The 57,425-nt window shown below is 44.9% G+C and carries 55 protein-coding genes, 1 tRNA gene, 1 other RNA gene, 3 pseudogenes and 1 riboswitch (1 of these 61 running past the window's edge); of the genes and pseudogenes, 41 read left to right on the top strand and 19 right to left on the bottom strand.

Features of this window, described 5'->3' with window-relative positions; translation table 11 throughout:
* Both OTK50_RS05335 and OTK50_RS05330 read right to left on the bottom strand, forming a co-directional pair.
* A protein-coding gene (locus tag OTK50_RS05335; protein ID WP_224223585.1) for a prenyltransferase/squalene oxidase repeat-containing protein crosses the window boundary here: on the bottom strand, positions 1-1,427 show its 5' portion. The gene continues 457 nt to the left of window position 1, outside the view; only the first 1,427 of its 1,884 coding nucleotides appear in the window; it begins with the start codon at positions 1,425-1,427; the stop codon falls past the left edge of the window.
* 96 nt (positions 1,428-1,523) lie between these two features.
* The gene (locus OTK50_RS05330) at positions 1,524-3,011 is read right to left on the bottom strand and encodes an aldehyde dehydrogenase family protein (protein WP_024085472.1); all 1,488 of its coding nucleotides are present in this window, start codon (positions 3,009-3,011) and stop codon (positions 1,524-1,526) included.
* Positions 3,012-3,194: 183 nt separating this feature from the next.
* Between OTK50_RS05330 and OTK50_RS05325 the strand changes: the two genes are divergently transcribed.
* From OTK50_RS05325 to OTK50_RS05315, 3 genes are all read left to right on the top strand, one after another.
* Entirely contained in the window at positions 3,195-3,398 is a 204-nt protein-coding gene (locus tag OTK50_RS05325; RefSeq protein ID WP_007407979.1) for a DUF6501 family protein, read from the top strand.
* Between the two features lie 65 nt (positions 3,399-3,463).
* The gene (locus OTK50_RS05320) at positions 3,464-3,604 is read left to right on the top strand and encodes a DUF4025 domain-containing protein (RefSeq protein WP_003153781.1); all 141 of its coding nucleotides are present in this window, start codon (positions 3,464-3,466) and stop codon (positions 3,602-3,604) included.
* A gap of 292 nt (positions 3,605-3,896) precedes the next feature.
* Positions 3,897-4,241, top strand: coding sequence for a PH domain-containing protein (locus OTK50_RS05315; protein ID WP_003153783.1), 345 nt, complete (start codon positions 3,897-3,899; stop codon positions 4,239-4,241).
* A 44-nt stretch (positions 4,242-4,285) separates the two neighbouring features.
* On the opposite strand, the gene OTK50_RS05310 is transcribed toward OTK50_RS05315, so the two are convergent.
* Complete coding sequence (locus OTK50_RS05310) at positions 4,286-4,519, bottom strand: hypothetical protein (protein ID WP_003153785.1); 234 nt, start codon at positions 4,517-4,519, stop codon at positions 4,286-4,288.
* Positions 4,516-4,788, bottom strand: coding sequence for a hypothetical protein (locus OTK50_RS05305; RefSeq protein WP_003153786.1), 273 nt, complete (start codon positions 4,786-4,788; stop codon positions 4,516-4,518). Before OTK50_RS05305 ends, OTK50_RS05310 begins: the two co-directional genes overlap by 4 nt.
* Before the next feature lie 70 nt (positions 4,789-4,858).
* Here OTK50_RS05305 and OTK50_RS05300 point away from each other — a divergent pair, with 70 nt between their 5' ends.
* On the top strand, positions 4,859-5,341 hold the full coding sequence (locus OTK50_RS05300) for an Hsp20/alpha crystallin family protein (protein WP_003153787.1): 483 nt from the start codon (positions 4,859-4,861) through the stop codon (positions 5,339-5,341).
* On the opposite strand, the gene OTK50_RS05295 is transcribed toward OTK50_RS05300, so the two are convergent.
* Positions 5,328-5,561 (bottom strand): hypothetical protein, encoded by a 234-nt coding sequence (locus OTK50_RS05295; protein ID WP_014418113.1) that lies wholly within the window; start codon positions 5,559-5,561, stop codon positions 5,328-5,330. The two genes, OTK50_RS05300 and OTK50_RS05295, sit on opposite strands and share 14 nt — an antisense overlap.
* 92 nt (positions 5,562-5,653) lie before the next feature.
* On the opposite strand from OTK50_RS05295, the gene gerPC reads away from it, so the two are divergent.
* From gerPC to OTK50_RS05260, 7 genes are all read left to right on the top strand, one after another.
* Complete coding sequence (gene gerPC / locus OTK50_RS05290) at positions 5,654-6,034, top strand: spore germination protein GerPC (protein WP_044802225.1); 381 nt, start codon at positions 5,654-5,656, stop codon at positions 6,032-6,034.
* An 83-nt stretch (positions 6,035-6,117) separates the two neighbouring features.
* On the top strand, positions 6,118-6,609 hold the full coding sequence (locus OTK50_RS05285) for a TraR/DksA family transcriptional regulator (RefSeq protein ID WP_015417624.1): 492 nt from the start codon (positions 6,118-6,120) through the stop codon (positions 6,607-6,609).
* A 144-nt stretch (positions 6,610-6,753) separates the two neighbouring features.
* The gene (locus OTK50_RS05280) at positions 6,754-7,380 is read left to right on the top strand and encodes an FMN-dependent NADH-azoreductase (RefSeq protein ID WP_003153791.1); all 627 of its coding nucleotides are present in this window, start codon (positions 6,754-6,756) and stop codon (positions 7,378-7,380) included.
* Positions 7,381-7,595: 215 nt separating this feature from the next.
* A non-coding RNA gene (gene ssrS, locus OTK50_RS05275) (6S RNA) lies at positions 7,596-7,781 on the top strand.
* A 107-nt stretch (positions 7,782-7,888) separates the two neighbouring features.
* Positions 7,889-9,667, top strand: coding sequence for a DNA helicase RecQ (recQ, locus tag OTK50_RS05270; protein WP_130570902.1), 1,779 nt, complete (start codon positions 7,889-7,891; stop codon positions 9,665-9,667).
* 235 nt (positions 9,668-9,902) lie between these two features.
* Positions 9,903-10,772 carry a 3D domain-containing protein gene (locus tag OTK50_RS05265; protein ID WP_007407985.1) on the top strand — a complete coding sequence of 290 codons (870 nt, stop codon included), beginning with the start codon at positions 9,903-9,905 and terminating at the stop codon, positions 10,770-10,772.
* A 162-nt stretch (positions 10,773-10,934) separates the two neighbouring features.
* The gene (locus tag OTK50_RS05260) at positions 10,935-11,327 is read left to right on the top strand and encodes a hypothetical protein (protein ID WP_053573311.1); all 393 of its coding nucleotides are present in this window, start codon (positions 10,935-10,937) and stop codon (positions 11,325-11,327) included.
* A gap of 31 nt (positions 11,328-11,358) precedes the next feature.
* Here the strand turns inward: OTK50_RS05260 and OTK50_RS05255 are convergent, their stop codons facing one another.
* Entirely contained in the window at positions 11,359-12,336 is a 978-nt protein-coding gene (locus OTK50_RS05255; RefSeq protein ID WP_038458418.1) for a S66 family peptidase, read from the bottom strand.
* Positions 12,337-12,401: 65 nt separating this feature from the next.
* Complete coding sequence (locus OTK50_RS05250; RefSeq protein WP_396021772.1) at positions 12,402-12,905, bottom strand: hypothetical protein; 504 nt, start codon at positions 12,903-12,905, stop codon at positions 12,402-12,404.
* 188 nt (positions 12,906-13,093) lie between these two features.
* Between OTK50_RS05250 and OTK50_RS05245 the strand changes: the two genes are divergently transcribed.
* A complete protein-coding gene (locus OTK50_RS05245; protein WP_031379041.1) occupies positions 13,094-13,876 on the top strand; it encodes a VLRF1 family aeRF1-type release factor in 783 nt (260 codons plus the stop codon).
* A 144-nt stretch (positions 13,877-14,020) separates the two neighbouring features.
* Complete coding sequence (locus OTK50_RS05240) at positions 14,021-14,557, top strand: DUF420 domain-containing protein (protein WP_038458409.1); 537 nt, start codon at positions 14,021-14,023, stop codon at positions 14,555-14,557.
* Between the two features lie 67 nt (positions 14,558-14,624).
* Here OTK50_RS05240 and OTK50_RS05235 read toward each other — a convergent pair whose 3' ends face one another.
* Positions 14,625-15,290: a lysozyme family protein gene (locus OTK50_RS05235; RefSeq protein ID WP_003153802.1), complete on the bottom strand. Its 666-nt coding sequence runs from the start codon at positions 15,288-15,290 to the stop codon at positions 14,625-14,627.
* Positions 15,291-15,480: 190 nt separating this feature from the next.
* Here OTK50_RS05235 and czrA point away from each other — a divergent pair, with 190 nt between their 5' ends.
* Entirely contained in the window at positions 15,481-15,813 is a 333-nt protein-coding gene (gene czrA / locus OTK50_RS05230; RefSeq protein ID WP_007407993.1) for a Zn(II)-responsive metalloregulatory transcriptional repressor CzrA, read from the top strand.
* 28 nt (positions 15,814-15,841) lie between these two features.
* On the opposite strand, the gene OTK50_RS05225 is transcribed toward czrA, so the two are convergent.
* Positions 15,842-16,363 (bottom strand): hypothetical protein, encoded by a 522-nt coding sequence (locus tag OTK50_RS05225; protein ID WP_007407994.1) that lies wholly within the window; start codon positions 16,361-16,363, stop codon positions 15,842-15,844.
* A gap of 224 nt (positions 16,364-16,587) precedes the next feature.
* On the opposite strand from OTK50_RS05225, the gene OTK50_RS05220 reads away from it, so the two are divergent.
* The 6 genes and pseudogenes from OTK50_RS05220 to OTK50_RS05195 all read left to right on the top strand — a co-directional run bounded on the left by OTK50_RS05220 (position 16,588) and on the right by OTK50_RS05195 (position 20,228).
* The gene (locus tag OTK50_RS05220; protein ID WP_224223584.1) at positions 16,588-17,307 is read left to right on the top strand and encodes an MBL fold metallo-hydrolase; all 720 of its coding nucleotides are present in this window, start codon (positions 16,588-16,590) and stop codon (positions 17,305-17,307) included.
* Entirely contained in the window at positions 17,307-17,873 is a 567-nt protein-coding gene (locus tag OTK50_RS05215; RefSeq protein ID WP_224223583.1) for a TetR/AcrR family transcriptional regulator, read from the top strand. Before OTK50_RS05220 ends, OTK50_RS05215 begins: the two co-directional genes overlap by 1 nt.
* Before the next feature lie 52 nt (positions 17,874-17,925).
* The gene (locus tag OTK50_RS05210; protein WP_224223582.1) at positions 17,926-18,636 is read left to right on the top strand and encodes an AraC family transcriptional regulator; all 711 of its coding nucleotides are present in this window, start codon (positions 17,926-17,928) and stop codon (positions 18,634-18,636) included.
* A gap of 68 nt (positions 18,637-18,704) precedes the next feature.
* Positions 18,705-19,036: pseudogene (csaA, locus tag OTK50_RS05205) on the top strand (chaperone CsaA).
* A 240-nt stretch (positions 19,037-19,276) separates the two neighbouring features.
* Positions 19,277-19,750, top strand: a pseudogene (locus OTK50_RS05200) (HNH/ENDO VII family nuclease); the annotation flags it as partial.
* Between the two features lie 13 nt (positions 19,751-19,763).
* Positions 19,764-20,228 carry an SMI1/KNR4 family protein gene (locus OTK50_RS05195; protein WP_029974608.1) on the top strand — a complete coding sequence of 155 codons (465 nt, stop codon included), beginning with the start codon at positions 19,764-19,766 and terminating at the stop codon, positions 20,226-20,228.
* A gap of 39 nt (positions 20,229-20,267) precedes the next feature.
* Here the strand turns inward: OTK50_RS05195 and OTK50_RS05190 are convergent, their stop codons facing one another.
* On the bottom strand, positions 20,268-20,549 hold the full coding sequence (locus OTK50_RS05190) for a hypothetical protein (RefSeq protein ID WP_224223581.1): 282 nt from the start codon (positions 20,547-20,549) through the stop codon (positions 20,268-20,270).
* Positions 20,542-21,120: a MarR family winged helix-turn-helix transcriptional regulator gene (locus tag OTK50_RS05185; RefSeq protein WP_174737557.1), complete on the bottom strand. Its 579-nt coding sequence runs from the start codon at positions 21,118-21,120 to the stop codon at positions 20,542-20,544. Before OTK50_RS05185 ends, OTK50_RS05190 begins: the two co-directional genes overlap by 8 nt.
* 199 nt (positions 21,121-21,319) lie before the next feature.
* On the opposite strand from OTK50_RS05185, the gene OTK50_RS05180 reads away from it, so the two are divergent.
* Positions 21,320-21,544: a hypothetical protein gene (locus OTK50_RS05180; protein ID WP_045207689.1), complete on the top strand. Its 225-nt coding sequence runs from the start codon at positions 21,320-21,322 to the stop codon at positions 21,542-21,544.
* A gap of 70 nt (positions 21,545-21,614) precedes the next feature.
* On the opposite strand, the pseudogene OTK50_RS05175 reads toward OTK50_RS05180, so the two are convergent.
* Positions 21,615-21,813: pseudogene (locus tag OTK50_RS05175) on the bottom strand (hypothetical protein).
* 134 nt (positions 21,814-21,947) lie between these two features.
* Positions 21,948-24,011, bottom strand: coding sequence for a molybdopterin oxidoreductase family protein (locus OTK50_RS05170; RefSeq protein ID WP_224223580.1), 2,064 nt, complete (start codon positions 24,009-24,011; stop codon positions 21,948-21,950).
* 147 nt (positions 24,012-24,158) lie between these two features.
* Positions 24,159-24,251: riboswitch (SAM riboswitch) on the top strand.
* Positions 24,252-24,372: 121 nt separating this feature from the next.
* Here OTK50_RS05170 and OTK50_RS05165 point away from each other — a divergent pair.
* The 3 genes from OTK50_RS05165 to OTK50_RS05155 are packed head-to-tail and all read left to right on the top strand — an operon-like array spanning position 24,373 to position 28,143.
* Positions 24,373-25,389 (top strand): 2-hydroxyacid dehydrogenase, encoded by a 1,017-nt coding sequence (locus OTK50_RS05165; protein ID WP_224223579.1) that lies wholly within the window; start codon positions 24,373-24,375, stop codon positions 25,387-25,389.
* Entirely contained in the window at positions 25,382-26,848 is a 1,467-nt protein-coding gene (locus OTK50_RS05160; protein WP_224223578.1) for an FGGY-family carbohydrate kinase, read from the top strand. The genes OTK50_RS05165 and OTK50_RS05160 overlap by 8 nt, the downstream gene beginning before the upstream one ends.
* Positions 26,849-26,895: 47 nt before the next feature.
* The gene (locus OTK50_RS05155; RefSeq protein WP_224223577.1) at positions 26,896-28,143 is read left to right on the top strand and encodes an RbtT/DalT/CsbX family MFS transporter; all 1,248 of its coding nucleotides are present in this window, start codon (positions 26,896-26,898) and stop codon (positions 28,141-28,143) included.
* A 30-nt stretch (positions 28,144-28,173) separates the two neighbouring features.
* On the opposite strand, the gene OTK50_RS05150 is transcribed toward OTK50_RS05155, so the two are convergent.
* The gene (locus OTK50_RS05150; RefSeq protein ID WP_224223576.1) at positions 28,174-28,935 is read right to left on the bottom strand and encodes a hypothetical protein; all 762 of its coding nucleotides are present in this window, start codon (positions 28,933-28,935) and stop codon (positions 28,174-28,176) included.
* A 65-nt stretch (positions 28,936-29,000) separates the two neighbouring features.
* Positions 29,001-29,306, bottom strand: a complete 306-nt coding sequence (locus OTK50_RS05145) for a DUF948 domain-containing protein (RefSeq protein ID WP_224223575.1) — start codon at positions 29,304-29,306, stop codon at positions 29,001-29,003.
* Positions 29,307-29,435: 129 nt separating this feature from the next.
* Here OTK50_RS05145 and OTK50_RS05140 point away from each other — a divergent pair, with 129 nt between their 5' ends.
* From OTK50_RS05140 to proB, 4 genes are all read left to right on the top strand, one after another.
* A complete protein-coding gene (locus tag OTK50_RS05140; protein ID WP_007407344.1) occupies positions 29,436-30,152 on the top strand; it encodes a 3-ketoacyl-ACP reductase in 717 nt (238 codons plus the stop codon).
* 285 nt (positions 30,153-30,437) lie between these two features.
* Positions 30,438-30,806 carry a replication termination protein gene (gene rtp / locus OTK50_RS05135; protein ID WP_003153833.1) on the top strand — a complete coding sequence of 123 codons (369 nt, stop codon included), beginning with the start codon at positions 30,438-30,440 and terminating at the stop codon, positions 30,804-30,806.
* A 185-nt stretch (positions 30,807-30,991) separates the two neighbouring features.
* On the top strand, positions 30,992-31,840 hold the full coding sequence (gene proC, locus OTK50_RS05130; protein ID WP_014418088.1) for a pyrroline-5-carboxylate reductase: 849 nt from the start codon (positions 30,992-30,994) through the stop codon (positions 31,838-31,840).
* A gap of 24 nt (positions 31,841-31,864) precedes the next feature.
* Complete coding sequence (gene proB, locus OTK50_RS05125; RefSeq protein ID WP_130570912.1) at positions 31,865-32,983, top strand: glutamate 5-kinase; 1,119 nt, start codon at positions 31,865-31,867, stop codon at positions 32,981-32,983.
* A 60-nt stretch (positions 32,984-33,043) separates the two neighbouring features.
* Here proB and OTK50_RS05120 read toward each other — a convergent pair whose 3' ends face one another.
* A complete protein-coding gene (locus OTK50_RS05120; RefSeq protein ID WP_003153836.1) occupies positions 33,044-33,946 on the bottom strand; it encodes a LysR family transcriptional regulator in 903 nt (300 codons plus the stop codon).
* A gap of 145 nt (positions 33,947-34,091) precedes the next feature.
* Here OTK50_RS05120 and gltB point away from each other — a divergent pair, with 145 nt between their 5' ends.
* Together gltB and gltD are read left to right on the top strand one after the other, a co-directional pair.
* Entirely contained in the window at positions 34,092-38,651 is a 4,560-nt protein-coding gene (gene gltB, locus OTK50_RS05115) for a glutamate synthase large subunit (protein ID WP_266121839.1), read from the top strand.
* A 16-nt stretch (positions 38,652-38,667) separates the two neighbouring features.
* Positions 38,668-40,149, top strand: a complete 1,482-nt coding sequence (gene gltD, locus OTK50_RS05110; protein WP_007611890.1) for a glutamate synthase small subunit — start codon at positions 38,668-38,670, stop codon at positions 40,147-40,149.
* A 316-nt stretch (positions 40,150-40,465) separates the two neighbouring features.
* Here the strand turns inward: gltD and OTK50_RS05105 are convergent, their stop codons facing one another.
* The gene (locus OTK50_RS05105; protein ID WP_265971602.1) at positions 40,466-41,446 is read right to left on the bottom strand and encodes a zinc-binding dehydrogenase; all 981 of its coding nucleotides are present in this window, start codon (positions 41,444-41,446) and stop codon (positions 40,466-40,468) included.
* Between the two features lie 118 nt (positions 41,447-41,564).
* Between OTK50_RS05105 and OTK50_RS05100 the strand changes: the two genes are divergently transcribed.
* From OTK50_RS05100 to OTK50_RS05085, 4 genes are all read left to right on the top strand, one after another.
* The gene (locus tag OTK50_RS05100; protein ID WP_224223574.1) at positions 41,565-42,431 is read left to right on the top strand and encodes a LysR family transcriptional regulator; all 867 of its coding nucleotides are present in this window, start codon (positions 41,565-41,567) and stop codon (positions 42,429-42,431) included.
* 643 nt (positions 42,432-43,074) lie between these two features.
* Positions 43,075-45,009 carry a threonine--tRNA ligase gene (gene thrS / locus OTK50_RS05095; RefSeq protein ID WP_224223573.1) on the top strand — a complete coding sequence of 645 codons (1,935 nt, stop codon included), beginning with the start codon at positions 43,075-43,077 and terminating at the stop codon, positions 45,007-45,009.
* 31 nt (positions 45,010-45,040) lie between these two features.
* Positions 45,041-45,343 carry an ArsR/SmtB family transcription factor gene (locus tag OTK50_RS05090; protein WP_003153841.1) on the top strand — a complete coding sequence of 101 codons (303 nt, stop codon included), beginning with the start codon at positions 45,041-45,043 and terminating at the stop codon, positions 45,341-45,343.
* Positions 45,344-45,486: 143 nt separating this feature from the next.
* A complete protein-coding gene (locus OTK50_RS05085; RefSeq protein ID WP_044802248.1) occupies positions 45,487-46,662 on the top strand; it encodes an MFS transporter in 1,176 nt (391 codons plus the stop codon).
* A 46-nt stretch (positions 46,663-46,708) separates the two neighbouring features.
* Here the strand turns inward: OTK50_RS05085 and ggt are convergent, their stop codons facing one another.
* Positions 46,709-48,475, bottom strand: a complete 1,767-nt coding sequence (gene ggt / locus OTK50_RS05080) for a gamma-glutamyltransferase (RefSeq protein WP_032873491.1) — start codon at positions 48,473-48,475, stop codon at positions 46,709-46,711.
* 243 nt (positions 48,476-48,718) lie between these two features.
* On the opposite strand from ggt, the gene OTK50_RS05075 reads away from it, so the two are divergent.
* The 3 genes from OTK50_RS05075 to OTK50_RS05065 all read left to right on the top strand — a co-directional run bounded on the left by OTK50_RS05075 (position 48,719) and on the right by OTK50_RS05065 (position 49,923).
* A complete protein-coding gene (locus OTK50_RS05075; protein ID WP_224223572.1) occupies positions 48,719-48,949 on the top strand; it encodes an excisionase family DNA-binding protein in 231 nt (76 codons plus the stop codon).
* 313 nt (positions 48,950-49,262) lie between these two features.
* Positions 49,263-49,808, top strand: coding sequence for a site-specific integrase (locus OTK50_RS05070; RefSeq protein ID WP_003153850.1), 546 nt, complete (start codon positions 49,263-49,265; stop codon positions 49,806-49,808).
* 42 nt (positions 49,809-49,850) lie between these two features.
* Positions 49,851-49,923: transfer RNA gene (locus tag OTK50_RS05065), tRNA-Arg, on the top strand.
* 145 nt (positions 49,924-50,068) lie between these two features.
* Here the strand turns inward: OTK50_RS05065 and OTK50_RS05060 are convergent.
* Positions 50,069-50,611 (bottom strand): IseA DL-endopeptidase inhibitor family protein, encoded by a 543-nt coding sequence (locus OTK50_RS05060; protein ID WP_082998573.1) that lies wholly within the window; start codon positions 50,609-50,611, stop codon positions 50,069-50,071.
* 228 nt (positions 50,612-50,839) lie between these two features.
* Between OTK50_RS05060 and OTK50_RS05055 the strand changes: the two genes are divergently transcribed.
* The 4 genes from OTK50_RS05055 to OTK50_RS05040 all read left to right on the top strand — a co-directional run.
* Complete coding sequence (locus OTK50_RS05055; protein ID WP_032873496.1) at positions 50,840-52,228, top strand: MATE family efflux transporter; 1,389 nt, start codon at positions 50,840-50,842, stop codon at positions 52,226-52,228.
* Between the two features lie 114 nt (positions 52,229-52,342).
* Positions 52,343-53,311 (top strand): aldose 1-epimerase, encoded by a 969-nt coding sequence (locus tag OTK50_RS05050; protein WP_275424138.1) that lies wholly within the window; start codon positions 52,343-52,345, stop codon positions 53,309-53,311.
* Positions 53,312-53,329: 18 nt separating this feature from the next.
* On the top strand, positions 53,330-54,805 hold the full coding sequence (dacB, locus tag OTK50_RS05045; protein ID WP_224223570.1) for a D-alanyl-D-alanine carboxypeptidase/D-alanyl-D-alanine-endopeptidase: 1,476 nt from the start codon (positions 53,330-53,332) through the stop codon (positions 54,803-54,805).
* Positions 54,806-55,285: 480 nt separating this feature from the next.
* The coding region (locus tag OTK50_RS05040) for a non-ribosomal peptide synthetase (protein WP_266121838.1) at positions 55,286-57,425 on the top strand (2,140 nt) is incomplete at its 3' end.

The following is a 57,425-nucleotide window of genomic DNA, read 5'->3' as shown; positions in this document are numbered from 1 at the left end:
TCCTCTTCTTGATGGCGGATCAGCCATTGGACGGCTTTTTCAATCTGAGGGTGATCAGAAGAAAGCCCCGCTTCTCCTAAACAGTGCAGCACCCGTCCGGTTAAGTCGCTTGTTGAAGGATCGATGGCAGCTTCCTCAGCCGATTCCAGCGGCAGCAGGCGGACCAGCGGATGATTGACATTTTTCTCAAAAGCAGAGAAGCCGCCGTCACTGTTTTGCATGGACAAAAGCCAGCTCAGTCCGCGTTCCCATGAGGCGGGATAAAGTTTTCGCGGAATGGCTTTGAGCACTGCGGCTGTGTCATCACAATCAGGATTATTTGTATTAATGTTTGAAAAACCCCATCCTCCCGGTTCAGCATGCGGGTTGTGAACGGCCCAATCAGCGACTTTCGTCTGCTGCCGTTCACGCAGAAACCGGGCGGCGCTGGTTATCATCTGATCGTTATCTGAGATGCCGCTTTTCATAAGCGCATAGTTGAGAAGCGCCGTATCCCAAACGGTCGACGTTGAATTTCCCAGGTACGGTATATCGCCGCAAGACGTGAGCAAAGCTTTCGTGCCGGCAAGTGCTTTTCTGATAACGGGGGAGTGGCGCGATACACCGAGAGCGAGCAGGCCGTACACCATAAAAATAGTGGCGCTCGCATAGCTGTATAATGTGCCGTCTTCCTCAATCCGGTCAAGCATATACGTTTTGGCCGTACGCAGACCGAGCTGGTGAAAAGCGGCAGGAATCTGCAAAAGCCGCTTCCAGTGCGCGAAAAGAGAAGAGAGGTCTCTGTTCTCATCCTGATCGGAACGAAGCCATGTCAACGGATTTTTAGTCATATGCCGATCTAAATGCGCGAGAGACGGAACATTGGGATTTTTCAGCGAAAATCTTTTGTTAAGCGTCACGGCCATCGGTACAAAATGAATACGGGCGTATGTACTGAACTGGTAAAAATGCAGCGGGAAGGATGGGGGAATGACTAAGAAAGATAATGGCAGATGCAGCGCGGGCCATGGATAAAGGCCGTTTGCCGCAAGCATCCACTTTGTCATAAAGTGTACGTTGCGCAAGCCGCCATTTGAGATGATAAAGCGTTCGGCCTGAATCATATGCGCCTCAGAACGGCTATATAAACCGGAAGCCAGCAAGCCGGCATAGCCCTGTACAGTGGCGGTCACATTTCCTTTCCGGTCATCAGGATAGTTGGCAAAAGTTCCGTCCGGACGCTGTTTAGCGCGAATGCCTTCTGCAAGCTCAGCGATCAGTTCTTTATCATTGTCTCCAAGAGAAGTGAGGAGGAGAATCAGAAAGGCGTTTGTCAAAATCGGTCCTTCAAAACAAAATGACCATGAGCCGTCCGCATTTTGCGTTTCTCTTAATAGGGAGATGGTTTTCTTTTGGCGGCTTCTGACGTTTTCATGAATTGTGCTCACACTCGCTCAACTCCTTCAGAAGCATATATATTCATATGTAAAAGGCGGCATGACAAAAGAAAGAAACTGCTGACAGGCAGCAGTTTCTTGTTTGATTTAATCTTCCAGATTGATCCAGACGCTTTTCACTTCTGTATAATTATTCAGCGCGTAAGAGCCCATTTCCCGCCCGAGGCCGGATTGCTTATAGCCGCCGAAAGGAGATGCAGCATCGAAAACATTGTAGCAGTTGACCCAAACGGTGCCGGCTTGGAGACGGTCAGCAATGTAATGGGCGTTTTTCACATTCTCAGTCCAAAGACCGGCTGCAAGTCCGTATTCCGAGCGGTTCGCCCGCTCAATGACTTCATCTACCGTATCATACGGAATGGCGGCTAAAACAGGGCCGAAAATTTCTTCTTTTGCGATGGTCATGCTGTCATCCACATCCGCAAATACAGTCGGGGAGACAAAATACCCTTCTTCAAACGGGCAGCTGCCGCCCGCGACAGCTTTGGCTCCTTCCGCTTTTCCTTTTTCAATATATGAAAGCACGCGCTCATGCTGTTCCTGACTGACGAGCGGGCCGATTTGTGTATCTTGGTGAAGGCCGGCGCCTTGCTGAAGCGATTTCGCATATGAAACCATTTCGCTGACGACCTCATCATATTTGTCTTTGTGAATGAAGACACGGGAGCCTGCGCAGCATACCTGCCCCTGATTAAACATGACCCCGTTTAAAGCGCCGGGAATGGCTTTCTTTAAATTGGCGTCAGGCAAAATGATATTAGGTGACTTTCCGCCAAGCTCCAGTGTCACGCGTTTAATTTTTTTTGCGGCTTTTTCCATGATTTTTTTGCCGATTTCTGTAGAACCGGTAAAAGCGAGTTTATCGACATCGTCATGGTTGGTCAGCGCTTCCCCGGCCGTCTCGCCGAACCCTGGGACAATATTGATGACGCCGTCAGGGAAGCCCGCCTGATCTATTAATTCCGCTAAATAGAGGGCGGTCAGCGGTGTCTGTTCCGCCGGTTTCAAAACGATTGTGCAGCCTGTGGCAAGGGCGGCGCCCATTTTCCACATCGCCATAAGGAGCGGGAAGTTCCAAGGGATGATCTGTCCCACGACGCCGACAGGCTCATGGCGGGTGTAATTAAAATATGAGCCGGCGACCGGAATTGTTTGTCCGGTTATCTTTGTAGACCACCCGGCATAATAACGCATATGCTCAATTGCGAGCGGGATATCCCCATTTGTTGTTTCATTAATCGGTTTTCCGTTATCAAGTGTTTCAAGCTGCGCGAGTTCCGTTTTGTGCTCTTCCATTAAATCGGCAAGCTTATACATCAGCCTGCTTCTGGAAGCGGCCGGCATAGTGCGCCATTCGCCGTGATCAAAGGCTTTGCGTGCCGCTTTCACTGCACTGTCAATGTCTTCTGACTGTGCCTCGTAAAGCGTCATCAGCGTTTCTCCGGTTGCCGGATTCGGTGTGACAAATGTTGATCCTGAAGCGCTCGGAACAAATTTTCCGTCAATATAAAGTTTCTTCGTACCCTGTAAAAATGTTTCCAGCCTTTTTGTGATCTGCATCGTTAAAGAACTCATTCGTAACAAACCTCCCGAAATTTTTTTATGGTCTGTTTTGAGCATCTTGATGTCCGCGCGAAGTAAGCGCATACAGTCATTTTATAATAACACCTCCGGTAAAATCAATCGATAACCGTTATTGCAATTCACAAGAAAAAACGGCTACAATAAGCTTATCGATTAAGAAAAGGAGTTTTATAAATGATTCATAATAATTGGCAGACAAAAGAAAGCGTCAAAAAGGTCAAATGCGTACATACAGATGCGAAAAAATACATTGTCAAAAATGTGCTGACGCCGGGTAAAGAGTATGAAGTCAAAAATGAAACAGAAGAATTCATTTTTGTTGTAGACAATACAAACAAAGTCGGAGGCTTCTACAAAGAGTATTTTGAAGAAGTTTAAAGCTGAATGAATTTACTTTGCCTGAGCCATACTAAAAAAGACTACATATAAAGGGTGGCTGCAAAATGAAAAAAACAGAGCAAGACAAACAAAATAAAACATCAGATCAGCTTCAGCAAGTGCAACCTGAAGAAGGCACCGACACGACGATGGAACAAATTTCAGATACCTATAAAGAAGGAACAATTGAAGATACGGATCGTTGATGTTTTGTTAAACCGCGGCATTGAAGAAGCCGCGGTTTTTTATGGCGGAAATAAAAAACTGACTTTTCGAAAAAAATACCGTTTTCTTGAAACCTTTTCTTTCGCTGAACCGTACTACTTCATAACAGCGGCACCTTTCGCGAAGGGCTTTTTTGATGAACGTTCTAAAAATGTAATCTGTTCGTAATGGTTTAAATGCCGTCTATGTCGTATTCTTATATAGGGATAAAGAACTTATTTTTTTATGATTGTAATAAAACAATAGTATAGAAGCAGAAAGTGGGGTTCTTCATTGGGAATTTTTTCTGTCAGCAGATCAACCGACACAAAAAAGCTGGAGGCTTTGCTCGTTGAGGGAGAACGGATCGAAACGATTTATAAACTGCGGGTTGACCAAATATGCTTTACGAATAAACGAGTGATTTTCTTTGATAATAAAATGTTCTCCAAAAAGAAAGTGCGCGTATTTCTTCCATATAAAACAATTGAAAGCTTCGCCATTCAAGAAGCGGGGATGTTTGATCCCGATACCGGGCTTGTATTAATGACAAGGGGAAAAACTTTCGAATTGGAATTTGCAAAAGAAACGGACTTGACTGAGGTTCAAGCCATCTTAACAAAATACTTATGCAGTTAAATATCACATAAAAGCCATCCGAATGCATGCGGATGGCCTTTTTATTATATAATGCTCGTTTTTCCGGAGTTCGAATCAATGAGATCCGGATCAGCAATAGAACTGATGGGGATATAAATCGGCGCCAAATCACCATTTTCTTCACCGAATCCGTAGTTGATCTTATTGGATAAAAAATAATCGATTTGCTGATACGGGCCGATCGTAATCGAAGAACCGCGGTCGACTGCATTTACTTTAAAGCCTCCTACATTTACCAAAACCGGCGAAAACATCATAATGGGCCTCCTTTTCCGGCAGGGATTTTATCGCATGCAGACTCAAAGGTAGATGGAGAATCAATTTGATCCCGGTCATCCACTTTGCCGTTCGTGCCGATGAAGCCGCTTGCATCTCCGAAGTTCTGTCCGTATCCCTGATTCTTTTTATCAGAATTCTGCCATTCCGCCAGTAAATTTTGTCCGACATTCACCGCTGAAGCATTTTCAAAGGAATTAATTTTCAACATGAAAATATTAATATTGATATATGGAGTTGGTTGAACCACAGGCAAACCTCCTTTAATACAGGTGTATGCCGGCTGTTATGACCGTATGCTTAGACAGGGGGCGATAAAAATGGATTTCGATAAGATGAAGCAGTGGATGGAAATGGCGCAAAACATGTCCGGCGGCGACTTTTGGAAAAACGTTTTTGATGATGAACAACTGAAATCATTTCAAAACGGCCATTCTCATTTTCCCTTTCAACAGGGAGATGGGCAAATGAGAAGAAATGAGGATGCTTTTCCTCTTATAGATATTGTGGAAACCCATGATGAGCTCCAATTTTTACTGTATCTGCCCGGCTACCGGAAACAAGATGTTCAGCTGCTGTCCTACGGAGAATATATCGTCGTAAAAGGCACGAGAAAATCCTTTTTTAATGAACAGGATTTTAAACAGAAGACCGGAAAATACGGCGATTTTGAAAAAAAACTCGACCTTCCGCATTCCGCTCAGGGAACGAAGGGAATGCAGGCGGTATTCAAAGACGGGATTTTATATATATCGATTGCTAAACATCTGGGGGATGCAAGCCAGATCATTATCGAAGGCTGATCTTGTTCGCTGTGCCATCTATCAGATCTGAATCATCGATACTCATGATAGGGATGACGACAACGGTGCAATCACCGTTTTGTTCACCGTACCCTTCATTTCTTTTATTGGCTGCTGTGTTTCTCACCATAACGGAAGAGCCGGTGTTAAAAGCTGCTCCGCCGCTGATTCCGTTCATTTTTATATACTCAAAGTTGATAACGGATGGAAAAAACATCATGATTCGCCTCCTTTTTGTATATCATGTTTATATATTCGCAATGCGGGACGCATAGAACTTTCCAAGAGTGACGGGGAAAGAAGTGATTTTCTTTGAAAAAAATAATGAAAGAGATTTTCAAAAAAGTGTGTGAAGAAGAATTAGACCGGCTTAAGAAAGTGGAACAACAGCTTGATGAGCTTCAGGATAAGTGTCATTTCGAGCCGCAAACGGTTGAAGGGGAAAAAACATATGTCCATATTGAGCATGTCAAAGTGGACAAGGTTGAATACAATATTGATTTTGAAAAGCTAAGTATAGAAGAGCTGAGCGGTATGCTGAATATCGGCGCCACTTACCATACACCGGAGCATAGGCTTAAACAAGCCTGCGCTGAAGAATTTGGGGACAACCGGCAAAATGACGCTGCGAAAGAAAAAAGACAGACAAAGCAGCAGACACCCAATGTCACCATCAGGGGGAGAAAGCATTGACCTCAATTGTTTCATCCTCCTTTTTCGAGGGTATGTATTAACAGATGCAGCGAAGAATACAGACGAAAAAGGAGATGATGAATATGTCATTATCAAAAGAACAGCAGGACAGCCTTTATCATAAATTAATCGATTTAAAGGAAAGTCTTCAGGGAGAATCAAAAGAAAATCATTCAATGAGCGAAGACACAGGAGAACTGTCGAACGGAGTAGATAATCACTTAGCTGATCACGGAAGCATTTATTTGGACAGGGTCACGAATCAGACGCTGGACGGTGTCGATCAGAATCTTTTAGATGAGGTGAATGCCGCGCTTGAACGAATGGAAAAAGGAACATACGGGATTTGCGAGAAAACGGGAAAAGAAATTCCTTATGAAAGACTTGAAGCCGTGCCGTACGCCAGAATGACCGTCGAAGCGCAGCGAGAAACAGAAGGGGATGTGAAAACAGACGCTCCGTCATATGAAAGGGAATTTCATGAGCAGGTGAAAGACCTCTCAAATAAAGAAACCGTTGATCAAAAAAGCTCACAAACTTACGAAATCCTGGATCGCGAGCAGGATTCACAATAATAGCAGCAGGTACATTCATATGTACCTGTTTTTTTATTCCATAAAAAATCTCAAAATCGAAATAAAATCGTTGACTTTATATAAAAAAGAAAGTAACATACTATTTGTAAGTAAATATTAAAAGATTACCGGGAGGAATTTAGAATGTCTCAAGTATTATTTGTAAAATCAAGTGATCGTACGGCTGAAGAAGGCGTATCCGTAAAATTATACGAAGCGTTTCTGGCTGCTTATAAAGAAAACAATCCGAATGATGAAGTGATCGAACTTGATCTTCATAAAGAAAACCTTCCTTACCTCGGAAGAGATATGATTAACGGAACATTCAAAGCTTCAAAAGGAATTGAAATGACAGACGAAGAGAAAAAACAAGCATCAACTGCTGACATTTACTTAAATCAATTTGTCAAAGCTGACAAAGTCGTGTTTGCATTCCCGCTTTGGAACTTCACAGTGCCTGCTGTGCTTCATACTTATGTTGATTACCTGTCTCGCGCAGGAGTTACTTTCACATACACGCCTGAAGGCCCTAAAGGTCTGATGGGAGATAAAAAAGTAGCGCTCTTAAACGCACGCGGCGGCGTATATTCTGAAGGACCGATGGCATCTCTTGAAATGTCATTAAACTTCATGAAAACCGTTCTCGGTTTCTGGGGTGTCCAAGATCTTCACACTGTTGTCGTTGAAGGCCATAATGCTGCACCGGATAACGCTCAAGCGATCATTGAAAAAGGACTGCAAGAAGCGAAAGATCTGGCTGCAAAATTCTAATTTCCATTAACTCTTGCGCCCATACAGGGTGTGAGAGTTTTTTCTATTATAGAAGAAACTGGCGGCAGCTTTCGATCTGATCTTATATTGATATATTGATATTGTGTCGAAAAAACAATTTTCATGTAGAATAAAGCATTTTTCACAAAGAAAAAAGGTTTTCTGTAAAAGAATTAACCCTCTTGCCAAAATACGACTGATGGTGTAGGATATAAGAGAAGCTACATTGTTCGTATTGTTAATTAAGTTTTAACCTTTAAGCTGTAATAGGGAGTTTTATATCGAAGCCGGAATGTCATGCCTCCATTGCAGAGGACGACAGGAACGCTTCTGCAAACACCCACTTTGAGGAGTGGTGGTTTAAAACTTTCTTACTTGCGTACGGCATACGTAGCGAAAGCCATTTCCCTTGCGGAGATGGCTTTTTATTTTGCATTGCCCTTGAGCAGTGTACTTTATCAGTATGATAAAATGAAAGAATCAAAGACAAAGTGAGGTTTTACAACATATGCTGGATAAAGCCCAATCCCTTCTGGCGCATTATTTTGGCTACGACAGTCTTCGCGCGGGCCAAAAGCAGGCGATACAATCAGTTGCAGAGGAGAGAAAAAACACGGTCTGCATTATGCCGACGGGGGGCGGAAAATCAATCTGCTATCAGATTCCCGCACTGCTGTTTGAAGGAACCACAATCGTTATTTCCCCTCTTATTTCCTTAATGAAAGATCAAGTCGACGCGCTTGAAGAAGCGGGTATCGCGGCAGCTTATATTAACAGCACCCAGACAAGCCGTGACATTCATGAGCGCCTGACCGGTTTGAAACAAGGGGCTTACCGGCTCTTTTACATCACACCGGAGCGTTTGACTTCTTCTGAATTCATTCACATCCTGCAGAATATTACGGTTCCTCTTGTCGCCATTGACGAAGCTCACTGTATATCGCAATGGGGACATGATTTCAGGCCGAGTTACCGGAATATCGAAATCCTTTTTAATGAATTAAAAGAACCGCCCGTCATCATCGCATTAACGGCGACGGCTACGCCTGAGGTTCATGATGACATCTGCAAGCAGCTTCATATTAAGAAAGAACAAACTGTATATACCGGTTTTGCCAGAGAGAATTTAACGTTTAAAGTAGTAAAGGGCGAAAACAAAGACCGGTTTATCGAGCGGTATCTGGAAAAAAATAAACACGAAGCCGGCATTATATATACAGCGACAAGAAAAGAAACCGACCGTTTATATGAGAAAATAAAACGCAGCGGCATCAATGCCGGCCGTTATCACGGCGGATTGGCGGATGATGACAGAAAAGATCAGCAGGAGCGGTTTCTTAACGATCAGATACAAGTGATGGTAGCTACGTCCGCTTTCGGAATGGGAATCGATAAGAGCAACATCAGATTCGTTTTACACGCGCAGATTCCGAAAGATATGGAGAGCTATTACCAGGAAGCCGGACGGGCCGGGCGCGATGGTCTTAACAGCGAGTGTGTGCTCTTGTTTTCGCCGCAGGATATTATGGTGCAGCGTTTTTTAATAGACCAATCGGCCGCCGGAGAAGAAAAACAAAAGCAGGATCTCAAAAAACTGAGACAGATGGTGGATTACTGTCATACGGAAGATTGCCTGCAGCGGTTTATTCTGAAGTATTTCGGCGAGAATGAGGCGGCAGCTTGCGGAGCATGCGGCAATTGCACTGATACAAGGACCGCCCATGACGTCACAAAAGAAGCGCAGATGGTATTGTCATGCATTATCAGAATGAATGAGCGCTTCGGAAAAACGATGGTGGCGCAGGTGCTTAGCGGGTCAAAAAATAAAAAAGTGCTGGAAAACGGCTTCAGCAGCCTGTCCACTTACGGCATTATGAAGCATCAATCCGCAGCGGAAATCAGTGATTTTATCGAATTCCTTATTTCAGATGAATATATCAAAATGGCGGACGGCACATTTCCGACGCTTATGGTCACCCAAAAAGGCAGGGACGTTCTGCTTGGAAAAAGCGCAGTCGCGAGAAAAGAAGCCTTACAGGCCGCCGCCGTTACCGAAAATGATGAATTATTTGAGCTTCTCCGGCGTCTCCGCAAAGAGATTGCAGCTGAACAGGGTGTGCCTCCATTTGTCGTGTTCTCAGATCAGACGTTAAAAGAAATGTCGGCGAAACTTCCGAAAACGGATCAGGATCTTCTTTCCGTAAAAGGGGTCGGGGAACAAAAAAGATTGAAATACGGAGCGGTTTTTTTAGAAGAAATCCGAAATTATGTAAGAGAAACAGAGTGAAAAAAAGTTTTTTTAGAAATTTGCACATTGTGTTTTTCATTGGCGCCGGAAAAATCAGAGGCTTGAAAACCCTTGCTGTATCAAGGTTTCAGCAAGACTTACCAAGCGAGAGAAATGTTTCATGTAAAGGAACTGTAATCTAATTCAAATCGTTTTGTTATTGAACTGACATTTTCATATGTTACGATATCACCTGTTAGCCGCCAATAAAAAGCTAACAAGGGAGGATTTACTTATGAAGAAGACGATTATGTCCTTTGTCGCAGTTGCAGCAATTTCAACAACTGCATTTGGAGCTCACGCTTCTGCTAAAGAAATCACGGTGCAAAAGGGTGACACGCTCTGGGGGATCTCGCAAAAAAACGGAGTGAACCTAAAGGACTTAAAAGAATGGAATCAGTTATCTTCTGATTTAATCATTGAAGGAGAGAAACTGACTATTTCTTCAGTAGAAACAACCACATCTGGGCAGTACACAGTGAAGCAGGGCGACAGCCTCTGGAAAATTGCTCAGAAATTCGGAACATCAGTCGGCAATCTGAAAAGCTTGAATAACTTGCAATCAGATATAATTTACGCAGGCACAACGTTAAATGTGAAAGGTCAGGCTCAGGCTGCACAGCCGGCTCAAGAAGCCAGCCAGCCGCAAACTGAACAAAAACCAGCTGCCGAGACAGAACAGCCGAAACAAGAAGCTGTCAAAAACGAGCAGCCTAAACAAGAACCTGTTCAAGAACAACAACCTAAACAAGAAGCGAAGGCTGTCGAAGCAAAACAGCAGCCTGTTCAATCAAATACAAACCAACAAGAGCCTAAAAAGCAGCTGACAATGACTGCAACTGCTTACTCTGCTAACGACGGCGGCATTTCCGGTGTAACGGCAACCGGTGTTGACTTAAACAAAAACCCTGATGCAAAAGTCATCGCGGTAGACCCTAGTGTCATTCCGCTTGGCTCTAAGGTTTATGTTGAAGGTTACGGAGTGGCAACAGCAGCAGATACAGGCGGCGCAATTAAAGGAAATAAAATTGACGTATTTGTTGCAAAGAAAAGTGACGCTAACAACTGGGGCGTCAGAACAGTAAATGTTAAAGTATTAGACTAGTTTCATATAGAGATGAAGAACACAAGGCGAAATGCTTTGTGTTCTTTTTTTCTTCCCTTTTTTGACTGTATATAATCGTTATATGCGGAAAAAGAAAAAGCGTTTCTCTAATATAATAAGGAATGGATGTGAAAACGGAATCTGAAGGGGTGTATGAAACTGATGGAGCCGGAATTTATATGTTTATGGAATGCCTTCACAGAATCACCGGTGTTTCAAGCAGGTATATGCACCGCTTTCGCCATTGTGCTCGTTATCGGACTGTCTATGCCTGCTGTCAGGCTGTTTCAGGCGCTTGACAGAGGGAGAGGAAGGCCAGCCGTTATTGAAAAGGTGAGACGTACTGGCGTGATGAAGAATGGCAGGCACGAGCTTGTGCTTATTTTAAACGTAAAAAACCAAGACGGAACGCATGATAAACGTGAACTGACACACGCCGTATATAATGAAGAGATCAGCCGTTTTTATGAAGGAGCTTCCGTATGGGTGACGGCAGCGGCTGGCGGACGAATGATGATCGCTCCGCGCACGCCGCGGCATAAGGCGTCAAAATAAAAAGACGGGGCGGTTTTCCCGTCTTTATGTATTAATGCCGATCGATCCATATCCGTCCGCCTTCTGAGCCGGCTTCTATCCTGCATGTTCCTCCGATCGGGAATGTCATCAAAGGGGAGGTATGGCCGAAATCAGCATTTGCGATAACAGGCATGGATGACAGTTCTTCTTTTGTACGGATGACGGCACAGAGAGCCTCCTCAGACACATTTGAAGCATGCTGGAAACGTCCGATGACAATTCCCTTCACGGCTGAAAAAGCGGGAAGATGGATGAGTGACTGCAAATCCCGGTCAAACATATGAATGTCCGACATATGATCATCTTCTATAAACAGAATCACTTGTTCCATCTCCGGAAAGTATTCGGTGCCCTGCAGAAGATTCAGTGTGCATAGATTTCCTCCGATCAGTGTTCCTTCCGCATATCCGGGTTGAATAACGAGCGGTCCCGGATTCCGATAAAAACGTCTGTCCTCCTGGTTCAAATACCATTTATCATCACTCCACTCGGATGAAGGCTTTACCTCATACGGGTTGTCAGAAGCACAGCAGGCCAAGAAAGAGTTAATTGTATAGTCCAGCCCTTTTTTCATGGCAAATGAAGAAAAATGGGGACCGGAATATGTAATAAGGCCGGTTTTTTGATATATGGCATGGCCGAGAGCGGTAATATCTGAATAGCCGCAAAGGATTTTCGGATGCCGCTTGATGTTTTCATAATCAAGATAGCGGAGCAGCTGATTTGATTGGAACCCGCCGAGTGTCGTCAAAATCGCTTTGATGTCAGGATCAGCGAAAGCCTCGTGCAGATCCCGTACACGCGATTCAATGGATGATGAATCAAATTCATTTATTTCTTTCGCATTCTCTGAAAAAGAGACACAAAAGCCCAGCTCCTCCAATTTTGTCTTCGCGGCATTTATATTTTCATCTGACATAACGGACATGCTTGTGGCCGGAGACACAATACGAATGCCGTCACCTTTTTTCAATTTTTCCGGATACAAAAAAAACCCTCCTTATATGGTTTAATCTATTACACCATATAAAAGAGGGTTTCTCTATTATCTTTTTACAGGTCGACCCATTTAATGCCGCCTGATTGCGTATCATTGTCAATCCAGACATCAAAGTGATGCTTTTCATAAAAATGAATGAGTCTGTCGACATGATCCCAATCACGCTTAGCGATGTCGCCCGTCACTTTCGGGATATTCTGCTCTCTGGCGATATGTTTTAAAAATTTCATGCAGATCGAGCCGTAGCCGTGGTTCGGCGGGCCTTTAATGTCCCCGATATGAATGGCATTGTCATAATAAGAGGCGATCAGTGAAAAACAGCCTCTTCCCCGGTAGGCTGACTCACAGTCAGTCAGCATAATCTTACATGTTTGGCCATCATCAATCGAGGAAACAATGATCCAATCGTCATTGTTCGATTGATCAATACCAAGCACTCGCGCGTCTTTTGATACATCTATCAGATTTTCCCGCATTCTGAAAATCTGAAATTCAAGTTTATGAAGCTCTTTTTCCAGCTCTTTCTGATCTCTTTTTTCTGCAGTAAACAAGATCATACTCCTTTCACAGCGTAAAAGTCTTAGTCAAACACAAGTATCCATTGTAGTAAATGATGTCTTGGTTTGTAAATAGGTTTTGCAAAAACTTTTTTAGAAAAGTCTGCCGTTTATTTGTGGATTAACGTTTTTAAGGCGGTGCGGATAGGGAAAGGAACAGTGAGCAGCGGAAAAAGGAGGAATCTATAATGGCAATTGACTCACTCATCGGCAAATTGAAGTACGTAATGACGGAATCTCCTGATAAAATGCTTTCCTTATATGTAAATACGGATATGAGAAATCCGGATCAGCAGGGGGGAGAGTGGAAAATCGCCTTGAAAACCGGTTTTCGGAGATTAAAAGAGTATCTGTCTGTGAGTGATCCGGAAGAAGAAAAATCTCTCGTCCGCATCATGGAACGTGTCTATCAATATATCGATGGGCTTGGTAAAGAGATGCCGCGTAGTCTCGTGTTTTTTGCATCGGGAGAAGGCGGTATCTGGGAGACGATTGAATTGCAGGTGCCTGTCGAAACACGATTTTATTGGGAAGAAACGGCTGTCCTTGATCAATTAGAACTTCTCCGTGAACAATTTCCGAGCACGGCTTTTATTCTCACCCAGCAGAATGAAGTGAAGATCATAGAAACCGTACTCGGAAAAATTGAAGGGGTGGAGCATTATCAATACGACGTCATCAATGAATCGTGGAAACCGCAGGATGTAAGCGGAAGCTCCGCATCGATGGACGAAGACGCCGCCAAAGCCCACGTCGAAGAAAACCAAAACAGGCTGTATAAACGATTGGCTTCGAACCTTGATCAGAAGGCCGCTTCACACCAATGGGAGCGTCTCGTAATCGCAGGGGACAAAGAAACAGCCGATATTCTCGATCAGCACATGAATAAACCGATTGATCGGATCATTCCAAAAAATCTGTTGAATGAAAACGAACATAAGGTGATAGAAGAACTGTTGAAGGAAGCATAATATGACGAAAGGCCGGGTCTCAAACACCCGGTCTTTTTAGGCCTTAAGTTTGTCTAATTTCTGACGAAGCGGGCGAAACCGTTGACATCAAAGCTGAATTCTCATACCATTTGGATAGTCAGTAAAATTGAGAGAGGTCATAAGATGAATCAGACAGAAAACAAACCTAAAAGTTATACCGGTATCGTGCTGACATTGACCGTTCTGATCAACGGGTTAATTGCGGTGCTGTTTTTTATGCCGAAGTCGGGACAGGTCAGCATTGCCAATATTCATATTCTGCCGATGCTAAATGCCATTTTTAACAGCTTTACTTTTATCTTTTTGCTGGCAGCGCTCTTTATGATTAAGCAAAAAAATATTCAAGCGCATAAACGCTTTATTTTGGCGGCGTTTACGACGACTCTGCTGTTTTTGATCTGCTATGTCGTGTACCACTCGATAGCTGAGAATACTTTATTCGGCGGCCACGGCATCATGCGCGGGATTTACTTCTTTATTTTAATTACGCACATCTGTCTTTCCGCCGTTATCGTGCCGCTTGCGCTGTTTACGCTGATCAGAGGATTCAGCATGCAAGTGGAACGCCACAAAAAAATCGCGAGATGGACGATGCCGCTCTGGCTGTATGTCAGTCTGACGGGTGTCATTGTATACTTAATGATCTCACCGTATTATTAAAAAAAGCCGTGCTCTGCGCGGCTTTTTTTCTGTTGATTGAAAAAAGGCGCCTCATACAGGGCGCCTTTTACTCTTCAAGCGTTTCAAGTGTTGTTACATTTAAGGATTGTTCAACGGTTTTTGTTTTTGCTTTTACTTTTTCTGCGTACGTGTAATCACCATAGCAGTAGGGATAACGGAAATTGTCTTTGTTCCCTCCGCAAGTGTAAAGTTTCGGATTCTTTTTGACCTGCTGCTCGGAGTATTGTTTTGCCAGTTCCTCAGTATGTGATCCTCCATGTTCAGCCACAAAATCAATATAGCCGGCTCCCATGTTGTAGCTTTGTATAATCGTATCCAAGTCTACGCCTTTTTTCTTGCCTGTTTGGTACATGAGAGTGAATTGTTTGATTCCCTGTTTGATACTGGTTTGAGGGTTTTTAATCTCATTTCGCTTTAAACCCAGAGATTCTGAAGACTGCATGGGATCATTTCCTCTTCCTTTTGACTCCTGATATATCATGCCGAGTACAAGCGATGTATATTTGGTGAGTCCTTTTTCATCCAGCTCGTCTTCAACAAGCGGTTTGTAATCTGTCAGCCGTTCAAGCACGATCGGCTTGACATCAAACGGAAGACTTTTGAGCCATTCATTATTTGAAAATAACAGAATGAGGAAGAAGGAAACCATGACAAAAACACATATCATCATAAGACCCGCGGCAGCGAAACAGCCTTTTTTCTTTTTCTCCACTGTGTTTCACCCTCAATTTCAGGAGCATTATGACTTTTTCATTATGACACAGATGAATGCGCGAAACCAAGCGGAAACCGTATTTGAAACATAAATTTAAAATAACGGTTCTTTTGTCAGGCGCAGGATGTATCTGCATCAATTGACATTTGGTATAATTGGGCTACTTGAGAAAAGAAGGGTGAGGTATATGACTGAATTTCACGAATCCGGAAACACAAATGACCCCGCTGTCGATTTAGATGAGGAAACTTTATTTTTGGTTGCCCAGACTTTTAAGGCGCTGTCTGATCCGACCAGAATCAGAATTCTCCACTTGCTGTCACAGGGTGAGCACGCGGTAAATGATATCGCAGAAAAGCTGAATTTGCTGCAGTCTACTGTTTCTCATCAGCTGCGTTTTCTTAAAAATCTGCGCCTCGTCAAATCACGCAGAGAAGGAACATCTATCTATTATTCTCCTGAGGATGAACATGTGTTAGATGTTCTTCAGCAAATGATTCACCATACGCGGCACGATTAAAAACATCCCTGCTTTTGAGACAGGGATGTCAGCCGTACTGACTGTTATTGGTTTGGTCTCTGCTCGTTTTTAAAACATAAAAAGAGAAGCCGCTGTAATACACTGCGATGAAATAAAAGATACTGATGGTCAGCGGATCGGCCCCGACCGTTTGGCTGTATGCTTCCGGATGGGTAAAGTCCGCTGTGACCCGGTAAATTTCAATAACGCGATAAACAAATCTCGATAGGAATAACGTTAATAGAATAAGTTCAATCCACAGGTGAGTGCGAAAATACATTTTTCCGCGGCGTTCTTCAAAAGAAATGTTCCGTTTAGCAAACAGGACCAGAAGCCAGCCGCAAAAAGTGCCGAATATAAGATGGCCGTATAAAGCCGGGTGTGTGATGCTGAAAAACGCCAGAGCTGCGGCCAGCAATGAAAACAAAATCATTCTTGTATAAAGCCAGCGGGGTTTCAAAGGCTGAAAGCCGACGGACCGTTTCACCTTTTTATACAGAAAAAAGGCAATCATTAAGACAGGGCAGATGCTTTGAAGTGTGATATGCATGGTGTGGAACTCCCCCTCCGTTGAGTAGTGTATGCTTATCCGGCTGGTTTTAGTAGTCTGATTTATTCGCAGGCTGAAAGCATCTTTTATCACATTATGCACGTTTCTTTTTTTGGCATAAGAGAATCGCCCGCGCCTTTTTCAGGATTTAAACATAAAACTCTTGAAAAACTAATGGTGTTAGTTATAATAAAACTAATGATATTAGTTTTAGGGGGATGTTGATGAGAATCTTACAATACGGAAGTGTTTGGCAGCTGACTTTTTTTCCAGCGCTTTTCCCGGTGAATTGTTATTTGGTTGAAGAAGAAGAAGGAGTAACCCTGATTGACGCCGGACTGCCTAACAGTCATAAAGGAATCAAACAAGCATTGCGGCAGCTTGGGAAGCCGCTGAATGACATATTACTCACCCACGCGCACGGGGATCACATCGGTTCGCTTGACTCATTAGCTGCGGAATTTCCGGATGCTTCCGTCTGTATTTCTGAGCGGGATTCTTTCTTGCTGAAAGGTGACACTTCATTATTTGAGCATGAAGCACAAACGCCGATAAAGGGGGGAGTGCCGAAAAATGTTCAGACCGAACCTGATCGCCTGCTGAAAGGCGGCGAGCGGATCGGATCTTTACTTGTCATTCCCGCTCCCGGTCATACGCCGGGAAGCCTCGCTTTTAAAGATATGAGAAATGATATGCTGATCGTCGGAGATGCCTTTCAAGTACGGGGCGGCCTTGCTGTTTCAGGGAAGCTGAAATGGAAATTTCCGTTTCCGGCTTTTGCTACGTGGAATAAAGAAGAAGCTGTAAAAACAGCAAGAACGCTTATCGCTCATCAACCAAGCAATCTGGCCGCCGGACATGGAAATGTTCTCTGCAATCCCGTTGAAATGATGGCTGAGGCTGCTGAGGAAGCCGAACGAAGCCTGCCGGGAGGCCGATCATAATGTCACCGAGAGTCGGAATGAGCCTTGACATGATATTGAGAGCCGCAGCAGGCATCGCTGACGAAAAAGGGCTGAACGAAGTGACGCTTGCGGCTGTTGCAAAGTCCTTAAACGTAAAACCGCCTTCCCTTTACAATTTTGTCAATGGCCTTCAAGGAATTAAAACAGAGCTGGCTGTCTCCGGTTTAACTATGTTATATGAAAGAATGGCGGCCTCTGCAGAAGGACTGACGGGCGAAACGGCTTTGCTCAGTCTTGCCGATGCCTATATCAATTTCGCCGAAGCCAATCCCGGGTTATATGACGCAACATTTCAAAAGATAAAAGACGGCCGGATTGAGAATCTGTCAAGCCTGCTTGTAGAGCTTGTTGTCAGGCAGCTGACAGCTAACGGTTATGCACAGTCTGACACTGCGATTCATGCTGCGAGAGGACTGAGGAGCCTTCTTCACGGATTTGCCGTGTTGAGAAAACAGAGTGCATTTGAATTAACCGAATCAATTAAGGAAAGCCGGAAGTTTGCAGTTGTTGCTTTTCTAAGAGGTTTGCAGAAGAGGGGACAATAATATTATTATGTAAACTAAATAAAAAGACGCATCCTGTAAAAAGGAGGGACAAATGGATTCATTACAACATATCATTTGTGAGCGGCGCACCTATTCACATATTTTTGATTCTCATGCACACACATACTGCCAAATGCTCTTTCCGCTCGAAGGACAGCTAGACCTGGAGACAGAAAGACGTAAAATCAGATTAAAACCTGATCAAATGCTGTATATTCCGCCCGGGCATGAACATCGGTTCCGTTCTTTGGAGCGAAATGAATGTCTCGTTCTCGACATACCGGCATATTTTTTCAAAGGTTCCTTTGACCCCGGCGTTCTGAATAAGCTTGATCCTTTTTGGACATCGATTCGGTTTCTGCTGACAGAAGAGACAAAGCAGCAGTCGGCTCATTCATTGAGTCTGCTTGCAGAATATATTGCTGAAAAGATACAAGAAAACCGTACGAATAATTCAATTGCGTATATCCGCCGAAATCTATCAAAGACTTTTACAATTAAAGAGCTTGCCGCAATGGAACATTACCACCCGGCGTATTATTCCGACTGGTTTAAAAAGCAGACGGGGAAAAGCCCGCAAGCTTATATTGCTGAGCTCCGTATGAAGAAAGCGGAACAAATGCTTATTGAAACAAAATGCCGGCTGACAGACATCAGCCAGGAGGTCGGCTTTCAAAATTTGTCTTCCTTTACCAGATGGTTTGTCAGACATAAGGGAATAACGCCGCGCGTCTTCCGAAACACCTTTCAATCTGATAAATAATTCTGAAAATCGGTTAAATAAACTGCTTCTTTTTTTGGTATCATGATTGTAAAAAAGGAGTTTTTGATATGGCAGTCATCGAAGATTTTATTAAGCTTGATCTCAGAATAGGAACGGTCGTAAAAGCGGAAGTATTCCCGGAAGCAAAGGTGCCGGCCATTAAGATGACAATAGATTTCGGCGAAGAGATCGGCATAAAACAATCAATTCCCAGATTACAATACGGTACGAACCGGGTGATCTGACGGGCAGACAGGTTACCGCTATTGTCAACTTTCCGCCGCGGCGGATCGCCGGATTTAAGTCAGAAGTTCTCGTTCTCGGCGGCATCCCGGAAAAAGGAGACGTTGTCCTGCTTACGCCAGAGCAGACAGTACCGAACGGAACGAAAATCGGATAATAAAAAAAGACGTTTGCAGAAGCAAACGTCTTTTGCGTATTGAGGCGATACACCACACGCCACATTCGTGTGTGCCGCAAGGGCATGTGCATCGACTTACACAATTCAGCTCATCGCTATATCAATATAGCATGGCGGGTGCGGAAATGCAAGAGATTTTTTAATATATGTTATATCTGGCTTTGTTTTGCCGATCCCCGATCTTTCGTGTAAGGTTTTGTTTGAAATTTTATGATCTTGAATAGCAGTTCGACAAATGCAAAGAAAATCCCGGATGGAACGAGAAAGCCGTTTACTGGTCAAGAAATAAACCTTCCTTGGTTAAATAAAGAAAAGTATGGTGCTGTTGAAATAGACGGCAAAGTAAAAGTTAAAGGACAAATTAGAGATGTAAGCCGTAGAGTCTATACCTTAAAGGACATTGATATTAATCAAAAAACTTCAAAAGGAAAAACCAACCTGGAATTAATGAAAGATGGTAAGTCTCCTTATGCTAAAGACGGAACACAGATTAACTTACATCACCTCATACAAGAAGAAAGTGGACCGTTGCTTGAGATACCTAATAGTTTACATACACAGTATAGCGACGTAATACATGGCCTTAAAGGTAATGGAGAAAGCTTCAGGAATGATGTTTACCTGGAGAAACAGTACAATAACTTTAAGACAAGGTATTGGAAGTGGAGAGCAAAACAATATGAGAAAGAATAAGGGGTTATAAACCATGGATTTTTATTTGAAAGTAAGAGAATTCATAGCTGATAATGCAAAAGAAAAAGATTTTACGGGTGGGATTGGAGAAGATAAAATTTTAAAAATTGAGCAAGATCTTCAAGTCACGCTGCCAGATAGCTACAAATGGTTTCTTAGAAACTATGGTTCTGGCGGGGTTTATGGAATCGATTTATTAGGCTATGATTTTGGCGGTGCTTCAGTTGTAGAAACAACCAGGGAATATCATGAATATAGGGGATTGCCAAGTGGCTTAGTAGTCATAGAACATGTTGATTTTTTTGGGTATTGTTTAGATACCAATAAAATCAACAGTGAAGGAGAATGTCCAGTTGTTATTTGGAGTGAATTCGGTGGCTATAAAGAACTTAATTCTGCCCATTTTATAAAATTCTTTTATGAAAGACTTCATGAGATGAAAGAAAACTGGGAAGAAGATGAAGACTGGGACGATTAATAAAAGAAAGCTCTCTATTAGAGAGCTTTTTTCAGATTTTCAATTTTTAACAGGCTTTATAATGAGCAAACAGGCATTACTCAAAATACTCGCCGCGCCTATCCAAAGCAGCCATTGTGTTGCGGTCAGCCATGAGGCAGTTAGGATAAAGAGTCCAATGGCAATTGATATATAATTGCCGGCTCGGTCCAATTTACGTTTGCAATGAATTTTATATTTGGCATGAAAAATAAATTGATCAATTTTATCTTTCAGCTCATAGCATTTTTCCTTCATCTTATCCTCTGTTTCTTTTACTTTTCGATAAAGCATATTATTCATCGTCTGCACTCCCATATCGCCGTTTTAAAAATTCAGCCATGATTTTTTCTTCATAGTCATCTGAGGTGAATTGTGCCTGATCTTCAACTTTCAAATGTGCTTTTTCTTCAAAACCATCCTGTTCTTCACCATCAAAACGATAAAGTTTTTGCAATAGCCTCCAGAATGTTTCAATTTCATCAGTTGTGAAGTCATGAAACATATCCGCTAAAAAATAGGTGGATTTTTCTGAACAGGAAATTAACGCTTTTTTTCCTTCAGGGGTAATCTCAATATTGATTGCACGTTTATCCAGTTTGCTTGGCACAGTGTGAACATATCCTTTTTTCGCGAGGCTTGAAATTAATTTGTTAGCGGTTTGTTTTGTTGTGCCCAGCTTTTTAGCGATATTCATAAGTGTGGTATCTTCTGTCGGTAAATGGGCAATAGCAATAAGAGTCATGTGCTGTCGGGAAGTCAGCATTTCTAAGTATTCGTCCCCCCGAGCCTGCACTTTATTGACAACCGAAAATAATGATGCGTAACTTTGCTGCATAACATGCAGTTCCTTCATTAGTAAATTAATATCCATAAGTTATCTCCTATCTAAATCGTCATCATGTTGACAATTATAATATACATCGAAATGGAAAATAAGTCAACATGGTGACTAATAGCAGCGGGTGCGGCTGTTTTCAAAAATGTCACAGGCAGTCGGAGTGTTTACAGAAGGGGAAATAAGTATAATAAATGCGAAAAGGGCGTTAATCTAAAGTGGGAAGGTGTTTGACATGCAGAAAGTGAACTGGTCAGAACAGTATGAATGGTTCAATAAACAAGATGAAAAAGACGGGCGTTTAATGGCGCTCCTTCGTCATGAGCTTACATATGAGGAAGTCATACGGTTATATATGAAAGGGTTTTATTTGCAATCAAAAGAAGGGGATGTTTCGTTACGTAAGAACGATATCTGTCGTATGTTTGGGGTTGAAGAGAGGCAGGGCGGCAAATCTTAATGAACGGGAAGAGAAAAGCTCTTCCCGCTTTTCATGGCAGCTGTTATTCTTTTTCCAGCATGGAAGTCAGCTATTCTCTTAATGTATTCTTCTGCACATACCGCTTTCCGTTTCTCGTGATATGCGGAATGTCAGAGGTGCAGGCATGATTTGTTTCGCTTCTTCCTTGGTTACTCCTAAATAATAACCAATATAATAGTGTGAATCTTTTTCTTTAATGTGAATGTGGTCAGTGTGTTCATGAGGATCAGGTGAGTTAAAGTTTTCATTCCGTCTCCGATGAAATATCCGGCTAAAGCGATTCCAATGCCGGTAATATATCCAAACCTCCAATAAACGTTATCATTTTTTATATGGTGAAGCCGGCCGAAAGGATTCAGCCTTCATCAAAACCGCCCGGCGTTTATTGCGGACGGTTTTGATTGCTGAGCTTTTCCACCTGCACCTTTCCGGAGAAGAAAACAGCGCCTCCGCCCATATCCGCCAGCCGATCGGGCGTGAGCGAATTGACGAGCTGTTTTTTATCATCCATATCGGCCCAAAGACCTTGGCTGACTGCAACGCCGGGAAGCACCTGTTCGCCGACCGAAGCTGTTAATTCACACTCGCCGCGGTGATTCCAAACTCTAACGGTTTCCCCGTCTTCTATGTTCCGGCGTACAGCATCCTCTGTATGAATAAAAAGCTTTGGCGCTTTTTCCAGTTTTACGTGTTTTTCATTATTCGAAAATGTCGAATTTAAAAAATTATGATTCGGGCCCGGGACAAATAAAAGCGGAAAATCGTCATCGCTCTCAAGAGGGATATGTGTCGGCAGCGCCGGATAACCGTCCTGTTTCATCTTTTCCGAATATAATTCAATTCTTCCGCTCGGTGTCTTGAGCTTTCCCGGAAAAAGCGGTTTTTTCCGTTTGGCTTTCATAAAGGAATGGCGTGAGAGCGCTTCGTAATCAATATCCTCGATATACGGATTGTCGGGAAAGTCCAGCGCCTGTCTGATCAATTCTTCATCGGAATCCTGAAGCTCCTGCTCGGTAAATCCCATTGCTCCGGCAAGCAAACGGAACACTTCCGTATTCGATTTGCTGTCCCCGTAGGGTTCGATCACCGGTTTTTGCAGCTGAATAAAATGATGCCAGTAAGACGTGTAAAAATCCGTGTTTTCAAAAGCGGATGCAGCAGGGAGCACGATATCCGCATATTTGGCAGTTTCCGTTAAAAACAGATCGTGAACGACTGTAAATAAATCCTCACGCAGCAGGCCTTTTCTGACTTTATTCGCTTCCGGCGCAACCACCGCGGGATTCGTACCGTAAATAAACAGGGAGCGCACGGGCGGTTTTGTTTCTAACAGAACGCTTCCGAGCCTGTTCATATTAAATGATCGTGGCTTTTTGCCGTAAAGCAGATCAGGCCGCTGGAGCGCTTGTCTGTTATAGTTTAATACCGCGCTGTTGTGCTTGATTGCGCCTCCTCCGGTGTTGAGCCACTGTCCTGTAACAGCCGGTAGACAGGCGACGGTGCGGACGATCATTCCGCCATTGTCATGGTGCTGAATGCCGTTTCCGATCCTGATAAGGGAAGGGGAGGTTTCCCCGTACATTCTCGCAAGGCGTCTGATATCGTCGGCTTTAACGCCTGTAATAGCAGAAACTGTTTCCGGATCATAGTGTTGAACATGCGCTTTTAATTCGTCACTGCCTTCGGTGTATTCTGTGAGAAATGCTTCATCGTGAAGGTTTTCGTCGAATAAGACATGCATGATACCGAGGGCGAGTGCGGCATCTGTGCCGGGGCAAATGGGAATAAACCAATCGGCAAGCCGGCCGGTTTGGTTCTTATGTACATCGATAACGACAATTTTAGCCCCTTTTTTCCGGGCTTTTTGGGCAATCATGACTTGGTGCATATTCGTGCTGACGGCATTGATCCCCCAAAAAATAAAGAGCTTTGCATGTATGGTCTCCTCCGGATCAGTACCCGCTCCTTCACCCATTGTATAGTTATAGCCTTCAGAACCGGCTTTGCTGCAAATCGTCCGTTCGAGATGACTCGCTCCGAGACGATGGAAAAAACGGCGGTCCATTCCCTCTGCCGCCAGTTTTCCCATATTGCCGTAAAAGCTGTACGGAAGAATGCTTTCCGCTCCTTCTTCGGCAATAAGCTCTTTCCAGCGCGCACTGATCGTATTGATCGCTTCCTCCCAGGAAATAGGCGTAAACGCGGCTTCACCTTTTTTACCGATCCGTTTTAACGGAACGGTTACGCGCTTCTCATCATAAATACGCTCAGCCATGTGTCTGACTTTGTTGCAAATATTCCCTGATGTGACCGGGTGATCGGGGTCTCCCTGAATGTTAACGATTTTTCCGTCTTTTTTTGTCACAAGCAAGCCGCATTGGTCGGGACAGTCTAGTGAGCATACCGACTTAAAGACCCCGTTCGGCTGTGTTGCAGCAGAATTCATAGCCCATTTCTCCTCTTTGTTTATATTGTAAGCATTATAACATTTCAAAATCGAACGTCAATTCAGAAAAAAAGTGTTGACATCACGGAAAGACTTTTCTATGATGAGTTTATTCTTTTAAACAGCCTGACAATTTCATCATTTTATTTTCTATCCAGAGAGGTGGAGGGACTGGCCCTATGAAACCTCGGCAACATTTATTGTGCCAATTCCAGCAAGCGTATGCTTGAAAGATAGGAAAGAATGATCTATACATATTTGTGCGCTTCAAGCGCATAAAGACGGTATATGAATCTCTTTCCTTCTTTGGGGAAAGAGATTTTTTTATGAAAAAATTTATGTGAAAAGGATGTTTTGCACCATGACGGTTTTAATTACCGCGCCATATCACGACGAGGGGCTGAAGGAGCTGACTGAGCTGTTCGGCCGGACTGTGCACCGGCCGTGGAAGAAGCACGGCCGGGCCTATCGGGAAGATGAATTAATCCGAATGATTCAAGAGACAAACGCGTCGGGGCTTATTACTGAACTTGATGAGGTGTCTGAGCGTGTTATTGACATATTGCCCGATTCCGCTTTTATCGGTGTCTGCAGAGGAACGCCGTCTAATGTGAATATTGCGGCGGCGACTAAAAGAAAAATCCCCGTTTTCTTTACACCGGCCCGCAATGCCCAGGCTGTTGCTGAAATGTTTATCGGAAATGTGATTTCATTTTTGCGTCATACGTATTCTTCCCTACAGTGGCTGAAGGACGGGAAGTGGAATGGTGATTATTTGCAGGCTTACGTCAAATTCAGAGGAAATGAGCTGACGGGGAAAACAGTCGGCCTTATCGGTTTCGGAGCTGTCGGACAGAGAATCGCCCGGCTATTGGCCGCTTTTGACTGCAAGGTGCTTTACTATGACCCATTTGTCCGTCATGAAAACCGGGAGTATGAAAAAACGACGATTGAACGGGTATTTTCTGAAAGTGATATTGTTTCCGTTCACTTGCCGCGCACAGAAGAAACCATCGGCCTTATCGGCGCCCGGCACTTTCAATTGATGAAACAGGAAGCTGTTTTTGTCAATACGTCAAGAGCGGCGGTTACAGACAGCGAAGAGCTGCTGCGGGTGCTGAAAGAACGGCGGATTAAGGGAGCGATCCTTGACGTGTTTTATCACGAACCGCCTGAATCTTCTGATTATGAATTGATCTCTTTGCCGAATGTGTTAGCGACTCCCCATTTAGCGGGCGCAACATTTGAAGTGGAAGATCATCATGTGAAGATTTTAAATGAAGCGCTTTTCAAATGGAAACAAGATCAAACCTGCTCAATACGTGAACTTTATAACAAAAGAGAACTTGAACCGGAAGGAGGAGGCTGTAATGGCTGAACAAAAAGGCTACCTTGTATTTGACATCGGGACGGGGAATGCGCGAGTCGCGGTCGTGACTGCCGGCGGCGAAGTGACCGCGCTTGAAAGGGAAGACATTGAATATGTGACGGATCCGCTTTATCCGGACGGACGATATTTCTCACCGGAAGGGTTATGGAAGCAAATCAGCGCTATGGCAAGGAAGGTTATTGGCAAAAGCCCTCATATTACATTAATCGGAATCACCTCAACAAGCCAGAGGCAGGGAATTGTTCTGATCAATAAAGATAAAAAGGCATTTCTCGGTCTGCCCAACATTGATAACAGAGGGCGTGAATGGGAAGACGGGTTTGAAGCAAAAGAAGAAGTGCATCAGCAAACCGGACGTCTTCCGAGCGCTTTATTTTCCGCCATGAAACTTGTCGGATTAAAAACTAGACAGCCGTCTTTATGGAAAGAAGTGAAGTACATCACAAGCATCAGTGACTGGGTGACATTTGAGCTGAGCGGTATTTTAAGCTATGAACCGTCACAGGCTGCTGAAACACTGCTGTTTGACGTAAGGAAAAAGGCGTGGTCAGAGACATTATGCAACATCTTCGGTGTGCCTTCTGCCATTCTTCCTTCACTCGTCCGATCTGGGACGGTTGTCGGAATGTTAACGTTTAAGAAAACGGCGGTTCTCGGTCTTTCTGAAAGAGTGCCTGTGATTGCAGGCGGGGGAGACACACAGCTTGCCATCAAAAGTGCAGATGCAAAGCCGGGAGATATCGTCATCGTATCCGGCACGACGACGCCGATTATAAAGATAACAGCTGAGACCGGAACTGAAAGTTTAAAGAATGCATGGCTGAATTGCCATACAGAAGAAGGTCAATGGCTCCTTGAAACGAATCCGGGTGTAACAGGGCTCAATTATCAAAAATTAAAATCCATTTTTTATCCGAATGAATCCTACGGCGTCATGGAACGGGAAATCGCAAGTCTGCCGAAACATGATCATGCTTGTATTTCTGCGTTAGGCTCCTATTTATCGCCAGAGAAAAACGCACTGGCAAAAGGCGGATTTATTTTTGACGCCCCGCTGTCCCAAAACTTAAGCAGAGCCCATTTTGTCAAAGCCGCACTGCTGGAAATCGCTTTTTCAATCAAATGGAACTATGAGGCGTTAACAGAGGTGGCTTCCTTTTCACAAGATTATGTGAAGGTGTGCGGCGGCGGTTTCCAAAGTGATGCTTTGACGCAGTTTCTTGCTAACCTTCTCCAAAAGAAAATCTATAAGAGAGAGGGGTTCAGCCAGGCATCCGCAATGGGAGCGGCGATGATTTGCAACGAAGCTCTCGGTGTGAAAGCAGAGCTTTCGAGCCGCACGAAGGTAATTGAGCCGGAAGCGGATCAGACGGATCTCTTCCTATATGAAGAATGGAAATATACGCAAAAATTATTTACTCATTTTCAGCCGGCGGTGAAAGCCTGACTTGGGGATGAGATGACAACATGAGAGATTGCTGAGGAGGAACAAAAATGCTTAATAAAATAGGAATTCCGAAACAGCTCGCCTGGGGATTTTTAGGGGTCGTGCTGTTTATGATGGGGGACGGCCTTGAACAAGGCTGGCTCAGCCCGTTTTTAGTTGAAAACGGCTTGACGGTACAGCAATCAGCATCCCTGTTTACGGTTTACGGTATTTCTCTCGCTGTAGCGTCTTGGTTTTCAGGGGTCTGCCTCGAAGCCTTCGGCGCAAAGCGGACGATGTTTATGGGGCTGTTGTTTTACGTTATCGGAACAGCCGCGTTTATCGCATACGGATTTGAAAATCTTAATTTGCCGGTGATGTATGTCACGTATTTTATTAAAGGGCTGGGTTATCCGCTGTTTGCCTATTCATTTTTGACATGGGTGATTTACCGGTCGCCGAAAAACAGGCTCAGTACGGCGGTCGGCTGGTTCTGGATTGCATATTGCTGCGGGATGTTTGTATTCGGTGCTTGGTATTCAAGCTGGGCCATCAAATCCTTCGGCTATTTGAATACACTGTGGAGTTCAATTTTCTGGGTCTGCCTCGGCGCGTTTTTTGCTTTGATTTTAAATAGGGACCGCTTTGAAAATAAAAAGGCAGATAAGCGGGAAAAGGCGCAGGAATTAATGAAGGGAATCACCATCCTTGCTGAAAATCCGCGCGTGCTCTCTGGGGGGATCATTCGGATCATTAACAGCATTGGTACATACGGATTTCCGGTATTTCTTCCGATGCATATGGCGCAGCACGGCATTTCTACAAATGTATGGCTTCAAATTTGGGGAACGATCTTTCTCGGAAATATCGTCTTTAACTTAATCTTCGGCGCAGTCGGTGATGCCTTCGGCTGGAAAAAGACTGTCATGTGGTTCGGAGGAGTAGGCTGCGGCATTTTTACTCTTTTATTATATTATGCTCCTGTTGTATCACATGGGAACTTGCTTTTCGTCAGCATTGTCGGTTTTATATGGGGAGGGCTCCTCGCCGGGTTCGTTCCGATCGGGGCTATCGTGCCGACGGCGGCCGGCAGCGATAAAGGTGCTGCCATGTCTGTGTTAAATCTGGCTGCGGGCCTGTCGGCATTTGTCGGCCCAGCGCTTGCCTGGGCGTTCATCGGGCTTGTCGGCGCTCAAGGCGTTGTATGGATTTTCGCAGCGCTCTATTTCGTAAGTGCAATCTTGACAAATCAAATCAAAATACCTGAAGAGAAAACGGTAAAACACAATAAAGCATTGCCTGAATACGCTTCTTAACAGCAGCGCCCCGAAAATTCGGGGCGTTTTTTACAGCTGCTGAAGAAACCCGGCAAAGCGCTGAATTTGTTCACGTAACGATAGTTTGTTTTCGTGAAATTGTTTGAAACGATGTCCGTTTGCTCCGGACGGATGCGGGAAGCCTTCCAGAATGAACGCATGACCCATTCTGCCGTTCTTCTTCAGCATGCGGCAGGCTGATTCTGCTGCTTTGCCGAGAGGGATAAGCAGAATGTCCTTTTCCATCATTTCTATTTCATCCGGAAAATATTTCAGCGCGTAACGGCTGAGAAGAGCTGACCTGCTGATTGCCGGCCGATGTCCCGTATAGTTTTTCTGTTTATAAAAAACAGGGTGTTTGATAACGGACGTTGTATGAAGAAGCTCCCGTTTTGAATCAAATAACCGGGATGAATCCTCAACGTGAAGCGCGGCCGGCAGACCGCATTCATTAAGCATTTCGATGATGTTCTGTCTCATTGAACCGGAAAGTCCGGCCGCTTTTTTTGTTTCATACGCTATCGTTTCAAGAGTTTCGCCATCTTTTAAAAGCTGTGCCGCTTTTGTGTAAGCCAGCTGCATTTGAAAAAAACCGGGTGTGATTCCGGAAATGGCAACGACTGCATGAGGGTTAATATATTCATTATGAGGCGAATAATACAAATCCAGATCTCCGTCCTTGGCTAAATGGAAAGCCGGAGTCAGCAAATCCGATTTTGTAAACCCTCCCGAATATGATAGTGCTTTAAGCTGCTGCAAAAAATGCGCAAGCCGCTCACGATCGCAAATCATGTTATGCCTCCTTGAATCCGCCAGTTTCTCTTAGTGTCATCAAAAACGTCGGATGACATGCAGGCTCATACATCACTTTTACCGGCGTTCCAGAGCATCTTCAGGACGTGAGACGTTCCTTTAACTTCGGCCGCCGTCGTTTGCACGGCTGTTTTTTTAGTGAGAAAATCTTCCTGCAGTTCTTTTTGCTTTTGCGATAACAGATCGGTTTCTGTTTTGATTTCACCAACGGCCGTCTGCATGGACGCTGTCGCGGCGTTAATCTTCTTTATATCAGGCGCTGTGTTTCTTTTAAAACGCACGGCGGATACGCCTGCATAAATGAATGCGGCAGCCGCAACGGCAACACTGATATACAAAATGATGATCATCTGCTTTTCACTCCTTTTTTTCAGTTGATACCCTTTACGGATCGTGTTGAATCATTTTATTTGCTAATTGTTTTTTTTCTGCTTATAATGTGAAATCGTACATAAGGACATTCAGAAAGGGTGAAAGACGTGGAAAGCTTACAAAACAAAACGGCTCTTATCACGGGTGCGGGCAGAGGAATCGGCCGCGCCGCCGCTATCGCTTTAGCCAAAGAAGGAGTCAATATCGGTTTAATCGGCCGCACAGAAGCAAATGTCGAAAAGGTTGCGGAAGAAGTGAAAGCCCTTGGTGTAAAGGCATCATTCGCTGCTGCCGATGTAAAAAACCAAAAAGAGGTTGAACAAGCCGTCTCCTCTATTAAAGAAGAACTCGGTGAGATTGACATCTTGATTAACAATGCCGGAATCAGCAAATTCGGCGGATTTTTGGATCTTACGCCTGAAGAGTGGGAAGACATCATTCAAGTTAATGTAATGGGTGTATACCACGTGACACGCGCCGTTCTTCCTGAAATGATTGAGAGAAAATCAGGAGATATCATTAATATTTCTTCTACGGCGGGCCAAAGAGGCGCCGCGGCGACAAGTGCGTACAGCGCTTCTAAATTTGCCGTTCTCGGTCTGACTGAATCTCTCATGCAGGAAGTCAGAAAACACAACATCCGTGTCAGCGCAATGACTCCGAGCACGGTTGCCAGCGACATGTCTATTGAATTAAATCTGACAGACGGCAATCCGGAAAAAGTCATGCAGCCTGAGGATCTTGCAGAATATATGGTTGCTCAATTGAAATTACATCCGCGCATTTTCATCAAAACTGCCGGTTTGTGGTCAACGAATCCTTAAACAAGAGGGGACCTGTCTTCACGACGGGTCTTTTTTGTTTCCGCAAACCCGAATAAATAGGCATAAAAATCCGTTTTTACAGAAAAAAGAGTGAAAAAGAAACAGATATCAGCTATAATTAAACTAAATAAACTATGTACCAAATGTTCATTAAGATTATTTTTCCCCGCCTCCAAAAAACAAATCTATACAAACCAAACTGTCCGAACGATAAAAGGGAAAACGGGATATAAAGAGAATATTTAGCACATGGAATAATTTGTTAGAAGGAAGGGTGTGCACATATTGAAAGAAGAAAAAAGAAGTTCAACCGGTTTTTTAGTGAAACAAAGAGCTTTTTTAAAGCTTTACATGATTACAATGACAGAGCAGGAACGGCTTTACGGACTGAAGCTTCTCGAGGTGCTCCGCTCGGAATTTAAACCCATCGGTTTTAAGCCGAATCATACCGAGGTGTACCGTTCGCTTCACGAACTTTTGGATGACGGGATTTTAAAGCAAGTAAAAGTGAAAAAAGAGGGAGCCAAACTCCAGGAAGTCGTTCTCTATCAATTTAAAGACTATGAAGCTGCGAAGCTTTACAAAAAACAGCTGAAGACAGAGCTTGACCGCTGCAAAAAGCTGATTGAAAAAGCCATTTCAGATAATTTTTAAATCCGGCCGGAACGCACCCGGCCTCCCGGGCTCAAAAGGTTTGTAAGGTATGTTCTGTGATTCATTATACATAATAGCAGGCTCGGAACAATACATATCAATAGAACCTTCAAACTTGACATCGACTCTTGAAGTGGTAACATAAAAAACGTGTGAAAAATACGAACAAAATACGAACAAGGGAGATGTTACCGATCTTAGATCAAAAGAAAGTTGCTTTTATCGGAGCAGGATCAATGGCTGAAGGAATGATATCAGGCATGGTCCGCGCAAAAAAAATTCCCAACCAAAACATCTGCGTGACAAACCGCCGCAATACAGAGCGACTTGCTGAATTGGAACATCAATACGGAATTCAGGGCATTGCTTTTGACAGCATGAAAACCGAAGATATTGATGTCTTTATTTTAGCCATGAAGCCGAAGGACGCCGAAATCGCTCTGGCTACGCTGAAACGGCGTATTCAACCTCATCAAATTATCCTGTCTGTTCTGGCAGGCATAACAACCTCATTTATACAACAATCATTACATGATCGTCAGCCTGTTGTAAGAGTGATGCCGAACACATCCAGCATGATCGGCGAATCGGCAACAGCTGCGGCTTTCGGAGACCATGTCTCTTACGGTTCAGCAAAAACCGCGGTATCCCTTTTGGAATGCCTCGGGGAAGTGTACGTGATCAAAGAAGATCAGATGGACATTTTCACCGGCATCGCAGGCAGCGGACCGGCGTACTTTTATTATTTAATGGAGTTTATTGAAAAAGCAGGTGAAGAAGCCGGCTTAGACAAACGGCTGTCCCGCAAAATCGGCGCGCAAACGTTATTGGGCGCCGCTAAAATGCTGATGGAAACGGGTGAAAAACCGGATGTGCTTCGGGAAAACATCACCTCTCCAAACGGCACGACGGAAGCCGGCCTCGATGCGCTCAGGTCAGAAGGCGGCGGAGAAGCCATTGCCAAAGCCATTAAACACGCGACCGAACGTTCTATTGAGATCAGCAAAACAATTGAAAAAACGGCAGCACTATAATCGTTAAAAAACAGGAGTGATACAGTGACGTCTCGGACGAAGATCAAAAGAGTCGCGGTGAAAATCGGCAGCAGCTCACTGACGAGCCTGCACGGGGAAATCAGCAGAAGAAAGCTGGAAGCATTGGTGGATCAAATCGCACAGCTGAAAGACAGCGGCTATGAAGTGATTTTAGTATCTTCCGGCGCAGTGGCGGCAGGTTATCGGAAGCTTGGATTTATTCAGAAACCGGAAAGCCTCCCTGAAAAACAGGCTTCCGCTTCCATCGGGCAGGGATTATTAATGGAGGCTTATTCAAAGCTGTTTTTAGCGCACGGTTATGTCGCATCACAAATTTTAATTACAAGAAGCGACTTTTCCGATGAATACCGCTACCATAATGTGCGCAATACGATGAACGTCCTTTTGGAACGGGGCATTATTCCGATTATTAATGAAAATGACACGGTCACAGTCAATCGGCTGAAATTCGGAGATAACGATACACTCGCAGCGAAGGTGGCAGGTTTAATTGATGCCGACATGCTTGTGATTTTATCAGACATTGACGGTTTATATGATGATAATCCGCGCAGCAACCCGAAAGCAAAAAGAATCAGACATGTAAGTGACATCACTCCGGAAATAGAAGCAAGCGCGGGAGATGCCGGGAGTGAAATGGGAACCGGCGGAATGCGTTCGAAACTGGATGCTTTTAAAATTGTGATGGCCTCCGGTATTAAAGGCTTTCTCGGGCAGGCCAACATTCCGGACATTCTGCTTCAAGCGGTAGATGAGGCGGCTGAAGGAACTTATTTTGAAGCGGAAGGAACCCTGCCGTTAAACCACAAAGAACAATGGCTTGCATTTAATTCCGGCCCCGAAGGCGAAATTGTGATGGAAAAAGAAAGCAGCCGCGATGTCGCGAACGGAAATATGGAGCTGTCACCGCAGGACATCGAGCAGATTAAGGGCAGATTCAGCAGCGGAGCGGTTGTCAGGCTGCTTGATCAGCAGGGAGAAGAGCTCGGACTCGGCATCGTCAACTATTCCTCAGCCCAGCTGGAGACTTTTAAAGAAACGCCGCATAAACAGACCGATCAATCAGTCATTGATCCGGAAGCGTTTGTCTGCCACGTTGAACTATCCATTCCGATCGGCTGAGAAAGATCTATAAAAATATGAAAAAGCCCGAGGCTTCGTTTTGAAGCTCGGGTTTGTTTTTTATTGATATTGTTCAAGTTTGGAGAAAAATTGAATGACAAAATGATAGAAATCATTTGCAGACGGAGCCAGTTCCCTTCCTTTTGGTTTAATAATGCCTACGGTACGCTTCACTTGAGGAAATTCAATCGGAATTTTGACCGTGAACCGGGGTGTGGTTTCTGCAAAGGTGCTTTCAGGTAATAAAGTAACTCCCATCCCCGCGGAGACTAATCCTTTAATGGCATCTAAATCCTCGCCTTCCGTCGATACAAGCGGCGCAAAGCCGGCCTGTCTGCAAGCGTCAATCGCCATGTTACGGAGAATAAACCCTTCAGGAAATAAAACAAATTGGTCGCCGCGCAGATCAATTAAATGAATATTTTTCTGTTTGGCAAGCGGGTGGTGCAGCGGAACAAGCGCGTAAATCTTTTCCGTGAATAAGATATTGCCTGTTATGTCGGGGAATTCCGTCGGAACGGGGCCGAGCAGCGCCGCATCTATATCCCTGTTTCTTACGGCTTCAATTAAAAACTTATAAGACCCCTGGCGGAGCAAAAACTCAACGTTCGGGTATTCCTCTTTAAATGCCGAAATCACCGTCGGCAAAAGCTGGCTTGCAAGGCTCGTCGGAAATCCTATTTTGACGGTTCCGCGATTCGGATCAAGATATTCATCAATTTGTTCCTTCGCGTAATCAATTGCTTTCATCGCCGTTTTAACATGTTCTAAAAATTGCTTGCCAATCGGCGTTAATTTAATATTTCTGCCTTCCCGTTCAAATAAAGTGACTTTCAGCTCTTCTTCAAGATTTGCAATCTGCCTGCTGATGGCGGATTGTGCGACATGCAGATGATCAGCCGCTTCTGACACATGTTCCCGTTCTGCTACCTCCATAAAATACCGAAGCTGGCGTAATTCCATTGCGTTCACACCTATCTATCTCATTTTGAGATGTATTTGATCTAAATTATATATTGTTTATATTGTTTTGAAAACTTACAATTAATTTAAAGTTGTCAGATTTTATGACCGATAATTAACGGAAACTGATCGGGGGAGAGGAATTATGACTTACAATCAAATGCCGAAAGCACAAGGTCTCTACCGTCCGGAATTTGAGCACGATGCATGCGGAATCGGCTTGTATGCCCATTTAAAAGGGAAACCTTCACATGACATTGTCAAAAAAGGACTGAAGATGCTTTGCCAGCTGGATCACAGAGGAGGACAGGGCAGTGATCCGAATACGGGTGACGGCGCCGGCCTGATGGTTCAGATCCCTGATGCTTTTTTTAAGAAAGAGTGCGGAGAAATGAGACTGCCGGAAAAAGGCCGTTACGGGGTAGGAATGGTCTTTTTCTCGCAAAATGAAGAGGAAAGAAAAAAGATCGAAAAACAGGTGAATGCATTCATTGAGCAGGAAGGACAGATCGTTCTCGGCTGGAGAACCGTCCCTGTAAATGTCGGAAAAATCGGAACAGTGGCACAAGGAACTTGCCCATATGTGCGTCAAGTATTTATCGGAGCCGCAAACGATTTGAAAGACAGCCTTGCTTTTGAACGCAAACTGTATGTCATCCGGAAGCAGGCGGAAAATTGGGGCGTTCAAGAACAGCTTGATTTTTACTTCGCAAGCTTGTCAAGCCAGACTATTGTTTATAAAGGGTTGTTAACGCCTGAGCAGGTTGACGCTTTTTATTTGGATTTGCAGGATGAAACCTTCGTATCTGCATTTTCACTCGTTCATTCAAGATTCAGCACAAATACCTTTCCTACTTGGGAACGTGCCCATCCGAACCGCTATCTGATTCATAACGGAGAAATCAATACGCTCCGGGGCAACATCAATTGGATGAGAGCGAGGGAGCAGCAGTTCGTTTCAGAAAGCTTCGGAGACGATCTTCACAAAGTGCTGCCGATTTTAAATGCTGAGGGCAGTGACTCATCCATTCTTGATAATGCGTTTGAATTTTTCGTGATGGCGGGGCGGAAACCGGCACATACGGCAATGATGCTGATTCCGGAACCATGGACGGAAAACACTCACATGTCTAAAGCGAAACGGGCTTTTTATGAATATCACAGCTCTTTAATGGAGCCGTGGGACGGGCCGACCGCCATTTCGTTTACGGACGGAAAACAGATCGGCGCCATCCTTGACCGTAACGGCCTGCGTCCGGCACGTTACTATGTGACAAAAGATGACCATATTATTTTCTCATCTGAGGTCGGCGTTATTGAAGTTGAGCAGGAGAACATTCTTCATAAAAAACGTCTGGAGCCCGGAAAAATGCTGCTCATTGACTTAGAGGAAGGCCGGATTATTTCAGATGAAGAAGTAAAAACAGAAATCGCCAATGAATTCCCATATCAAAAATGGCTTGAAGAAGAATTGGTTCAAGTGAATCCTGACCCGGAAATCCGGGAAGAGGAACAATTCGATGATCTTCTCGTCCGTCAAAAAGCGTTTGGCTATACGTATGAAGATATCCAGAAGTATTTAATTCCTGTTATTAAAGAAGGTAAGGACCCGCTCGGCTCTATGGGAAATGATTCGCCGCTCGCCGTTTTATCCGATCGCGCCCAATCACTGTTTCATTACTTTAAACAGCTGTTTGCGCAAGTCACAAACCCGCCGATTGACGCGATCCGCGAGCAGCTTGTGACCTCCACGGTGACATGGCTCGGAGCTGAAGGCGATCTGCTGCATCCAAGTGAAAGAAATGCCCGCCGCATTAAACTGTATACTCCTGTATTATCAAACGAACAGTTTTATGCGCTGAAAACACTTGTGCACCCTGACATTAAGAGCCAGAACATCCGCGCGCTGTTTTCCGATGACCTGGAAAAAGGCCTGAAGGATTTGTTTCAGCAGGCGGAAAAAGCGATCAAGGAAGGCGTATCTCTGTTAATTTTATCTGACAGGGCAATGAGTAAGGAATTGACGCCGATTCCGCCGCTCTTGGCCGTCAGTGCGCTGCATCAGCATTTGATCCGCCAAGGCCTGCGAACAAAAGCAAGCATTATCGTTGAATCCGGGGAAGCGCGTGAAGTTCATCATTTTGCGGCTCTCATCGGGTATGGTGCCGATGCTGTCAATCCGTATTTGACTTACGCTACGTATAAGCAGGAAATCGATGAAGGCCGGCTTGATATTCCTTATGAAGAAGCTGTCAGCAAATACGGAAAGAGCGTAACAGAAGGCGTCGTGAAAGTGATGTCAAAAATGGGGATTTCAACTGTGCAAAGTTACAGGGGCGCCCAAATTTTTGAAGCGGTCGGCATCGGTGAAGACGTTATCGCCAAATACTTTACCGGTACTGCATCTCAGCTTGGCGGAATCGATATCGAAACGATTGCGCAAGAAGCGAAACAGCGCCATCAAGCTGCGTACAAGGATGATTACAGCCAAACTCTTGATCCGGGAAGTGAATTCCAATGGCGGAACGGGGGAGAGCACCACGCTTTCAATCCGAAAACCATCCATACCCTGCAATGGGCGTGCCGCAAGAATGATTACAGCCTGTTTAAGCAGTATTCTCATGCAGCGGATGAAGAACGAATCGGATTTTTACGCAATCTGTTCGCCTTCAAAGAAGACCGCAAGCCTTTAAAATTAGAGGAAGTTGAATCAGCTGCGTCCATCGTGAAACGTTTTAAAACAGGAGCGATGTCATTCGGTTCATTAAGCAAGGAAGCCCATGAGGCTTTAGCGATAGCGATGAACAGGCTTGGCGGAAAAAGCAACAGCGGAGAAGGCGGCGAGGACCCGAAACGTTTTGTTCCGGATGAAAATGGCGACGACAGAAGAAGTGCGATTAAACAGATCGCTTCCGGCCGTTTCGGCGTAAAGAGCCATTATCTCGTCAATGCGGATGAATTGCAGATCAAAATGGCGCAAGGGGCGAAGCCGGGAGAAGGCGGTCAGCTTCCGGGCAACAAAGTATATCCTTGGGTCGCGGATGTCCGCGGTTCTACACCAGGTGTAGGGCTGATCTCACCGCCTCCTCACCATGATATTTATTCCATTGAAGACTTGGCGCAGCTGATTCATGATTTGAAAAATGCAAATCGAAGCGCGCGAATCAGCGTCAAGCTCGTGTCAAAAGCCGGTGTCGGCACGATTGCGGCCGGTGTGGCAAAAGGCACTGCGGATGTCATCGTCATCAGCGGCTACGATGGCGGAACGGGCGCGTCGCCGAAAACAAGTATTAAACATACGGGTCTTCCGTGGGAGCTTGGTCTTGCAGAAGCTCACCAAACGCTGATGCTGAACGGTTTACGGGATCGCGTGGTATTGGAAACGGACGGTAAGCTGATGACAGGCCGAGATGTCGTAATGGCCGCCTTGCTCGGTGCGGAGGAATTCGGCTTTGCTACAGCGCCGCTTGTCGTTCTCGGCTGCGTTATGATGCGCGCCTGCCACTTAGATACATGTCCTGTAGGTGTCGCGACGCAAAACCCGGAGCTCCGCAAAAAATTCATGGGCGACCCTGACCATATCGTAAATTACATGCTGTTTGTCGCAGAAGAAGTGCGTGAATATATGGCAGAGTTAGGCTTTAAGACGCTTGATGAAATGATCGGACGGACAGACGTTCTTCATGTCAGTGAACGTGCGAAAGCGCATTGGAAAGCGGGCCAGCTTGATTTATCCACACTGCTGTACCAGCCTGAAGGCGTACGCACTTTCCGTACGGCGCAAAACCATAAAATCGACGAGTCGCTTGATATGACGGTTATTCTTCCGGCGGTGCAGGCTGCAATTGAAGCCGGTCAGGAAGCGGAAGCTGAAATCAAGATTAATAATACAAATCGCGTAGCCGGAACCGTGACGGGAAGTGAAATTTCCAAACGCTACGGAGCGGAAGGCCTGCCGGATGATACGATCAGACTTCATTTTACCGGATCAGCCGGACAGAGTTTCGGAGCATTCGTCCCTAAAGGGATGACGCTTCATTTGAACGGGGATTCAAATGACTACGTAGGCAAAGGGCTTTCAGGCGGAAAAATCATCGTGAAGGCGCCTGATGCCTTCAATTGTGAAACACACGATAACGTTATTATCGGGAACGTCGCATTTTACGGAGCAACAAGCGGGGAAGCGTACATTAACGGGCGCGCCGGTGAACGTTTTGCAGTCCGTAACAGCGGAGTCAATGTCGTTGTAGAAGGTATCGGAGACCACGGCTGTGAATACATGACAGGCGGCCGGGTTGTCGTCCTCGGCGAAGTCGGCAAAAACTTCGGGGCGGGAATGTCAGGCGGTATCGCATACGTCCTGAGTGATGATGCCAAAGCATTTAAACGCAAATGCAACATGGAAATGATTTCATTTGAAAAGCTGACGGATGAGGCGGAGATCAAAGAAGTACAAGAAATGGTCAAACGGCATGCGGCGCTGACAAACAGCAAAAAAGCCGCAGATCTCCTGGACAATTGGGAAAAAGCCGCAGAAACCTTTATCAAAGTCATTCCGAAAAACTATAAACAAATGCTCCTCAGCATCGAAGAACAAAAAGCGGCTGGTTTATCAGAAGAAGATGCAATTATGTATGCTTTTGAAGCCAATACAAAGGTCCTCCAAACGCCTGCCAAAGATCAAAAACAAGCGGTAGTACAGTAAGAAAGGGGAGAGGAACATGGGGAAACCAACTGGATTCATGGAAGAAAAACGAGAAAAACCGGCTGAGCGGGACCCTCTCACTCGCTTAAAGGATTGGAAAGAGTATTCGGCTCCATTTTCAGATGAAGCGTCAAAACGGCAGGGGGCGCGGTGTATGGATTGCGGCACACCGTTTTGCCAAATCGGCGCTGATATCAACGGTTTTACGTCCGGCTGCCCGATTTATAATCTGATACCGGAGTGGAATGACCTCGTCTATCGGGGGCGCTGGAAAGAAGCCTTGGAGCGCCTTCTGAAAACGAATAACTTTCCTGAGTTCACAGGGCGGGTCTGTCCCGCTCCTTGTGAAGGATCTTGTACGCTGGCCATTTCAGATCCGGCTGTTTCAATTAAAAACATCGAGCGGACGATCATTGACAAAGGTTTTGAGAACGGATGGATTCAGCCGAGAATTCCCGCGAAACGCACAGGTAAAAAAGTCGCTGTCGTCGGTTCAGGCCCGGCAGGTCTGGCAAGCGCTGATCAGCTGAATCAAGCCGGTCATTCCGTAACAGTCTATGAGCGTGCCGACAGAGCCGGCGGCCTGCTGATGTACGGCATTCCGAGCATGAAGCTTGAGAAAAATGTCGTCGAACGCCGTATTAAGCTTTTGACGCAGGAAGGTATAGATTTTGTAACAAATACCGAAATCGGCGTTGACATAACGGCAGATGAGCTGAAAGAACAATTTGATGCCGTCATTTTGTGCACAGGCGCCCAAAAGCAGCGCAATCTGCTGATTGAAGGCCGGGAAGCAAAAGGCGTCCATTATGCGATGGACTATTTAACACTGGCGACGAAAAGCTATTTAGATTCCAACTTCAAAGACAAACAATATATAGACGCTAAAGGGAAAGACGTCATCGTGATCGGCGGAGGAGACACAGGAGCTGACTGCGTGGCAACCGCGCTGCGCCAAAAAGCGCGCAGCGTGCACCAGTTCGGGAAACATCCTAAACTTCCTCAGACGCGCACGAACGACAATATGTGGCCTGAACAGCCGCACGTCTTTACCCTTGAATACGCTTATGAAGAAGCGCAGGCAAAGTTCGGCAAAGACCCGAGAGAATATTCAATTCAGACGACAAAAATGGTGGCCGATAAGCAGGGCCGCTTACAAGAGATTCACACCATTCAAATGGAAAAAGTCAGAAACGAATTCGGAAAGTATGAATTTCATGAACTGCCCGGGACAGAAAAAGTATGGCCTGCTCAGCTGGTGTTCATCGCCATCGGTTTTGAAGGGACAGAACAGCCATTATTGAAACAGTTCGGTGTCGATTCGGCAAATCATAAAATTCAGGCGGCATATGGGGATTATAAAACGAATGTTGACGGTGTTTTCGCCGCAGGGGATGCGAGAAGGGGCCAAAGCCTGATTGTATGGGCGATTAATGAAGGCCGGGAAGCAGCGCGCGAAGTCGACAGTTATTTAATGGGGAGCACTGTTTTACCGTAAATAAAGGGGTTTATTTATAAAACCGGCTGGGATCAGCCGGTTTTTCGTATTGAAATGAGTATATAAGGATAACGTGGAAATGGAAGATAACATATGGAATTTTGTTTATCAGAGTGGAGAGATTGTTTTCTTCCGCAGACTGAGACGATTTGCAAGCCTTGAGCCGTTTATTAAGACGCCTTCAAAAACGTGACGGGCTCTGTGTGTCTGCAGTCGATTTGCGGGCAGATTTTAATTGATGAAGAAAAACATATTGAATTTCAAGCGGAAACGCTTATAAACAAATAAGGAAACGGACGGGTCCGCTCCTCCTTTTTTAGACATCTATACGAAAGCCGATATTGCCGAACTGCCGTCCTTCCCGCATTCTGTTAAAAGCGGCAGCTGCTTCACTGAGAGGGTACATGCGGTCGATAATGGGACGGATGCCGCAGCGGTTTATCAATTCCAGCATATCCGCGAATTCCTCATTGCTTCCCATTGATGTACCGAGAATATGAATCTGCGGAAAAAATAGCGAGCGAATAGGAAATCCGAGCTGATCGCCTGAACTGGCGCCAAATGTTACGATCCGGCCATTCGGTTTAATAATGTCAAGATAGTGTTGAAACAAGGCGGGGCCTACACCGTCAAGTATGATATCTGCTTTTTCGCCATTCAGCGCCTCATTCCAGTCACCGTAGCTGTCAATCGCCCGGTCTGCACCGTATGACAGTGCGGTTTGTTTTTTGTTTTCACTGCGGGAGGTGACGCTGACTGTCGCTCCGATAGCTTTTGCCATTAATAAGGCGTATGTTGCCACGCCGCTTCCGATGCCCGGAAGGATGAGGTGTTCGCCTTTTTTTAATTGTCCTTTTGTAAATAAGGCGCGATAAGCGGTTAATGCTGATAACGGCAGCACACCCGCTTCCTCCCAAGTCAGGTGTTCGGGTTTTAAAACGGCGTTTTCCGCAGGAACAATGACATAAGGTGAAAATGTTCCGTCGCTCGGACCGCCTAAAATATCAGGGACGGCTGGTACGTCCTCAACAGTCTTCCAATTCAGCACCGGGTTGATGATGACTTCTGCATGCAGTAAATGAGACCGGACGCCGTGTCCTATTTCGGTTACGATCCCCGCGCCGTCTGAACCAAGAGTAAATTCATGGTTTCCGGTTTCGTGTTTTTTCATTAAAAACAAATCACGATGGTTTAATCCGGCTGTTTTCAGCTTTATTTTTACTTCGCCGTTTCCTGGCCTTTTGTCAGGTGCCTGCCTGAAATCAAAGCCATTTTCGTGTATGATAAGGGCATTCATCATTCTTCTCTCCTTTATGATTGATGAGAAAGATTTTACAGGCTGTATCAGCTGCAGTAAATAAATGAAAATTGATAGCCGGCTATCAATAAAAATCATAGCAAGAAGGTGCCCTTACATGGAAAGCGGAGACTTAAAGATTTTTCAGGCTGTCGCCCGCAAAGGAAGTATTTCAAAGGCGGCAGAAAGCCTGCATTATGTTCAATCAAATGTGACAAACCGGATTCAGCAGCTGGAACGGCAATTGCAAACACAGCTTTTTTACCGCACAAATCGGGGGATGACGCTGACGCCCGCAGGTGAAAACTTATTGAAAGACGCAGACAGAATCCTTCAATTGCTGCATGAGGCGCAAAAAACGGCGCAAGAGGCAGGCGATCCGAACGGCCCGCTTCGAATCGGTTCTCTTGAAACGGCGGCAGCCGTCCATCTCCCTCAATTTTTCACGGAGTATTGCAGCCGCTACCCGAAAGTACAGCTGTCTCTGTCAACCGGTGATACACATACCTTAGTGCAGCACGTCTTACACTATGAGCTGGACGGCGCTTTTGTTTATGGTCCGGTCGAATACGAAGATCTTGAGCAAGTCGCTGTATTTCAAGAAGAATTGGTCTTGGTTTCAAATAAGCGGGAAGGCAGTTTGCAAGACTTGTTGCGAGATCCGATTCTGTATTTTGCCGCGGGCTGTTCGCACCGCCGCAAAATAAAAAACATACTGAAAGAAGAGGCAGTGCCCGCACATAAAATCATTGAATTCGGTACGTTGGAAGCCATTATTGGGGCGGTGCAGGCGGGGATGGGGGTTTCCTTTCTGCCTGCATCAGCCGTCCGTTATTTTCAAAACAGGAAAAATCTTTTTCTTCATGAGCTTCCTGAACAGTTTCGGGATATGAATATATCATTTATCTACCGGAGTGATTTATTTTTGACATCGGCGTTTGAAGAACTGCTGAATAGATTAAAAGCATTACCGAACGGAAGATGAGAAAACAGGACAGCTGTGTACGCCAATTTTTTTCGTTCTGGTTTTTCTTAAAAAAACTTTCTTTTTCGGAAAATTTATGTATAATAAAAGAAAGTTTTTCGGATAAAGTATCTGCAATGATAAGGACATGAGACATTTTAACCGGCCATACAGAGAGGGAAGGCACGGCTGAGACCTTCCCGGCACGAAGAATGAGCTTACCGCCTTTTGAGCTGTATTGGTGAACGAAAGCAGCCGATACCGTATAGCCGCGTTACGGCAAAAATGAGCCGTCACTTGAAGTGGCGGGAATTTGGGTGGAACCGCGGGTCTGACACACACTCGTCCCTTCTTTTGGGATGAGTGTGTTTTTATGTTTATATAAGAAAAATGGCAATGATAAGGACATGAGACATTTTAACCGGCCATACAGAGAGGGAGGACGCGGCTGAGACCTTCCCGGCACGAAGAATGAGCTTACCGCCTTTTGAGCTGTATCGGTGAACGAAAGCAGCCGATACCGTATAGCCGCGTTACGGCAAAAATGAGCCGTCACTTGAAGTGGCGGGAATTTGGGTGGAACCGCGGGTCTGACACACACTCGTCCCTTGCTTTGGGATGAGTGTGTTTTTTATTTTATTAAAAATAAAGGAGAGATCAGACCGTGAAGAAGCCACACATTGTGATTACTTTTCCTGATGGGAAACAAAAAAAATACCGGAAAGGCGTTACGTTAGAAGAGATCGCTCAATCAATCAGTCCGAGTCTGAAAAAGACGTCTGCCGCCGGAAAGGTAAACGGATCGTTATATGACCTTAGAAGAAGCATTCATAAGGATGCGGCGATTGAACTGTGCAGTTTTCAGTCTGAAGCAGGACTGGAAGTGATGAGACACACAGCAGCACACGTATTGGCGCAAGCGGTAAAACGTCTGTATCCGAAGGTTTGTTTAGGGATCGGACCCGTTATTGACAATGGCTTTTATTATGACTTTGATATGGATGAAACGATTACTGAAAAAGACCTGGCCGTCATTGAAAAAGAAATGAACCGAATCATTTCGGAAAATCCGGAAATTATCAGAGAAGAAATCTCCAGAGAAGCGGCAGAGCAGCTGTTTGCTCATGAACCGCTGAAGCTTGAGCTCTTAGCGGGTATTTCGCAGACTGATACAATCAGTATATACCGCCAGAGCGAATTCATTGATTTATGCCGGGGTCCGCACTTGGCATCTGCCGGACAGATAAAAGCTTTTTCGCTCACTCATGTATCAGGGGCTTATTGGTGCGGCGACAGCAACCAAAAAATGCTCCAGCGCATCTATGGAAAAGCATTTTCCTCAGAAAAGGAGCTGAACAGACATTTTCAGGTGTTGAAAGAGGCGGAGATGAGAAATCATCGGAAATTGGGAGCGGAGTTACAACTTTTTATGTTTTCGGAAGAAGCGCCGGGTATGCCTTTTTATCTGCCAAACGGTCAGTTTATCCGAAACACGCTTGAATCATTTCTGCGTTCAAAGCAGGATGACTATCATTATCAGGAAGTGCGCACCCCTATGATGATGAACCAGCGTCTTTGGGAGCAATCCGGCCACTGGGATCATTATAAAGAGAATATGTATTTCTCAGAAGCTGATCATCAGCGCTTCGCGTTAAAGCCGATGAACTGCCCCGGCCACATGCTCATATTTAAAGAAAAGCTTCGTTCTTATCGTGATCTTCCGATTCGGATGGCTGAGTTCGGTCAGGTGCACCGTCACGAATTCAGCGGGGCGCTTAATGGCCTGCTCCGCGTCAGATCTTTTTGCCAGGATGACGCACACATTTTTGTAACGCAGGATCAGATCGAGAGTGAGATCGCTTCGGCGCTGCAGCTGATTCACGAGGTGTACACCGCATTTGGTTTTTCCTATGATATTGAGCTGTCAACAAGACCGGAAGATTACATGGGAAGCGAACACTTGTGGGACAGGGCTGAGAGCGCATTAGAAAAAGTATTAAAAGAACAGGGATATCGTTTTCGGTTTAATCGGGGAGATGGTGCATTTTATGGACCGAAAATTGATATTCATATAAAAGATGCGCTGAACCGGAGCCATCAATGCGCCACTGTCCAACTGGATTTTCAAATGCCGGAGAAATTTGATTTAACATATATTGATGAAAAAAACCAAAAAGTCCGTCCTGTTGTCATTCACCGGGCGGTATTCGGATCTCTCGACAGATTTCTCGGAATCATTACAGAACATTTCGGGGGAGCGTTCCCTTTATGGCTTGCACCGGTACAGGCAAAAATCATCCCAGTATCAAACACCGCACACCGGGACTGCGCAGAACAGGTGCACCTGCAAATGAAGAAAGCGGGTATCCGGGCTGAACTCGATCAGCGCGATGAAAAACTCGGCTATAAAATCAGAGAAGCACAAATGAAAAAAATACCGTATATTGCGGTTGTGGGGGATCAAGAGTGCCGCCATCAATCTGTACATGTACGGCAATACGGGCGGGAAGACACATTTGAAGAGAATGTGAGTGATTTTATTTCCCGGATCATAAGAGAGGCAAAACAAAAAAGAGAGATTGAAGAAAAACAACATTGACATATCGTAAAATCACGATATAATAAAGCGTATGAAACCTATTGATGTTTTTAAAGCGTTGTCTAATGAGTCACGGCTTGAGATTTTACAATGGCTGAAAGAGCCGGACCGTCACTTCGCACCGCATGATGGCATTGATATGAATGAGATCGGAGTGTGTGTCAGCCAGATCACCGATAAGCTTCAGATGACACAGTCAACGGCTTCTCAATATCTTTCCATCCTTCAGCGGGCGGGCCTTATCCAAACAAAACGGATTGGCAAATACACCTATTATAAAAGAGATGAAGACGCGATAAAGGCGATGGCCGATTATTTTCAGCGCGAAATGTAGGGCTGAATCCTTTAGAAGAGGGATTCAGTTTCTTTTTCCGACTACACATCGACATATTACGATTTGTTTCTTTTTGTTCAACTCTTTATATCGATATATCACAATATATCTTTATATAAATCATCAATGAAGGAGTGTGTCAGGTGCAAAATACCTGGAAGATTTACATTTTGGCAATTATCAGTTTTTTAGTGGGGACCTCTGAATATGTGATATCAGGGATGCTTGATAAAATTGCAGGTTCCTTGGGAGTTACTGTGGCAGCGGCAGGGCAACTGATTACGATTTTTTCACTTGTTTATGCAATCGGAACGCCTGTCATGATGGCTCTTACAGCAAAACTGGACAGAAGGAAGCTCATGATCTATGCTCTGGGGCTGTTTGTTATCGGGAATATCATTTCTTTCCTTGTGCAGGGATTCGGCTTATTTGCGGGAGCACGGGTGATTATGGCGCTTGGAGCAGGAACCGTGGTGGTCACCGCGCTTACGATCGCAGCAAAAATCGCTCCCCCGGGAAAACAGGCAAGTTCTCTCGCAACCGTCATTATGGGGTTTACGGCGGCGCTCATTATCGGTGTTCCGATCGGAAGAACCGTGTCTGAAGCTTTCGGCTGGAAAGTGGTTTTCGCCGGAATTGCGGCAATCGGAATCATTGCCATGCTTATTATACGTTTCGCGTTGCCTGAGATAAAAGGAGATAAACCGGTGCCGCTCATTCAGCAATTTTCTCTTTTGAAGAAACGAAAGGTGGCTGTCGGGCTGGCCATTACGTTTTTTTGGCTCGGAGGCTATTCGGTTGCGTATACGTACCTTTCTCCGTATTTACTGAACGTTACTCATATCGGAAGCGGAATACTGAGTACATTGCTGCTTATTTTCGGTGTTGCAAGTCTTGCCGGTTCTAAAGCAGGCGGTTTCAGCGCAGACAAATGGGGGGCGCGTATGACATTAACCGGCGGAATGGCGCTTCATGCTATCATGCTCATGTTATTGCCGTTTGTGACACATTCTGCTTTCGGAGCGGCGGCAGTACTTATATTTTGGTCCTTCGCCGCCTGGTCATCAGGACCTGCTCAGCAGTATCATTTGGCAACGATGGAGCCTGAATCATCGGGTGTATTACTCGGCCTCAACCAGTCTGTGATGCAGCTGGCTATGGCGGCCGGGGCGGGCATCGGGGGCATTGTTGTCACTCATCTGTCTCTTGCGTCAGTGACATGGATCGGATCAGCGGGTGTTGTCATCGCGATGTGCGGCGTGCTTTCGCTTGCGTCATTAACGTCTGAAAAAACCTCAACTGAATACAGTGCAGAATAAACAAAAGCCTCATTTCTCAGCTTGAGAAACGAGGCTTTTTGTCTAGTTATTTTTTCAAGTTTACGCCGATTGCGGCTCCGTTTCGGCTTGAGTCGGCAACTCCGGTGAAGGTGCCGTTTTCACGGTCGATCAGGATACTTTGCACATTCCCGATATCAACCGGGCTGCTGCCGAATTTATGCCCCATTTCGTTCAGTTTTGTGCGGGCTTCTTCCGGCACTCCTTTTTCATATCGATAGGATGTCATGCTGTTTGTGTAAATCCTCGGCTCTTCGACCGCCGCTTTCAGATCCATGCCGTACTCAACTTTGTTCAGGATCGTTTGCAGGACGGAAGAAATAATCGTTGCTCCGCCGGGGGAGCCGACAGTCAGGACGGGTTCGTTATTTTTGAATAAAATAGTCGGAGTCATGCTGCTGAGCGGACGTTTATTCGGCTGCACTTCATTTGCACCGCCAGGCACCGCATCGAAGTCTGTTAACTCATTATTCAACACAACGCCGTATCCGGGAACCATAATGCCGGAACCGAACAGCTGTTCAATTGTTGTCGTATATGATACGACATTGCCGAAGCGATCAGTTACCGTGAAGTGAGTCGTTTGGCCTTCTTGTTTGTCAGTCGGCTGCTCCACTTGTTTATAGTTTGCAGAACCTTCCTGATAGGCCCAAGGATCGCCGGCTTTCGGTTTTTTATTGACTTTATCAATATCTATCAGCTGTCTGCGGGCATTGATATAATCTGGATTCAAGAGACCTTTGAGAGGGACGTTGACGAATTCTGGGTCCCCGGCAAATGCGGCGCGGTCAGCATAAGCCAAATGCATCGTTTCTGCGAGAAGCTGATATTTTTGCCAAGAACGGATATCATATTGAGAAAGCTTAAAATCATCCAAGAGGTTCAGCATTTGCAACAGGAAAACACCGCCCGAGCTTGGAGGAGGAGCAGTTGCGATATGATAGCCCTGGTAATCTCCCCAGATCGGTTCGTCAATCGTCACATTGAAGTTTTTAATGTCTTTTTCTGTCATTGAGCCGCCGAATTCCTGCACTGTTTCCGCTAGCTTTTTGGAGAATGCACCGTCATAGAATGCTTTTGTGCCTTTGTACTTAATAGCTGTAAATGTTTTGGCTAAGTCTTTTTGGATGAGTGTGTCTCCTTCTTTCAGAGGTTCTCCGTCCGGAAGAAACACGTCTTTTGCAGCAGTGTGTGATAATTTGTCTTTATAATCTGAGATGGCATCAGCTAAAACCGAATCGATCGGAAAGCCTTTTGAGGCAAGTTTAATGGAAGGGGTGATGAGTTGTTTCATGGAGCGTGTGCCCCATTTGTCGAGCGCTTTTTCTAGTCCTTTTAATGTTCCCGGAACACCGACTGCAGTCCCTTTCGTAACGCGTTCGGAGAAAGGAATGGCTTTGCCGTTTTCGTCAAGGAACATATCCGGTGTTGCGCCTGCCGGTGCGCGTTCCCGGCTGTCGATAATGGTGGTGTCTTTCGTCTTCGCATCATAAACCATCATAAATCCGCCGCCGCCGATTCCCGACATCATAGGTTCAGTTACGTTTAATGCGAATTGAATGGCAACCGCGGCGTCAACTGCATTGCCGCCTTTTTTCAGCACGTCGGCACCGATTTGTGAAGCGAGAGGATGGGCGGTGGCAACCATGCCGTCTTTGCCGACATCTACCTGTTTGTAGTCGTCATAGGAAAACGGGTGTTTCTTAGCCTGAGCGTGATAAGGAATGCTTCCGGCCGCGAGCAAAGTACTGAGCAGAACGATAAAACAGAGATTCATAAACTTTTTCTTTTTCATAGTCTGCCTCCTTTGTTTTCCGCTTACAATTATAGAGTAAGTAAAATGTGCTGTTTTCACAAGTGACAAACGGAATAGTCCGGTGTGCAAAAAGTTGGGGTTTCTGTGTGAATGTAATCAGTCGCAAATAGGCTAAATGGGAAACCGGACTGAAAAAGCTGTGAAACAAGCATAAAGACAAAAAATAAGCTACAATAAACAAAACAGAATTCACTCACATGACATATGAAAGGAACGTGAGCCATGTATTTAACGATCAAAGAGACAGCTGAGTTTACCAGTCTTCCTGAAGAATATGTGCACAATCTTGTTTTGACGAATAAAATAAGGGCCGTCCATGACGGGCAGCAATATTTAATCAACAAGGAACAATTTCAAACCCATCTCGAACAGCTGGAAAAATATAAGGAAATGATTCAAGAGTTTTTAAATGAGCCGCTTCCTGAAGACATTGATGTAAAAGGTGAAGACTAGGACACAATTTCATATTGTGTCTTTTTTTTGCATTTTTTCGGTTGCTCACAAAAAACGGATGCTCAGATTTCATTTTAAGGCTGTTGTTTTCATTTTTTAATACCTTAAGTATCGATTTGTTTAAAAGCTTGTCATCGGGCTGAAAATGATGTTTTTGAGTAATTTGTTGAAACTGTGTATCTGATTCACCTTATGTAACACTATGTATATTATGTTACATAAGACTCTTTATCCTTTATCATTCAACGGGTTTCGGCTATAATAGTAACATAACGCTCAATATGTTACTTTACCAATTATAAGGGGTTTTTTGATGCATATCGTACAGCCGATCCGAAGTTTGGAGAAGATCCAGGAAGTCAAACAGTATTTAATGAAGAAAAGTGATCGTGATTATTTTTTATTTATTTTCGGCATGAACAGCGCACTGCGGATTTCTGATGTTCTGCCGCTTCGCGTGAGGGATGTAAGGAACAAAGACCATGTGTGGGCAACCGAAAGCAAAACGAGAAAGAAAAGAAAAATTCTGATACTGGAGTCTTTAAAGGCCGACATATACGCTTACACAAAAGACATGAAAGAAGATGACTATTTGTTTAAATCGAAACGGACGAATAAGCCTATATCCCGGATTCAGGCATACAGAATATTAAAGGAAGCGGCTGCCGCTTGCGGGTTGGAGGAAATCGGGACGCATACGCTTAGAAAGACGTTCGGTTATCATTTTTATCAGAGGACAAAAGACATTGCTGAACTGCAAAGGATTTTGAATCATTCTTCTCCGTCTATTACAATGCGTTATATTGGAATAGATGAAGATACGACGAGAGCCGCCTATAAAGTGTTCGGAGGGCTGTAGACTTGAAAAAAACGGCCGCCAGCGTTACTATAATAGAAGCAGGCTCTAGTAGCACAGCGGATAGTGCAGCAGTTTCCTAAACTGCAGGTCGGGAGTTCGAATCTCTCCTAGAGCGTTTTTTGTATGAGATAGGCGCAGCTTAATAATGTCGGTAAAACAAAACCCCCTTTGTTATACAAGGGGGTTTTGAGTTGAATATTTTGTAAGAATCTCGTGGAAATGATGTGAAAAAAGCCCGCTGTAAGCAAGCGGGCTTTTTCTTATATGACAGCATCAAATTGATTGACTTTCCAAGCGTTGTTTTCTTTTACGAATGTTACATCACGTTTTGCTGACGGAGAACCGTCAAGAGTCGGTACAGTGAAGCGGTATGTTTGAGCGCTTCCTTTTTTAGAAAGAAGGGTCATTTTTGCTTTTTTCCAATTCAGGAGGTTATCTCCGTCGCCGACCGGAACAGCCAATTTGCCGTCTTTTACAGTGAAGTGGTAATCTTTGAGCCCTTTGTCAATCGCTTGCTTTGTAAAAGCGGGTGTCAGATATTTTACGGCTTTCGCTTTTGTTCCGAGGTCTTTGCACATAAATACATATTGCAGATTTTGATATTCAAACGGTTCAGATGTGCAATTTGCGTTTGATTTAAGCGCACCGCCGCTCATTGTGTTCCAGAAATGTTCTCTCGCTGACAGAGCCAGCTGAAGTGCTTGTTTTTGTGTAAGGTCATTAGGTGAAGTTTTTGCGGTCGCCGCAGTGCCCAATGACAGAATCAATGTAATAGTAGTGAGGAATAATAGCCATTTTTTCATGATATAATCTCTCCTTCAATCAATCTCTTTCTCTTATGTTACAAATGTTACAATAATTACGGTAAGATTACAATACCTTTTCAGAAATATTTTCCGGACTTTTTATTTTTATGGTTTATTTCCATGTAAGACGTGAGAAAAAGATAAAGAGTTTCATTGAACAAAAGGTTTTTACAAGCTGTCTGCTGAATAATAAAATGGAAGAAAATCAAAAAAGGAGTCCTACATATGGAAGTACAAGATCATTTAGAAACAGCGGAAGGCCGCGGCCAGTCTGTCTGGCGATCGATGTCACTGTTTTTAGTGCCGCTGCTTTTAAGCAATGTATTGCAATCTGTCGGCCAATTGGTCGGAATGGTATTTGTCGGAAGGTGGCTCGGAGTCGATGCGCTTGCCGCCGTATCGTCTTTTTTTCCGCTGTTTTTTCTGCTGATCTCCTTTACGATCGGAATCGGTTCGGGAAGTTCCATTCTGATCGGGCAGGCTTACGGCGCGAAAAACGAAGAGAGGATGAAGGCGATTGTCGGCACTACACTGACTTTTACCTTTATGATCGGTGTTGTCCTGGCAGTTGTCGGCAGTGTGTTTACGCTTGATATTCTGCGGCTGATGGGAACGCCGGAAAACGTAATAGATGTCAGTGTCCGATATGCGCGCATTTTGTTTTGCGCAATGCCGCTGATGTTTTTATATTTTGCGTATACGACATTTTTACGCGGAACGGGAGATTCAAAGACTCCGTTTTATACGTTAATCGTCAGTACAGTCATAAACATCGGGCTTTTGCCCTTATTGATTCTCGGGCTTTTCGGACTTCCGAAGTTCGGCATTTACGGTTCGGCGTATGCAACCGTGATTTCAAACATCGTGACATTTATCGTACTCATGGTTTATTTGCGGAAAAGGAAACATCCATTGGCATTTGACCGGACTGCGCTCCGTTCTCTTAAAATGGACAAAAAGCTGCTTGCGCTTTTACTCCGTCTCGGTATTCCGTCGAGCATCAATATGATTCTCGTGTCACTTTCTGAAATTGCGGTCATTTCATTTGTCAATCATTACGGATCAAACGCGACGGCTGCTTACGGGGTTGTCAACCAAGTGGCGAGTTATGTGCAGATGCCGGCGGTAAGCCTCGGTATCGCAGTTTCAATTTTTGCCGCCCAATCCATAGGAGCTAATCAATTCGGCCGGTTGAAGCAGGTCATCAAAGTCGGCATCGGCCTGAATTATTTGATCGGCGGGGTGTTGATTGTGCTGATTTATACCTTCTCCCGGCAGATACTTGCTTTGTTTTTAACAGATCAGGATACACTCCACATTGCCCGCAATCTGATTATGATTACCCTTTGGAGCTATCTGATTTTCGGTCACGCTCAGATTGTTTCAGCAACAATGCGGGCGAGCGGTACGGTGTTATGGCCGACGATTATCAGCATTTTTGCGATTTGGGGAATTGAAGTGCCTGTGGCCTTTATTCTTTCTCATTATACGAATCTCGGCATTCTAGGCATTTGGGTCGGTTATCCGGCGGCTTTTGTCGTCAGCCTGCTGCTGCAATACGGATATTACCGGTTTGTATGGAAGAAAAAACAGATTACCCGGCTGATTCAATAAGGTTTTACCGCACATCGCTCAGTTCATACGGGCGATGTTTTTTTAGAGAAGGAAAATGAGTTTAGAAAATGGAATTCCTATACATGCTAGAAAACAAGGAAAGGGCAGGTGCTTATGACGATTGAACATACGACTTATTTAGGGGTTTCAGCCATTAAAGCGGAGACTGATCAGGCTGAATGCATCATTGTGCCGGAGTGGGGATCAAATGTCATATCGCTTCGGGATAAAAGAACCGGTATGCGGCTTCTTAGAGAACCGGAAACTGCGGAGCAATTCCGCGCAAAACCGATGCTGTACGGCATTCCCGTTTTATTCCCGCCGAACCGGATTACGGATGGGACGTTTCGTTTTGACGGCCGCGCGTATCAATTTGAGATAAACGAAGAGGATAAACATAATCATATTCACGGCTTTCTTCACAATCAGCATTGGAAAGCGGCGGCAGCGAAAGAAAAGGGGGATGGAATGACAGTCGAAACAGAAATTGATCTTTCAAAGATTCCCCGTGTTCATAAACAATTTCCGCACGATGTCATTGTCCGGATGACCTATACATTAAAAGACAATGTGTTTACGCAGCGGGCGCTGATTATCAACAAGGGAACGGAGGCTTTTCCTTGGGGGCTCGGCTATCATTCAACTTTTGTTTTCAATGAAGAGCGTTCTCGTCTATTTTTGACGGCTGACCGCATGTGGGAATTAAATGAACGTTTCGTACCGACAGGCCGTTTATTGGATGTGCCTGATAAAGAAGCGTTTCGTCAGGGGATGTCTTTGAAAAATAAACAGTTTGACGATGTTTTTCTTTCTTCCGGACGGAATGGCGGCAATAACGAAGCTGTTATTTATCATCCGGATGAGAAATTATCCGTTTTGTATCAGGCAGACATGTCTTTCAAGCATTGGGTGGTGTATAACGGTGACGGAAAGCAGGGGTTTGTCAGTCTTGAGCCTTATACTTCCGTTACAGATGCATTTAATCTGAATCAGCCTGCATCACTGACAGGGCTTCAGATTCTGAAACCGGGCGAAGAAGCGGCTGCGTCATCCAGGATCACCATTTTGCATGACGAAGAATAGGAAAGAGGCGGGATAACATTGAAAACATATGTGAAACGCTTGAGCGCGGTGATTCTGCTTTTGATCATTGCCGCAGTTCCTTATATTGATGATGCGGCTAAGGCGGCTGAACAAAAAAATACTTTGCAAAAAGAGCTGGAACACATTCTGGATGAAGAACCTGCTTTAAAGGGAGCTTCAGCGGGCGTCAGTGTCCGGTCAGCAAAAACAGGGGAGGTGCTGTTCAGCAGCCGGGAAGATATGCGGCTTAGGCCTGCATCACTGATGAAGCTGCTGACGGCATCTGCGGCGCTTTCCGTTCTCGGAGAAGATTACACCTTTAAGACAGAAGTACGGGCAGACGGCGCCGTAAAAGGAAAACAGCTGCGCGGAAACCTTTATTTCAGGGGAAAAGGTGATCCGACCCTATTGGCTTCTGATTTTGAGAAGATGGCTAAACAGGTCAAAGCCAGAGGCATCCATGTCATTAAAGGAGATCTGGTCGGGGATGACTCGTGGTATGACGATACCAGGTATTCAGTTGATCTTCCGTGGAGCGATGAAGGCCAATATTATGGCGCGCAAGTATCAGCTCTTACCGCTTCCCCAAATGAGGATTATGATACCGGAACGGTGATTGCGGAAATCAGTCCGGCGAAACAGCCTGGTAAAAAGCCGCGCATTTCGATTTCCCCCCATACGGACATCGTTCGTGTGAAAAATGAAGTGAAAACCGTCGCTTCTGATGAAAAGAAAGAATTGACGGTTGAACGGGAGCACGGTGGCAATGTGATTACGATAAAGGGAACCATACCTGCCGGCTCGGCAAAGGCAAAAGAATGGGCGGCAGTGTGGGACCCGTCGTCCTATGCTTTAGATTTATGGAAACAAGCGCTTACTAAACAAGGTATAACTGTAAAAGGGAAAGTCAGAACAGGGCGAATGCCGCACCGCACCCAGCTTGTCACATTCCGTACATCCATACCTCTTTCAGAATTATTGATCCCGTTTATGAAACTGAGCAACAACGGGCACGCCGAAATTCTGATCAAGGAAATGGGAAAAGTGAAAAAAGGGGAGGGCAGCTGGGAAAAGGGCTTGGACGTGATGAAATCGGAGCTTAAATCGTTCGGGCTGAATCCGGATGAATTGATTGCAAGAGACGGATCCGGCGTTTCTCATGTTAACGGCGTATCCGCCGGCCAAATCGGAGAGCTTTTGTATACGGTTCAGAAAGAAAAGTGGTACCCGGCTTTCCTTCGTTCGCTCCCTGTCGCCGGCGCAAGCGACAGAATGACGGGAGGAACCCTTCGGAATCGGCTGAAGGGCACCCCGGCAGAGGGCAAAATTAAAGCGAAAACCGGGTCACTAACATCAGTCAGTTCGATTGCCGGCTATGCAGACACAAAAACAGGAGATACGCTTATTTTTTCCGTGCTTCAAAACGGACTGCTTGACGAAGATGACGGAAAAGACATTGAAGACAAAATCGCAGTCGTGCTGGCAAATCAATAAGAAGGGCCGAATCCTTAGAGGATTCGGCTTTTTTTAATGTCTGTAAAACATTATATTGCGATTATGAATCAATCTTTTCAAAAAGTAATATCGGCAATATACTTCCTTTTTTTTACATGATACTTTCTTACTTGTTCACCGATTTTTCATTTTTTAACGTAAAACTTCTTTTCAGGAGGCAAAACCTTTTTAAAAGCGCAATTAATTATACATTTTATTCCTTATTATAGTGTTTAAGAACCAGTTTACAGTGTGCATACATACCGTTTTACATGGTATAAAGATTATAGAAATGAAGAAATGAAGTGAGGAATATATACTATATTCTAAAAAATGTTAGAGAAAATTTAATTTTTTATTGTGATTTCTAAAATATGTTTTAAAATAATGCTTATATGGATGATTTAGTCATATGCTGTCGAAATTTAATTGTAATTATTTCACTTTCTTATCCTCTTAAATTGAAATGGAGGGATTCCATTGAAGAACACTGTTTATTCTTTAACTCACGCCCAAAGAAGAGTGTGGTTTACGGAGCTGCTCGAGCCGGGCACAAGTATCTGCAATCTCGCGGCGTGCGTCAAATTCAGGGGGAATATCGATTTTGACGTATTGCGCCGTGCTTTAGATTTCTCTATCTTGCAAAATGATTCGCTCAGGTTTCAACTGACGGAAGGGGACGGCTCAGAACCCCAGCTGTATCTGGCCGGGCATCGGCCGATTTCTTTAGAGACCGTTGATTTTACTCATATTGATCAATCAGAGCGGGAGGCATGGATTGACAAACAGACGCGTGTTCCGTTCAAGCTGTTTCATTCACCGCTGTATCAATTTACTCTGCTTGTCATGTCAGACGAAGAAGTTTGGCTTTATTCAAAATTTCACCATATTATTATGGACGGCATCTCGCTCAATCTGCTTGGCAATCAGCTCATTGAAATCTACCAAAAAATCATGCGAAGCGAGGATTTGGCCGAACACCAAAGCCCTTCCTATCTCAGCTACATGGAAAAAGAACAGCAATACTTACAGTCTTCCCGTTTTCAAAAAGACCGTTCATTTTGGACTGAAACATACCGAACCGTTCCGGAACACCTTTCACTGGCGGAACGAACCTCTCATCTTAGACAAAGCACTGCGGCTTCAAGAGATACAATCACTCTTTCCCACTCCTTAGAACAATCAATCCGGCGTTTTTGCAAAGATCATAATATCAGCATCATCTCTCTGTTTATGGCTTCGTTATACATATGCATCAGCCGTCTGACGGCTAAAAAGGATATTGCCATCGGTACTTATTACGGAAACCGCGGTTCCAAGCTCGAAAAGGATATGCTCGGCATGTTTGTCAGCACGCTGCCGATCAGAATGACGGCAGATCCGGATGCGGAGTTCCTGTCTTTTGTCCGCAGTGTAGGAAAACAGCAGCTGTCTGTTATGCGGCACCAGAAATATCCTTACAATCTTTTTGTCAATGAATTAAGGCAGATTCATCACGACCTGCAAAATATCATCGGGATTTCGATGCAATACCAGCCTCTCGCGTGGCGTCAGGCAGAAGGTTTCGATTATGAAACGGCGATGTTTTTCAGCGGGCATACGGCAAATGAGCTGTCCATTTTAATTAAGGAGCGGACAGATACGGGATTGATTGAGCTGAATTTTGATTACCAATCCGCTTTATTTACTGAAACATCAATTAAACGCATTCAAACTCATTTGCTGACGATCGTTGAAAATGCCGTTAGAAATCCAGACCGGCTGATTCGGCATATTGATATGGCGGATGAAAATGAAAAGGAACGGGTGTTAACTGCGTTTAACCGTACAGAAACGGCTGAACTGCCGGCTCCGACGCTTCACGGGCTGTTTACCCGCCGCGCCGAGCTTTCGCCGCATCGTCCGGCGCTCCGTTTTCCGGGCGGTATGCTGACGTACGCCGAGCTTGATCAGTACACGGACAGGCTCGCCGTTCGGCTCCGCCAAAAAGGCATCCGCAAAGAAAGCATGGTCGGCGTACTCGCTGAACGCTCGCCGGAGATGGTGGTTTCAGTGCTTGCCGTGTTAAAAGCGGGCGGCGCCTACGTGCCGCTTGACCCTGACTATCCTGAGGACAGGCTGAGCTATATGCTCGACGACTGCGGCGCTTGTCTCCTGCTTGCACAGCCGGGATTATCCGTTCCCGGTTTTTCCGGAGAAACGCTAGAAGCGTCTCTTTCTTCTCTGACAAGTGAGGCGGAGACAGGGGCTGTCTCTGAAGAAGCGGATGCTGATTCGCTCGCTTATATCATTTATACGTCCGGTTCGACGGGAACACCGAAGGGAGTAGCTGTTGAACACCGTCAGGCCGCCGCCTTTTTATCAGGGATGCAAGGGCAGTTTCCGTTAACGGAAGAGGATGTTATCGTGCTGAAATCATCCTTTTCATTCGACGCCTCTATCTGGCAATTGTTTTGGTGGACGATGTCAGGCGCCTCCGTGTATCTGCTTCCTGCCGGCTGGGAGAAAGATCCTGTGCGGATGATTGAAGCGTTTGCCTCAGAAAAGGTGACGACCGCGCATTTTATTCCGGCGATGGTCAACAGCTTTTTAGACGCGCTGGAAACAGAGCCTGCGGAAA

Source organism: Bacillus sp. NEAU-CP5, from assembly GCF_026420705.1.
In the GTDB taxonomy this organism is placed as follows: domain Bacteria; phylum Bacillota; class Bacilli; order Bacillales; family Bacillaceae; genus Bacillus; species Bacillus velezensis.
The sequence above is the reverse complement of the archived record's forward strand: the minus strand, read 5'-3'. Positions and strand labels throughout refer to the sequence as shown.

Coding starts and splice junctions, on each gene's coding strand:
- OTK50_RS05330 (WP_024085472.1), bottom strand. CDS start 3,011: ATGAGTTCTTTAACGATGCAGATCACAAAAAGGCTGGAAACATTTTTA.
- OTK50_RS05325 (WP_007407979.1), top strand. CDS start 3,195: ATGATTCATAATAATTGGCAGACAAAAGAAAGCGTCAAAAAGGTCAAA.
- OTK50_RS05320 (WP_003153781.1), top strand. CDS start 3,464: ATGAAAAAAACAGAGCAAGACAAACAAAATAAAACATCAGATCAGCTT.
- OTK50_RS05310 (WP_003153785.1), bottom strand. CDS start 4,519: ATGATGTTTTCGCCGGTTTTGGTAAATGTAGGAGGCTTTAAAGTAAAT.
- OTK50_RS05300 (WP_003153787.1), top strand. CDS start 4,859: ATGGATTTCGATAAGATGAAGCAGTGGATGGAAATGGCGCAAAACATG.
- OTK50_RS05295 (WP_014418113.1), bottom strand. CDS start 5,561: ATGATGTTTTTTCCATCCGTTATCAACTTTGAGTATATAAAAATGAAC.
- OTK50_RS05285 (WP_015417624.1), top strand. CDS start 6,118: ATGTCATTATCAAAAGAACAGCAGGACAGCCTTTATCATAAATTAATC.
- OTK50_RS05280 (WP_003153791.1), top strand. CDS start 6,754: ATGTCTCAAGTATTATTTGTAAAATCAAGTGATCGTACGGCTGAAGAA.
- recQ (WP_130570902.1), top strand. CDS start 7,889: ATGCTGGATAAAGCCCAATCCCTTCTGGCGCATTATTTTGGCTACGAC.
- OTK50_RS05265 (WP_007407985.1), top strand. CDS start 9,903: ATGAAGAAGACGATTATGTCCTTTGTCGCAGTTGCAGCAATTTCAACA.
- OTK50_RS05260 (WP_053573311.1), top strand. CDS start 10,935: ATGGAGCCGGAATTTATATGTTTATGGAATGCCTTCACAGAATCACCG.
- OTK50_RS05250 (WP_396021772.1), bottom strand. CDS start 12,905: ATGATCTTGTTTACTGCAGAAAAAAGAGATCAGAAAGAGCTGGAAAAA.
- OTK50_RS05245 (WP_031379041.1), top strand. CDS start 13,094: ATGGCAATTGACTCACTCATCGGCAAATTGAAGTACGTAATGACGGAA.
- OTK50_RS05240 (WP_038458409.1), top strand. CDS start 14,021: ATGAATCAGACAGAAAACAAACCTAAAAGTTATACCGGTATCGTGCTG.
- czrA (WP_007407993.1), top strand. CDS start 15,481: ATGACTGAATTTCACGAATCCGGAAACACAAATGACCCCGCTGTCGAT.
- OTK50_RS05225 (WP_007407994.1), bottom strand. CDS start 16,363: ATGCATATCACACTTCAAAGCATCTGCCCTGTCTTAATGATTGCCTTT.
- OTK50_RS05220 (WP_224223584.1), top strand. CDS start 16,588: ATGAGAATCTTACAATACGGAAGTGTTTGGCAGCTGACTTTTTTTCCA.
- OTK50_RS05215 (WP_224223583.1), top strand. CDS start 17,307: ATGTCACCGAGAGTCGGAATGAGCCTTGACATGATATTGAGAGCCGCA.
- OTK50_RS05210 (WP_224223582.1), top strand. CDS start 17,926: ATGGATTCATTACAACATATCATTTGTGAGCGGCGCACCTATTCACAT.
- OTK50_RS05195 (WP_029974608.1), top strand. CDS start 19,764: ATGGATTTTTATTTGAAAGTAAGAGAATTCATAGCTGATAATGCAAAA.
- OTK50_RS05190 (WP_224223581.1), bottom strand. CDS start 20,549: ATGAATAATATGCTTTATCGAAAAGTAAAAGAAACAGAGGATAAGATG.
- OTK50_RS05185 (WP_174737557.1), bottom strand. CDS start 21,120: ATGGATATTAATTTACTAATGAAGGAACTGCATGTTATGCAGCAAAGT.
- OTK50_RS05180 (WP_045207689.1), top strand. CDS start 21,320: ATGCAGAAAGTGAACTGGTCAGAACAGTATGAATGGTTCAATAAACAA.
- OTK50_RS05170 (WP_224223580.1), bottom strand. CDS start 24,011: ATGAATTCTGCTGCAACACAGCCGAACGGGGTCTTTAAGTCGGTATGC.
- OTK50_RS05165 (WP_224223579.1), top strand. CDS start 24,373: ATGACGGTTTTAATTACCGCGCCATATCACGACGAGGGGCTGAAGGAG.
- OTK50_RS05160 (WP_224223578.1), top strand. CDS start 25,382: ATGGCTGAACAAAAAGGCTACCTTGTATTTGACATCGGGACGGGGAAT.
- OTK50_RS05155 (WP_224223577.1), top strand. CDS start 26,896: ATGCTTAATAAAATAGGAATTCCGAAACAGCTCGCCTGGGGATTTTTA.
- OTK50_RS05150 (WP_224223576.1), bottom strand. CDS start 28,935: ATGATTTGCGATCGTGAGCGGCTTGCGCATTTTTTGCAGCAGCTTAAA.
- OTK50_RS05145 (WP_224223575.1), bottom strand. CDS start 29,306: ATGATCATCATTTTGTATATCAGTGTTGCCGTTGCGGCTGCCGCATTC.
- proC (WP_014418088.1), top strand. CDS start 30,992: ATGTTACCGATCTTAGATCAAAAGAAAGTTGCTTTTATCGGAGCAGGA.
- OTK50_RS05120 (WP_003153836.1), bottom strand. CDS start 33,946: ATGGAATTACGCCAGCTTCGGTATTTTATGGAGGTAGCAGAACGGGAA.
- gltB (WP_266121839.1), top strand. CDS start 34,092: ATGACTTACAATCAAATGCCGAAAGCACAAGGTCTCTACCGTCCGGAA.
- gltD (WP_007611890.1), top strand. CDS start 38,668: ATGGGGAAACCAACTGGATTCATGGAAGAAAAACGAGAAAAACCGGCT.
- OTK50_RS05105 (WP_265971602.1), bottom strand. CDS start 41,446: ATGAATGCCCTTATCATACACGAAAATGGCTTTGATTTCAGGCAGGCA.
- OTK50_RS05100 (WP_224223574.1), top strand. CDS start 41,565: ATGGAAAGCGGAGACTTAAAGATTTTTCAGGCTGTCGCCCGCAAAGGA.
- OTK50_RS05090 (WP_003153841.1), top strand. CDS start 45,041: ATGAAACCTATTGATGTTTTTAAAGCGTTGTCTAATGAGTCACGGCTT.
- ggt (WP_032873491.1), bottom strand. CDS start 48,475: ATGAAAAAGAAAAAGTTTATGAATCTCTGTTTTATCGTTCTGCTCAGT.
- OTK50_RS05075 (WP_224223572.1), top strand. CDS start 48,719: ATGTATTTAACGATCAAAGAGACAGCTGAGTTTACCAGTCTTCCTGAA.
- OTK50_RS05070 (WP_003153850.1), top strand. CDS start 49,263: ATGCATATCGTACAGCCGATCCGAAGTTTGGAGAAGATCCAGGAAGTC.
- OTK50_RS05060 (WP_082998573.1), bottom strand. CDS start 50,611: ATGAAAAAATGGCTATTATTCCTCACTACTATTACATTGATTCTGTCA.
- OTK50_RS05055 (WP_032873496.1), top strand. CDS start 50,840: ATGGAAGTACAAGATCATTTAGAAACAGCGGAAGGCCGCGGCCAGTCT.
- OTK50_RS05050 (WP_275424138.1), top strand. CDS start 52,343: ATGACGATTGAACATACGACTTATTTAGGGGTTTCAGCCATTAAAGCG.